This is a genomic window from Cohnella rhizoplanae (assembly GCF_948329515.1).
GTDB lineage: Bacteria > Bacillota > Bacilli > Paenibacillales > Paenibacillaceae > Cohnella > Cohnella rhizoplanae.
Genome location: NZ_CAOJCN010000003.1, coordinates 57,672 through 115,342 on the forward strand (window position 1 = coordinate 57,672; position 57,671 = coordinate 115,342).

At 61.5% G+C, this 57,671-nt stretch carries 42 protein-coding genes (2 of these 42 cut by a window edge); 28 read left to right on the forward strand and 14 right to left on the reverse strand.

Features of this window, described 5'->3' with window-relative positions; all coding sequences use genetic code 11:
- From PQG80_RS07100 to PQG80_RS07120, 5 genes are all read left to right on the forward strand, one after another.
- A protein-coding gene (locus tag PQG80_RS07100) for a fluoride efflux transporter FluC (RefSeq protein ID WP_271750558.1) crosses the window boundary here: on the forward strand, window positions 1-304 show its 3' portion. 125 nt of this gene lie to the left of the window's left edge; the window shows 304 of its 429 coding nt (coding positions 126-429); its start codon lies beyond the left edge, outside the window; it ends in the stop codon at window positions 302-304.
- Between the two features lie 152 nt (window positions 305-456).
- Window positions 457-2,766 (forward strand): hypothetical protein, encoded by a 2,310-nt coding sequence (locus PQG80_RS07105; RefSeq protein ID WP_271750559.1) that lies wholly within the window; start codon window positions 457-459, stop codon window positions 2,764-2,766.
- Window positions 2,767-2,781: 15 nt separating this feature from the next.
- Entirely contained in the window at window positions 2,782-4,848 is a 2,067-nt protein-coding gene (locus PQG80_RS07110) for a beta-galactosidase (RefSeq protein ID WP_271750560.1), read from the forward strand.
- Window positions 4,849-5,059: 211 nt separating this feature from the next.
- A complete protein-coding gene (locus PQG80_RS07115; RefSeq protein ID WP_271750902.1) occupies window positions 5,060-7,405 on the forward strand; it encodes a helix-turn-helix domain-containing protein in 2,346 nt (781 codons plus the stop codon).
- 356 nt (window positions 7,406-7,761) lie between these two features.
- Entirely contained in the window at window positions 7,762-8,445 is a 684-nt protein-coding gene (locus PQG80_RS07120; protein WP_271750561.1) for a DNA-binding response regulator, read from the forward strand.
- A 317-nt stretch (window positions 8,446-8,762) separates the two neighbouring features.
- Here the strand turns inward: PQG80_RS07120 and PQG80_RS07125 are convergent, their stop codons facing one another.
- The 3 genes from PQG80_RS07125 to PQG80_RS07135 all read right to left on the reverse strand — a co-directional run bounded on the left by PQG80_RS07125 (window position 8,763) and on the right by PQG80_RS07135 (window position 12,341).
- Window positions 8,763-10,331 carry an ABC transporter substrate-binding protein gene (locus PQG80_RS07125; RefSeq protein WP_271750562.1) on the reverse strand — a complete coding sequence of 523 codons (1,569 nt, stop codon included), beginning with the start codon at window positions 10,329-10,331 and terminating at the stop codon, window positions 8,763-8,765.
- Between the two features lie 121 nt (window positions 10,332-10,452).
- Window positions 10,453-11,331, reverse strand: a complete 879-nt coding sequence (locus tag PQG80_RS07130) for a carbohydrate ABC transporter permease (RefSeq protein WP_271750563.1) — start codon at window positions 11,329-11,331, stop codon at window positions 10,453-10,455.
- 17 nt (window positions 11,332-11,348) lie between these two features.
- Window positions 11,349-12,341, reverse strand: a complete 993-nt coding sequence (locus PQG80_RS07135) for an ABC transporter permease (RefSeq protein WP_271750564.1) — start codon at window positions 12,339-12,341, stop codon at window positions 11,349-11,351.
- Between the two features lie 257 nt (window positions 12,342-12,598).
- Between PQG80_RS07135 and PQG80_RS07140 the strand changes: the two genes are divergently transcribed.
- Window positions 12,599-12,877, forward strand: coding sequence for a hypothetical protein (locus PQG80_RS07140; protein ID WP_271750565.1), 279 nt, complete (start codon window positions 12,599-12,601; stop codon window positions 12,875-12,877).
- A 48-nt stretch (window positions 12,878-12,925) separates the two neighbouring features.
- Here the strand turns inward: PQG80_RS07140 and PQG80_RS07145 are convergent, their stop codons facing one another.
- The gene (locus PQG80_RS07145; protein WP_271750567.1) at window positions 12,926-15,265 is read right to left on the reverse strand and encodes a helix-turn-helix domain-containing protein; all 2,340 of its coding nucleotides are present in this window, start codon (window positions 15,263-15,265) and stop codon (window positions 12,926-12,928) included.
- A 317-nt stretch (window positions 15,266-15,582) separates the two neighbouring features.
- Here PQG80_RS07145 and PQG80_RS07150 point away from each other — a divergent pair, with 317 nt between their 5' ends.
- Together PQG80_RS07150 and PQG80_RS07155 are read left to right on the forward strand one after the other, a co-directional pair.
- Complete coding sequence (locus tag PQG80_RS07150; protein ID WP_271750568.1) at window positions 15,583-19,059, forward strand: fibronectin type III domain-containing protein; 3,477 nt, start codon at window positions 15,583-15,585, stop codon at window positions 19,057-19,059.
- A gap of 118 nt (window positions 19,060-19,177) precedes the next feature.
- Window positions 19,178-21,385, forward strand: coding sequence for a right-handed parallel beta-helix repeat-containing protein (locus PQG80_RS07155; protein ID WP_271750569.1), 2,208 nt, complete (start codon window positions 19,178-19,180; stop codon window positions 21,383-21,385).
- Here the strand turns inward: PQG80_RS07155 and PQG80_RS07160 are convergent.
- A complete protein-coding gene (locus tag PQG80_RS07160; RefSeq protein ID WP_271750570.1) occupies window positions 21,357-22,532 on the reverse strand; it encodes an oxalate decarboxylase family bicupin in 1,176 nt (391 codons plus the stop codon). The two genes, PQG80_RS07155 and PQG80_RS07160, sit on opposite strands and share 29 nt — an antisense overlap.
- A gap of 215 nt (window positions 22,533-22,747) precedes the next feature.
- On the opposite strand from PQG80_RS07160, the gene PQG80_RS07165 reads away from it, so the two are divergent.
- From PQG80_RS07165 to PQG80_RS07185, 5 genes are all read left to right on the forward strand, one after another.
- On the forward strand, window positions 22,748-26,092 hold the full coding sequence (locus tag PQG80_RS07165; protein ID WP_271750571.1) for a discoidin domain-containing protein: 3,345 nt from the start codon (window positions 22,748-22,750) through the stop codon (window positions 26,090-26,092).
- A gap of 174 nt (window positions 26,093-26,266) precedes the next feature.
- The gene (gene glpX, locus PQG80_RS07170; RefSeq protein ID WP_271750572.1) at window positions 26,267-27,271 is read left to right on the forward strand and encodes a class II fructose-bisphosphatase; all 1,005 of its coding nucleotides are present in this window, start codon (window positions 26,267-26,269) and stop codon (window positions 27,269-27,271) included.
- Between the two features lie 76 nt (window positions 27,272-27,347).
- Window positions 27,348-28,010 carry a fructose-6-phosphate aldolase gene (gene fsa, locus PQG80_RS07175; RefSeq protein WP_271750573.1) on the forward strand — a complete coding sequence of 221 codons (663 nt, stop codon included), beginning with the start codon at window positions 27,348-27,350 and terminating at the stop codon, window positions 28,008-28,010.
- A 21-nt stretch (window positions 28,011-28,031) separates the two neighbouring features.
- Window positions 28,032-28,679 (forward strand): helix-turn-helix transcriptional regulator, encoded by a 648-nt coding sequence (locus PQG80_RS07180; RefSeq protein WP_271750903.1) that lies wholly within the window; start codon window positions 28,032-28,034, stop codon window positions 28,677-28,679.
- Between the two features lie 23 nt (window positions 28,680-28,702).
- Window positions 28,703-29,509 carry a pyruvate, water dikinase regulatory protein gene (locus PQG80_RS07185; protein ID WP_271750575.1) on the forward strand — a complete coding sequence of 269 codons (807 nt, stop codon included), beginning with the start codon at window positions 28,703-28,705 and terminating at the stop codon, window positions 29,507-29,509.
- A gap of 410 nt (window positions 29,510-29,919) precedes the next feature.
- Here PQG80_RS07185 and PQG80_RS07190 read toward each other — a convergent pair whose 3' ends face one another.
- Window positions 29,920-30,072, reverse strand: coding sequence for a DUF1540 domain-containing protein (locus PQG80_RS07190; protein WP_271750576.1), 153 nt, complete (start codon window positions 30,070-30,072; stop codon window positions 29,920-29,922).
- A gap of 276 nt (window positions 30,073-30,348) precedes the next feature.
- Between PQG80_RS07190 and PQG80_RS07195 the strand changes: the two genes are divergently transcribed.
- From PQG80_RS07195 to PQG80_RS07210, 4 genes are all read left to right on the forward strand, one after another.
- Entirely contained in the window at window positions 30,349-30,795 is a 447-nt protein-coding gene (locus PQG80_RS07195; RefSeq protein WP_271750577.1) for a MarR family winged helix-turn-helix transcriptional regulator, read from the forward strand.
- Window positions 30,796-30,889: 94 nt separating this feature from the next.
- Window positions 30,890-31,867: a ring-cleaving dioxygenase gene (locus tag PQG80_RS07200; RefSeq protein WP_271750904.1), complete on the forward strand. Its 978-nt coding sequence runs from the start codon at window positions 30,890-30,892 to the stop codon at window positions 31,865-31,867.
- Between the two features lie 24 nt (window positions 31,868-31,891).
- A complete protein-coding gene (locus PQG80_RS07205) occupies window positions 31,892-32,497 on the forward strand; it encodes an alpha/beta hydrolase (RefSeq protein ID WP_271750578.1) in 606 nt (201 codons plus the stop codon).
- A 51-nt stretch (window positions 32,498-32,548) separates the two neighbouring features.
- The gene (locus PQG80_RS07210) at window positions 32,549-32,899 is read left to right on the forward strand and encodes a VOC family protein (protein ID WP_271750579.1); all 351 of its coding nucleotides are present in this window, start codon (window positions 32,549-32,551) and stop codon (window positions 32,897-32,899) included.
- Window positions 32,900-33,054: 155 nt separating this feature from the next.
- Here the strand turns inward: PQG80_RS07210 and PQG80_RS07215 are convergent, their stop codons facing one another.
- Window positions 33,055-33,297 (reverse strand): hypothetical protein, encoded by a 243-nt coding sequence (locus PQG80_RS07215; RefSeq protein ID WP_271750580.1) that lies wholly within the window; start codon window positions 33,295-33,297, stop codon window positions 33,055-33,057.
- A gap of 82 nt (window positions 33,298-33,379) precedes the next feature.
- Window positions 33,380-33,952, reverse strand: coding sequence for a xanthine phosphoribosyltransferase (locus PQG80_RS07220; protein WP_271750905.1), 573 nt, complete (start codon window positions 33,950-33,952; stop codon window positions 33,380-33,382).
- A 147-nt stretch (window positions 33,953-34,099) separates the two neighbouring features.
- Between PQG80_RS07220 and PQG80_RS07225 the strand changes: the two genes are divergently transcribed.
- A complete protein-coding gene (locus PQG80_RS07225; RefSeq protein ID WP_432432725.1) occupies window positions 34,100-35,017 on the forward strand; it encodes a divergent polysaccharide deacetylase family protein in 918 nt (305 codons plus the stop codon).
- On the opposite strand, the gene PQG80_RS07230 is transcribed toward PQG80_RS07225, so the two are convergent.
- Together PQG80_RS07230 and PQG80_RS07235 are read right to left on the reverse strand one after the other, a co-directional pair.
- Window positions 34,918-35,730: an N-acetylmuramoyl-L-alanine amidase family protein gene (locus tag PQG80_RS07230; protein WP_271750581.1), complete on the reverse strand. Its 813-nt coding sequence runs from the start codon at window positions 35,728-35,730 to the stop codon at window positions 34,918-34,920. The two genes, PQG80_RS07225 and PQG80_RS07230, sit on opposite strands and share 100 nt — an antisense overlap.
- Window positions 35,731-35,839: 109 nt before the next feature.
- On the reverse strand, window positions 35,840-37,063 hold the full coding sequence (locus tag PQG80_RS07235; RefSeq protein WP_271750582.1) for an MFS transporter: 1,224 nt from the start codon (window positions 37,061-37,063) through the stop codon (window positions 35,840-35,842).
- Window positions 37,064-37,504: 441 nt separating this feature from the next.
- On the opposite strand from PQG80_RS07235, the gene PQG80_RS07240 reads away from it, so the two are divergent.
- The 3 genes from PQG80_RS07240 (at window position 37,505) to PQG80_RS07250 (ending at window position 42,043) form a co-directional block, all read left to right on the forward strand.
- Window positions 37,505-39,586: an FAD-dependent oxidoreductase gene (locus PQG80_RS07240; protein WP_271750583.1), complete on the forward strand. Its 2,082-nt coding sequence runs from the start codon at window positions 37,505-37,507 to the stop codon at window positions 39,584-39,586.
- Between the two features lie 62 nt (window positions 39,587-39,648).
- Window positions 39,649-41,775: an assimilatory nitrate reductase catalytic subunit NasC gene (nasC, locus tag PQG80_RS07245; RefSeq protein WP_432432726.1), complete on the forward strand. Its 2,127-nt coding sequence runs from the start codon at window positions 39,649-39,651 to the stop codon at window positions 41,773-41,775.
- 55 nt (window positions 41,776-41,830) lie between these two features.
- Window positions 41,831-42,043, forward strand: a complete 213-nt coding sequence (locus tag PQG80_RS07250; protein WP_271750585.1) for a YqzE family protein — start codon at window positions 41,831-41,833, stop codon at window positions 42,041-42,043.
- A 19-nt stretch (window positions 42,044-42,062) separates the two neighbouring features.
- On the opposite strand, the gene PQG80_RS07255 is transcribed toward PQG80_RS07250, so the two are convergent.
- The 3 genes from PQG80_RS07255 to PQG80_RS07265 form a co-directional block, all read right to left on the reverse strand.
- Complete coding sequence (locus tag PQG80_RS07255; protein ID WP_271750586.1) at window positions 42,063-42,986, reverse strand: hypothetical protein; 924 nt, start codon at window positions 42,984-42,986, stop codon at window positions 42,063-42,065.
- 130 nt (window positions 42,987-43,116) lie between these two features.
- Window positions 43,117-44,025: a YqhG family protein gene (locus tag PQG80_RS07260; protein WP_271750587.1), complete on the reverse strand. Its 909-nt coding sequence runs from the start codon at window positions 44,023-44,025 to the stop codon at window positions 43,117-43,119.
- A 3-nt stretch (window positions 44,026-44,028) separates the two neighbouring features.
- Complete coding sequence (locus PQG80_RS07265; RefSeq protein ID WP_271750588.1) at window positions 44,029-46,002, reverse strand: DEAD/DEAH box helicase; 1,974 nt, start codon at window positions 46,000-46,002, stop codon at window positions 44,029-44,031.
- A 129-nt stretch (window positions 46,003-46,131) separates the two neighbouring features.
- Between PQG80_RS07265 and PQG80_RS07270 the strand changes: the two genes are divergently transcribed.
- On the forward strand, window positions 46,132-48,774 hold the full coding sequence (locus PQG80_RS07270) for an adenosylcobalamin-dependent ribonucleoside-diphosphate reductase (RefSeq protein WP_271750589.1): 2,643 nt from the start codon (window positions 46,132-46,134) through the stop codon (window positions 48,772-48,774).
- 172 nt (window positions 48,775-48,946) lie between these two features.
- Here PQG80_RS07270 and PQG80_RS07275 read toward each other — a convergent pair whose 3' ends face one another.
- A complete protein-coding gene (locus tag PQG80_RS07275) occupies window positions 48,947-49,789 on the reverse strand; it encodes an AraC family transcriptional regulator (protein WP_271750590.1) in 843 nt (280 codons plus the stop codon).
- A gap of 116 nt (window positions 49,790-49,905) precedes the next feature.
- Between PQG80_RS07275 and PQG80_RS07280 the strand changes: the two genes are divergently transcribed.
- The 6 genes from PQG80_RS07280 to PQG80_RS07305 all read left to right on the forward strand — a co-directional run.
- A complete protein-coding gene (locus PQG80_RS07280; protein WP_271750591.1) occupies window positions 49,906-51,891 on the forward strand; it encodes a beta-galactosidase in 1,986 nt (661 codons plus the stop codon).
- Between the two features lie 221 nt (window positions 51,892-52,112).
- A complete protein-coding gene (locus PQG80_RS07285) occupies window positions 52,113-53,003 on the forward strand; it encodes an ABC transporter permease (RefSeq protein WP_271750592.1) in 891 nt (296 codons plus the stop codon).
- Between the two features lie 4 nt (window positions 53,004-53,007).
- Entirely contained in the window at window positions 53,008-53,904 is an 897-nt protein-coding gene (locus PQG80_RS07290; RefSeq protein ID WP_271750594.1) for a carbohydrate ABC transporter permease, read from the forward strand.
- Between the two features lie 69 nt (window positions 53,905-53,973).
- Window positions 53,974-55,695, forward strand: a complete 1,722-nt coding sequence (locus tag PQG80_RS07295) for a type 2 periplasmic-binding domain-containing protein (RefSeq protein ID WP_271750595.1) — start codon at window positions 53,974-53,976, stop codon at window positions 55,693-55,695.
- A 69-nt stretch (window positions 55,696-55,764) separates the two neighbouring features.
- On the forward strand, window positions 55,765-57,567 hold the full coding sequence (locus PQG80_RS07300) for a cache domain-containing sensor histidine kinase (RefSeq protein ID WP_432432727.1): 1,803 nt from the start codon (window positions 55,765-55,767) through the stop codon (window positions 57,565-57,567).
- On the forward strand, window positions 57,564-57,671 hold the 5' end (the start) of the coding sequence (locus PQG80_RS07305) for a response regulator transcription factor (protein ID WP_271750597.1). The gene runs 1,485 nt beyond the window's last position; the window shows 108 of its 1,593 coding nt (coding positions 1-108); its start codon is at window positions 57,564-57,566; its stop codon lies off the right edge, out of view. The genes PQG80_RS07300 and PQG80_RS07305 overlap by 4 nt, the downstream gene beginning before the upstream one ends.

The following is a 57,671-nucleotide window of genomic DNA, read 5'->3' on the forward strand; positions in this document are numbered from 1 at the left end:
CGGGTTCGGCGCGTGGGGCAAGTCCCGATTCCGGACTGCCCTGCCGCTGGCGACGATGCTGATCAATCTGTCGGGATCGTTCCTGCTCGGCTTGCTGGCGGGCGGAGATTGGGGCAGCGCCGTCTCGCTCTTGCTCGGCACGGGCTTTATGGGCGCGTATACGACGTTTTCCACATTTAATGTAGAAAATATTAACCTGATCCGCGACAGAGCCTGGCGCGTGCTGCTGCTGTACGTCGCGGGGAGCTATGCGCTCGGCATCGTCCTCGCCTGGGCGGGCTACGAGCTCGGCCTGCTGCTGTAGACGAGCGGCGCGGAAAGGCACATCGGCTGACGCATTCATTGCGGTTATGTGCGGCTATGTACAGCTTTGCTTACTATTCATAGTTTTGCTTTTGCCGGCACCGTGATTTAATGGTTCCGTTCCGATTAGAAACGGCGAGGAGCGGACAGGTCATGGAGCAGCAATCGGTGCAAGACAAAGATCACATAAGACAAGCGTCGGCGGCGCTCGAAGGCGCGGGCATTCGCCTGGCGTTCGCGTCCCGGCGCTTCGAAGGTTCGGCCGAAGCCGGCATGAGCCGCGCCGAATGGAAAGGCCCTGCCAATGCGATAGCGGGCACGGTGCTCGACAGCGGCGCGGGCGGCGAGTGGCTCATCCGGACGAGCGGATCGGCCTTGACCGGTCCGTGGGGCGGCTTCGCCTTGGAGACGGATTGGCTGCATTGCGGCGCGTCGCCGCAGACGGCGGCCGAGGTTCGCTTCGAGCTTGGCGCCTGGTCGCGGGACGTCTACGCGCTCGTGCCCGGCGCGGTCTACGGCGGCAACCGGTTCGAGGCGCGCAGGCTGAACTACGCGCCTTGCTGGACCGGAATTCAGGAGCGAGGACCAGACGCGCCGGCGCTGATCACGGATGTCCCGCGGCTCGCGTCGGACGATGGCGCGTCATCGCTACATTTGCTGACGGGCGACGCATCGACGCCGGCCGTCGGATTTTACGATCCCGCATCCGGCAGGGGCTGCATCGTCTTGACGGAGCAGCGGACACCGTACGGGGAGACGTCCATCCATATCGAAGAGTCCGCCGATCGCGGCAGCGCGATCATTTCCTTTCGCGCGCCCGGCGTCCGCGCCGGCGCCAAGTACGAGATGTGCACGACGGAAGCGCCTTCGCCGGATCGCGGCGCGGACTACGCCAACGGCGACCGGCTGACGCTGCGCTACCACGTCTACCTGTTTTCCTGCAGCGGCGTGCCCCGCCTGTTCGAGGCTTTCGCAGCCGTGCGCCAGTCGCTGTCCGGGCTGCCGAAGCTCGCCATGTCCATCCCGTTCTCCGCGGCATGGGAGATCCAGGAAGCCAAATTTAACGCGATGAACTGGAGAGAAACGCATGGCTATTACGCCGTAGGAACGGTGGACGAGAAGCATCAGGACTGGCAGCTCGGCTGGGTCGGAGGCGGGATGTCCAGTTACGCGCTGCTGCTCGAGGGCGAAGACGCATCTAAGGAGCGGGCCTTGCGAACGCTCGACTTTATATTCGGCGGGCAGACGCAGGCCGGCTTCTTCCCCGGCGTTTTCTATAGAGGCCGTTGGTACGGCGACGAGTTCGGGGACGATCCGAACCGGGAGGCGCCGGAGCGGTGGCATATCGTGCGGAAAAGCGCGGACGCGCTCTACTTTGCCGCTAAGCATCTGCTGGCGCTCGCGGCGATGAGGCCGGAGACGGCCGCGAGCGACAGTTGGCTGCAGGGGCTGAGGAAGCTCGCCGACGCGTTCGTGCGCTTGTGGGATACTTACGGAACATTCGGCCAGTGGATCAACCACGATACCGGCGAGCTGCTGGTCGGCGGCTCCGCGGGCGGCGCTATGGCGATCGGCGGTCTGGCGCTCTGCGGAGAGCTGCTCCGCGACGAGCGCTATTCGGCGGTTGCGCGCGCGGCCGGCGAAGACTATTACAGGCGGTATACCGAGGCCGGCATCACGACCGGCGGTCCCGGCGAGATCTTGCAGTGCCCCGACAGCGAATCCGCCTTCGCGCTGCTCGAATCGTATATCGCGCTCTTCGAGACGACGGGCGAACGCGAATGGATCGGCCGGGCGGAAGAAGCGGCGGACCAGTGCATGTCCTGGTGCGTATCCTACGATTTTGAATTTCCGGCGGATTCCACGTTCGGACGGCTCGGCATGCGGACCGCGGGCTCGGTCATCGCCAACGTCCAGAACAAGCACAGCGCCCCGGGCATCTGCACGTTATCCGGGGATTCGCTGCTCAAGCTGTTCCGCGCGACCGGCAAGGTCCGGTACCTGACGCAACTGAGGGAGACCGCGCACAATATGACGCAGTACCTGTCCCGCGCGGATCGGCCGATCATGGGCTGGGACGGCAAGGATATGCCGCCGGGCTACATGAGCGAGCGGGTGAACATGAGCGACTGGGAAGGCGCGGAGCGGGTCGGCGAGGCGCTGCCGCTCTCTTGCTGGTGCGAGACGTCGAATATGCTCACCTATGCGGAGGTGCCAGGCATATACGCACAGTCCGACACGGGCTTCGTCTGCGTCATGGACCATGTGGTCGGCCGGATCGAATCCGGCGCGGACGGCGGGAAAACGCTGCGCATCGACAACCCGACGCCTTGGCCGGCGACTGTAAAGCTGCTCGTCGAGAACGCCGTGGAGGCCGAGGTGCCGCTCGCGGCCTGCGCATCCGCAACGTGGCCGCGAATCCGCATCGGGCCGGGAGAGACGCGATCGATCGCATTAACCTAAAGGGGGAAACAGGGCATGGCACGCAAACTGGAGGCCGATCGATTCGCGCTCGGCGTCTGCTATTATCCCGAGCAGTGGGACGAGAAGCTATGGGCGGACGATTACCGCCGCATGAAGGAGATGGGCATCGACGTCGTCCGGGTGGGGGAATTCGCCTGGACGATCTTCGAGCCGGCGGACGGCGCGTTCGAGTTCGGTCTGTTCGACCGCGCGCTCGACCTGGCTCATGCGCACGGTCTGCAGGTCATCATGGGCACGCCGACCGCGACGCCGCCGGCCTGGCTCACGCAGGCGCATCCTGAAGTGCTGAATAAGACGCAGGACGGCCTGGCCTATCATCACGGCATGCGCCGCCACTATACGTACAATTCGGCCGTATACCGCGAGTACTGCGCGCGGATCGTGCGCCGGATGGCCGAGCATTACGCGAGGCATCCCGCCATCGTCGGCTGGCAGATCGACAACGAGCTTAACTGCGAGACGGACGTTTTTTACGCGGATGCGGACCACGACGCTTTCCGGGCTTGGTGCCGGGAAAAGTACGGAACGCTGGGCGCGCTTAACGAGGCTTGGGGCGCCGTGTTCTGGAGCCAGACCTATACCGCGTGGGAGCAAGTGCATCTCACGCGCAAGACGGCTGCGGGATCCCCCAATCCGCATCAGGCGCTCGACGAGAAGCGGTTCATCTCGGACAGCGCGATCTCGTTCGCCAAGCTGCAGTCGGACATTCTGCGGGAGGTCGCGCCGCATCACTGGGTGACGACGAACGGACTGTTCGGCAACCTGGACAGCCACCGGCTGACGGAGGAGACGCTCGACTTTTTTTCCTATGACTCCTACCCGCTGTTCTATTCGATCTTCGGGGACGCGCAGGAGCCGGAGCCGATGCGCGACCGGTGGTGGAGCCTTAATCTGTCGGGCGTGCGGGACATCTCGCCGAACTTCTGCGTTATGGAGCAGCAGGCGGGCCCCGGCGGATGGACCAACCGGATCCAGCTGCCCTCGCCTTATCCGGGCCAGATGCGGCTGTGGACGTACCAGTCGATCTTGCACGGCGCGGACATGGTGCTTTATTTCCGCTGGCGGACCGCGAAATTCGGCACCGAGATCTACTGGCACGGACTGAACGATTATCACAACGGGCCTAACCGGAGGCTACGGGAAGCCGCGGCGGTCGGAGAGGAGCTGGGGCGGATCGGGGAACGGCTCGTCGGCCGTACCTACAAAGCGAATGTCGCGCTGCTCGAGGATTACGACAATGAATGGGACGGCCGCCTTGATACGATGCACGGCGCCCTCCGCGGTCCGAGCCTGAGCGCATGGTACAAGCGGCTCCAGTACAGGCACATCCCCGCGGACAAGATCAAACTGCGCCGCGACGCGACGGCGAACGGGCTGTCCGGCTATCGCCTCGCCGTCTATCCGCATCCGACGATCATGACGGAGCGGACGGCCGAGCTGCTGGAAACTTACGTTCGCGACGGCGGCATCCTGGTCCTCGGCGCGCGCACCGGCTACAAGGACGAGACCGGGCGCTGCCGGATGATGCCGTTCCCCGGCATGGCGGCGGCGCTGTGCGGCGTTCACGTCGACGACTTCACGCTCATCGCCGGAGACCGGGAGCCGGCCGACGTGGCGCTCGCCGACGGCTCGGGACGCACGTTCAAGGCGCCGCTGTTCAACGAGACGCTGACGGTGCAGGCGGAAGGGACCGAGGTCGTGGCCGCGTACGCTTCAGGCTGGTATGCCGGCCGTCCTGCGTTGACCCGGCGCAAGCTCGGACAGGGCGAGGTCTGGTACTTCGGCGCGTCCTTCTCCGAGGGAGCGGCCGAGGCGATCCTGGACCTGCTTGATCTGCCCTCCCCGGCAGCGGACTGGGGCAAGCTGCCGAGAGAGGTCGAATTCGGCATCCGGGAAGACGCGGCGGGCGGCCAGTGGGCCTACCTGCTGAACTATGCCGATCGCGAAGTCGCCTTCGAGCTCGCCCGCGACTGCGTCGACGTTCTGACCGGCGAGCGGTTGTCCGGACGCGCCGCGATGCCGGCGTTTGGCGTTCGCATTCTCGAGCCTTCTCCGCAATAACGCTTCCGCTCGCAGCTTGCATTCCGCAGCCCCGATCGCCTTCGGCGACCGGGGCGATTCTGTTTTTCACCCGTCATATCCGCGCTTTTACCGATGATTCCGCGCTAGAGCAGCATTTCGAACATTGTACAGTGGAGCGCGGGGCAGGGGTATGAGATGCTGAACGTCGACGGTATATCATCATTCCGCCGGGAGGAGATCGCCCGTGAAGATGCTTCAAGCGTACAAGTCCAAGAAATACCTGACGCGGATGCTGTTGTCCGTCAGCGTGTTGATGATCGTAGTTCTAATCTTCGCGTCGCTGGCGCTCCAGTACAATGCCGAGCGGAGCTCCGTCCGAATGCAGCAGGAAGCGAGCCGCAAGGTCATGAACCAGATTCAGTACAACGTCACGTACATGACGGAGGTGCTGAACAATCTGGCGTTGTCGCTATACCTGGATCCAAATATCATGCCGCTCTTCACCCTGCCCAGCTACGACGAGATGACGGTCATCCGGTCTATGAATTCGCTGAAGCAGGCGTATTTGTCATCGTCGTTCCTGCATTCGATCATGGTGTACAACGGGTTCGACGATCAGACGTATCCGGTGGGCCAGCTGAGCTTGAACAAGCCCGACGCCGCGATGGCCGACCGGCTCGTCTCGCTGTTGAACCGCAAGGAGAAGCTGCCCCGGATGAAGCTGATACCGATGAATTTCAGCGGACGGGAGAGACAGGTCGACTTTTTCTCGCTCGTCATCTATCAGAACTTCGGGGCGGTCAACAACGGACGCGAGAGCGCGCTGGTCCTGAACATCAAACCCGAATGGCTGTACGATAATCTGGAGTCGGTCAACGTCTTCGACGAGCCTGCGCGGTCCGGCTTGCTCATCCTGGACGCATCGGGAGAGACGATCATGTCGGGGAGCGGCGAGATGCCGTTCGACGCGGAGCTGCTCGGCGCGGAGACGGTCCGCCATGCCGGCACGGGGGCCGAAGCGTTCGGATCCTTCACGGGCAAGCTCGGCCAGGGCGACAAACAGCTCGTGACTTATATGAAGCTGCGGGATTCGGACTGGACGATCGTCAGCGTGCAGCCCTACGACGTCGTGCTCGGCGGCATACGCGAGATGCGCGCGACCTCGGTCGCGGTCATCGCCGTCGTGCTGCTGCTCGGCGTAGTGATGTCGTTCCTGATGGCGCACAAGCTGTACCGGCCGATCGAACGGCTGATCAGCCAGCTCGGCCTGAAGCCAGGCGAGACGCAGGCGAGCGACGGCGGACCGCGCGCCGGAGACGAGCTGTCGGCGGTCGCGACCGTCTACAGCTCGATGCTGCAGAAGCTCCATTGGGCGTCCAACGAGCAGGACAAGCAGAAGCGCATCGTCAAAAATTATCATCTCCGCACGCTCGTGGCCAACAGCCCGTCGCTGTCGCGCGAAGAGTTTCTGGACAATATCGAATTGAACGGCCTGCAGATCGATCCCGACGGGCCGTACCGGCTCGTGGTGATCAAGGTGGACGGCTACGCCGAGTATGTCCGCGAAACGACGCCGGGCCAGCGGTCGCTCTATTCCTTCGCCATCGGCAATATCGCGGAGGAGCTCATGCGGCCGGGCCCTTTCCGGTGCGAGATCGCGGACATGCGCGGCGATCACGTGGCCATGCTGGTCAGTCCGGCAGGCGAAGGCGCGGATACGGAGGCGCTGGCGCGTCTGCTTCGAGGCATCCAGGAGGTGGTCGGCAGCTACTACAAGCTGTCTCTGTCCTTAACGGTCAGCGGGAGCTGCGATAGCCATGCCGGCATCAGCGAGCGTTACGGGGAAGCCATCCGGCTGTCCCAATACAAGCTGCTGCTCGGCCACAGGGCGATCATCACGCCCGAGGCGGTCGACGAGCAGGCAAGGCTGGCGGAGTATGACTTTCCGGCGGAAACGGAGAAGAAGCTGATCGAGAGCATTCGCGCCAACCGGCCGGAGGAATCCGAGCGGTCGGTCGATCTCCTGCTGAGCCGGCTGTCGGGCTGCCAGTACGATCATATCGTGCATGGCATCCTGCATCTGGTCGATCTGCTGAAGTCCGCCGTGCGCGACCTGAACCGAAACCGCATCGTATCGCTGCCCGTTGATCTGGGTTCGCTCAGCAGGGAAGCGCTGGAGAAGGAGACGATGGAGGAGGTCCGCGATCTCGTCGTCGGCGTCTGCCGCGAGGTGCACGACAAGCTGAGCCGCATGGACGGGGATAAGAACGCCGCGCTCACCGACGCGATCAAGGAAATGATCGAGGCGAACTACAAGGACAGCAACCTGAGCCTGCAGGGCATCGCGGCCATGCTGCATCTGACGCCGGCTTACGTCGGCCGCATCTTCAAGACGAGCGAGTTCGTATCGGTGGGGGAGTACATGAACGACGTGAGGCTGCGGCACGCGCAGGCCTACCTGGAGACCAAGGGCTTCAGCATCAAGGAGGTCATGGAGCTGGTGGGGTACGTGAACGAGAGCACCTTCTTCAAGCTGTTTAAGAAGACGTTCGGCGTCACGCCGAAGGAGTATCGGCTTAAGAAGGTGCTGGAGTAGGGCGGTCTGCGGTGCAGGGCGCGGTGCAACGGGGGCTCGGTGGGGCGATTATTGGGAATCGCCTTTACTAGAAGAGGGGATTGGCGCGCCGGATGCGATGGGAGGTCAATCGCCTTCACTAGGAGAGGGGATGGGTGCGCCGGATGCGATGAGGGTCGCTTGCCATCACTTGAAGACGCGATTGGCGCATTGGGAGCGCCGGGAGGCCGATCGCTTTCGCGAGAATTAATATTAGTACTTGCCATTCCATTTATTAGAAGTTATATTCTAAATATACGAACTGCCTGAAGCACAGGCCGATCATTCCGACATACGGAATGGGCGGCCTTTTTCTATTTTACTGGGAGGTTGAGAAGATGTCGGAAGTATTGTTCCAAAAAGCTTTTGATGAGTGGATGTCGAGAGTGATCCGCGAGAGCAGCGGCGAGAGGAAGCGGAGGCTACAGGAAATGGACCCTTACAATGAGCGGTTGCTGCTAAAAAACATGTGGTGGCCCGCGGTCGGCAACTTCGACCATCTTCAGCCCGAGTGGGAAGTCAACGATTTTAAAGACGGCCAGCGTTTTGTCGATTTTGCGTACATGCCATTTGGTTTCCATAGGGGATTGATATTGGAGGCGGATGCCTTTGGAACCCATCTTCGCGACGTTAGCCGCTTCAGATTCGGCGACAACTTAGAGAGACAGAACCATTTGCTGATCGATGGCTGGCACATGCTGCGATTTTCGAGGGACGATTTGCTGGAAAAGCCGAAACGCTGCCAACAAACGCTGCTAACGGCGCTCTCTGCATGGGGATACGGTGGGGTGGCAGGGGATACGAATCTGACGATGTACGAGCGAGCGATTCTTCATTGGATAGGCCGGTATAACCGCATAGTCAAGCCTGTGGACGTCATCAACGATTTAAAGATCAGCTTTAACCAGACGACGGCTAGCCTGCAATCCTTAGAAATGAAGGGTTATTTGAAGTCCAATCGGTCGCCGCAGGGGAAAATAATGAGTTATCTGGTCATGCCGAAGTCGCAAAAAGGAGTCTGAACGGTCGCAACGGAAGTGTGGCGCAACGCCTTCATTAGAAGAGGCGTTGGAGTACGCGGTAGCGATAAAAGGCGCAACGCCTTCACTAGGAGAGGCGTTGGAGCACGCGGCAGCGATAAAAGGCGCAACGCCTTCACTAGAGGAGGCGATGGAGCACGCGGCAGCGAACAAAGGCGAAACGCCTTCACTAGAAGAGGCGATGGAGCACGCGGCAGCGATAAAAGGCGCAACGCCTTCACCAGGAAAGGCTATGGAGCACGAACATGAAAAAAGCGACCGCCTCGCCGGCGGTCGCCCTCTCCTTCATCTATCGCAGCTTATCTCATGCCCTTGCCCTTCAAGAATGCGTCCCACTGCGCGGCGACTTCTGCTTCGTACTTCTCGAGGCCGGAAGCTTTGAGCTTGTTCTCGAACTCGGGGAGCATTTTACCCGGATCGACGGCGCCGGTCTCGAGCGCGGTGGAGTATTCGTTTTTAACGGCGTTGATATTCGCGCCTTCGGCTTTGACCTTTTCTTCGTTAAAGGAGAATCCGTTGCTGACCGGCACGATGGCGCTGTCGTTCAGCTGGATCGTCTTTTCCCAGGTGTCGGGGTCCATGCCAGGCTTCAGGAAAGCGTTGAATTGGTTGCCGAATACCCAGTCGCCGTTCGGGGCGTAGCCGGAGCCTTCGATCGGCGCGATAAACTTGTCGTCGGTCTTCGTGTAGTGCTTGCCTTCGATGCCGTTGCAAATGAGGTTATACAGAACCTTGTCGGTGTTGAGCAGGTTGAGCAGCATGAGCGCGCGCTCGGGATTTTTGGAGTTTTTGTTGATGACGTGCATGGCGCTCGCGATACCGGTGAAGTAGCTGTCCGAGATCGGCACGTAGACGACGTCGTTGCCGCCGTTGATTGCCTTCTCGCCGATCTCGCCGCCCGGCTTGGACGTGAACTCGAGCGATACGGCGACGTTGCCTTTGCCCTTCAGATCGTTGATGTTCTGGAGCACGGGCGCGTCCTTGTTGATGTAGCCGGCCTGGTACCAGCTGTGCATCGTTTGGTAGAAATCCTTTTTGGCTTCGAGCGAGTCGATCAGTCCGATCATGCCGTACGTCGTATCGTCCTTTTTGTAGCCGACGCTCGCGCCGTCTGGAGCCACGGCGTTCGGATCGACGAACAGGCCGTTGGAGTTTTGGGCGAGACCGAGCGGGACGATGCCCTTTTCGTTGTCCTTGAGCGTCTTCAGGAACGGCTCGATATCCTTATATGAGTGAATGGTACTTACGTCGAGACTGTACTTGTCGATAAAACGCTTTTGGATAATCAGGCTCTTCTGCTTGGCTGCGATCTGGTAGATCGGGAAGCCGTATACCTTGCCGTCCGCCGCCTTCATGTCCGGCCAGAACTTGTCGGGGATATTGGCGCGGGCATCCGGCGCATACTTCGCGATCATGTCGTCCGGCAGTTCAAGATAAGCGCCCTTGTCGATGTAAGGCTGATAGTTGCCGAGCCAGCCCTTCGAGCTCCAAGCGATATCGAACGATTCGCCGGCGGCCAGCATCGCGTTCAGCTTGGGCTCGTATTCGTCGAATGTCAGCGGTTTCAGATCGACGGTCGCGTTGATTTTATCCTTCAGGTATTTGTTGATCTCGTCGTTGACCAGCTTCTGGTCGGGACCGGGATTGGCCGCGACGGGGTAGATGAACGTAAGATTGACCTCGGGCAGATCGGCCGATGTCGGTTCGGCGCTGGCGGAGGCGCTGCCTGACGCGCTTGCCGTGGGCGACGCGCTGCCGCTTGCCAATGCGCTTGGGCTGGCCGTATTGTTATTGTTGTCGCCGCAAGCTGCGAGCGCAGCCATTGAGAGCAGCAGCATGTACTGCGGAATCCGTTTGCCTTTTCTCATCTCGTAACCCTCCATTGTATAGACCCTATTAATAAATACGCCACGCCATTCTGTCTGACCTGCTGCCGCCGGGAACCGATCACCTCCTTTAAGTGGCGGCAGTCGAATATGGAATCCGGCTCTAGCCTTTCAGCGAGCCGACCGTGATGCCTTTGACGAAGTACTTCTGGAAGAAAGGGAAGACGATCAGCATCGGTCCGCTCGCGACGATCGCCATCGCCATTCGTACGGACAGGGTCGGAAACTGCGCGAACTGGAGCTTGTCTGATACCTGGGCCATCGGGGAGTTCGCCAGGAACTCGGCCTGCGACAGAATTCGGACGAGCAGCAGCTGCAGCGGAATGTACTTGTCGTTGTCGATGAACAACAGCGCGTTGTACCATTCGTTCCAGTAGCCGAAGGCGATGAATAAGCCCAGCGTAGCCAGCGCAGGCGTCGAGAGCGGGAGGATGATCCGGAAGAAAATCCGGTATTCGCGCGCCCCGTCGATTTTGGCCGATTCGATGATCTCCGGCGAGATCTTGTCGAGGAAGCCCTTCATGATCATGATGTTGAACGGGCTCATGAGCGCCGGGATGATCAGGGCGGCCAGCGAGTTTTTCAGATGCAGGTACTGTGTCATGAGAATGTAGAAGGGGATCAAGCCCCCGTTGAACAGCATCGTGAAGAACACGTAAAAGGTAAGCGGTCGGTTGTACCGGAAATCCCTGCGCGAAATCGGGTAAGCCATGAGCGCGGTCAGCAGCAGCGAGAGGATCGTCCCGATGATCGTGATCATGACCGTGACGCCGTATCCGCGCAAGATCGTGTCCGGCTTTTCAAAGACGATCCGGTAGGCTTCTCCGCTCCACACTTTGGGGATGAACTGGTAGCCGTATTCATACAGGCTGTCCTCCGAGGACAGCGAGATCGAGATCACCAGAATGAACGGCGCGACGATGAGCACGCAGACGACGATAAAAAACGCGTTGATGAATACATTGTTCGATTTGGCTGTCATAGCAGTTTCGCCTCCGTTTAGAAAAGCGCGTTGTCCCGGTCGATGCGGCGCACGATATAGTTGGCCGACACGACGGTGACGAGTCCGACGACCGACTGGAGGAAACCGACGGCTGCGGCGGAGTTGATGTCGCCCAGCTTAGTCAGCGCGCGGTACACGTAAGTATCGATGATATCCGTGGTCGGGAAGTTCGGGCCAACGTTATTCGGAATAAAGTAGTGGAGACCGAAGTCGCCGCGGAAAATATTGCCCAGCCCCAGTATAAACAGGATGATGACGAGCGGCTTGAGCAGCGGCAGCGTGATGCGGGTCATCATCTGAATGCGGGTGGCGCCGTCAAGCTTGGCGGCCTCGTAATACTCGGTGCTGATCCCCGTCATGCCGGCATAGTAGACCAGCGTCGAGAAGCCGACGCCTTTCCACAGCGCGATCAGCGGCAGAATATAGATCCAGGGCGCCGTCTCCAGATACCAGTTATGCGTCGGCAGTCCGAAGAATGCGAGCACCTTGTTCGCGAAGCCGTTCTCGAAATCGAGGAACGCGTTGCCGATATAGCCGACGAGCACCATCGACAGAAAGAAAGGAAGAAACATCACGGTCTGATAAATCTTCATCAGCCGCCCCGACAGCTCGTTGAGCAGGAGGGCGAGGATGAGCGCGGCGATCGTGCCCGTGATGATGTAGGCGAAGTTATAAAGAAGCGTATTGCGGATAATCCGAAACGCGTCCTGCGCCTTGAACAAAAACTCGAAATTCCTGAATCCTACCCACTCGCTTCCGAAAATGCCCTGGTCGTACCTGAAATTCTTAAACGCGAGAATCAGTCCGATCATCGGCAGATACGCAATCACGAACTTGAACAGGATGCCTGGCAGCGCGAGAACGACCAATTCCTGATTTTTACGGAACAGCCGTAGCTCGTTACGGATCCAGCCGCCGGTCTTCGCCTTCGTCTTGCCCGGGACGGGGGAGTCCGCGGCGCTCAGCTTGACCGGTTCTGTCTTGGCCATGGGATTCACCTCCATCTTGGTTATGACCCCATCATGCCATGAGCGGCCGGCCGAATATACGATTCGATGTTCGAATAACTGTCCGCGGGGAGTGTATTAATTACGAATTCATATGCTTATTGGGAAAAATGAAGCGGAATACAGGGTGCCGGGACGTTGGAATAAACAAAAAGAACGATTGCCGGAGGGAGCTCCGGCCTCGTTCTTCCGCATGTGAAAGGTATCGTTTACAACTCCGCACCGGGCGGGAAAAGAATGTGTCGCATCGCTATATTGCCGAAAATACCGCAGCTCCGCTGAATAAGAATGTGCCGCATCGCTATATTGCCGAAAATACCGCAGCTTTGCCGAATAAGAATGCGCCGCATCGTTATTTTGCCGAAAATACCGCAGCTCCGCCGAATAAGAATGCGCCGCATCGTTATTTTGCCGAACATACCGCAGCTCCGCCGAATAAGAATGCGCCACATCGTTATTTCACTGAAAATACCGCAGCTCCGCCGAATAAGAACTTGCCGCATCGTTATTTCGCATAGCTATAGCATCGGATAGGCGACCGTATAACCGGGATCTGTCACGCAGCATCACGAGGACAGCGACCGCTTGATCCGGTACTCCTTCGGCGTGCTGCCGAACTTGCCCTTGAACAACCGGAAAAAGTAGCTCTGATTGGAATATCCGCATTTATCCATGATCTCCGCGATGGTGTCGTCAGTCTGGAGCAGCAGCTGGCGCGCATGGGCAAGACGGACCTCGTTCATGTACTCGGTCACCGTCGTGCCGCATTGGTCTTTGAACAGCTTGCCGACGTAGGCCGACGTCAGCTTGACGCTCGAGGCGATCGACTGCTGGCTTAGATTGGGATCGTGGAACTGCTGCTCGATGAGCGCCTTGACGGAGCCGACGATCCATTCGTATCGCTCCGCGCCGGGCGCGCGCTGCGCCTCGCAGATCTGCGCGCACACGGACAGAAACGATAAATAGATGTCCTCAAGCGACCTTTCGCCCTCGGCGATCCTCAGGATCTGCTCGGGATCGACGGGGAGCGACGCAAGCCGGTTGTTGATCATGTCGGCGGCTGTATTCTTGACGGCCCAGGCGAGGTCAGACACGGCCCGCTTCATGTCATCGACCTGGAACTCCGCCAGCAGCGCGAACGCTTTTTCCAGCTCGCCTCCGGCATGGGTCGGCTGTCCTTTTTTCAGCGCCTCCGTCAACCTGCGCTCGATGTCCGCCGGCAGCGTCCTCCGCCCGCCCGACAGGCGGCCGCGGACGTCCGCGGGAGCGATGATCGAGCGGTAGCCCATGGCGAACATATATTGGCTCAGCTGGTAGGACTGGCGGTAGGCGGCCGACAGCTGGCTCAGCCTGGAGACGGGATCGCCGATGCCGCAGGTCAGCGACAGGCCGTAATAGCGCTCGATCGTGTCCTGGACGGCGCCGACGATCGGCCGGAGCGCTTCGACGTCGGCGCCAGCCGTATTGCCGGACAGGAGCAGCACCGCTTGGCCGTCCTGCATGTCGACGGCTTCGCACCGGTACGCGCCGGCCATATGCTCCCGCGCGATGTTGAGGATGGCGAAGGCGTGCAGCTTCCTCGCGGACGAAGCCGTCGCGCGCTCGTAATCGGCGTAACGGTCGATGCGCAGCACGCAGACGCAGTACGGTCCCGCCTCCGCGATATCAATGCCGTGGCGCTCGATGAGCTGCGCCATGTCCGCTTCGGGGATGCTGCCGCCGTCCGTCAGGAACGCGCGCACATAATGCTTGCGGATGATCTGCTCGGAGCTGATCTCCCGCAGCTTCTCGGACAACCGCAGCACGTTGTCTCCCATGAGATCGAGCTCGTTGGCCGCGCCGGCGTCGCCCGTCCCGTCCTTGAGATGCGGCCGGATGCGGCGCAGCATCGCGTCGATCGGGCCGTACAGCTTGAAGGAGAGCCAGAATGACACCGCTGCCGCGATCAGCAGAAAGGCGCCCGTGACGTAAAGCGCCTTTTCGCGCGTCTCCCGCACTTCCTTCATCAGCGGGGCGTAAGGCTGGATATATAGAATCGTCCAGTCCCCGATGCCTTTCATATAAGTAACGACGCTCTTGCCTGCGCCCGCGTCGCCGACGACGAATCCCGAAGACGCGGCATTCTCCGCCTTGCCGCCGGCGACGAGCGCCGTGACGGCCGCCGGCTCCGGCGCGTAAACGCCTGACGACTGGCCGTCCGACAGCAAGCGCCCGTCCGGCGTCCGGATATAGATCGCGCCCTGGCCAGCGCTGCCCGCCCCGTTCATCCTGCGCAGGCTGTCGAATACCCAGTCCGGCTGGACATACAGGATCAGCGCCGACTCCGTGCCGGCGTACGGCTTGAGCGCGTCCGTCACCACGAAGGCGAACGCATCGACATTGCCGTCCCCGCCGTCGGCAAGGCTGACGGGGATGAGCCGGGACGTCGGGAGCGGCTCCGGCGACCGGAGCAGCCAGTCGAGCATCCGGCGCTTGGTGATGCCGCCGTCCACCAGGAATTCGCTCGAGGAGCCGTACAGCTCGCCGCTGCCCGCGTTGTAGACCGCCATCGACTGCAGGAAGGAGGAGCTCTCCATCAGCTTCTCCATCTCGTTGTACCCGCGGATGTAATCCATCTGCGGCAGCGGCTCGGAGTACATGAGCGGGATCAGGTAGTTGTCGCCGTACGCGAAGGTGGACAGGCGGACGATGATCTCGTTCATATACGACAGATTGTATTGAATCTGCGTCAGCACCTTGAGGTTGGAATCCTCTTGCGCGCTCCGCACCGACCGCTCGAGCACGTAGGAATTGACGACGGACAAGCCGGTCAGGATCAGCGCCATGGCGATCATGATCGAGAATAGGACGCGCTGGAAATATCGTCTGGATTTGTAAAATCCGAATCCGATCCCGAACCCTCTCATCGCTTTCATGCTCCTTTTTCGCCGCGGGGGACTGATTTCTCTATTTTTAAATACAATCGTCCCAAATTGCAACCGGTTACCTGAAAGAAAATCGGCCGAACCGGTCCATGGACGGAACGGAGTTATTAACGTAATTCATAGCCTTGCTGTCTTGCTTTTCTCACTTTGTACAGTTTATCGGCCGCTCCCGCCGTGGCACGATGGAGTCACCGGGGAGGTGAGCGCGGCGCCGTCGAAAATAAAGTCCGCAGCGCGGGCAAGCGAGATGGAGCGAGTAGAGCCATACCATCTTAAACTGAAAAGAGGGATTCGTGAAGATGGCCAAAAGGAACGGTGTACCGGTGAAGTTAAAGCGAAAGGCAGCAGGAGCGTTCTTCGCGCTGACGATCCTGGCACCGGTTATTCCGGCGCCGGCGGCATTTGCCGCCACGGTTAACGTAACCGCTTACGGCGCGAACGGCGGCGACAGCGCGGACGATCTGACCGCGATTCAGAACGCGATCAACGCGTCCGCGAGCGGAGACACGGTCTATATTCCTTCGGGTACGTATTATCTGTCCGGCAGCCTCCAAGGCAAATCCGGCGTCAAGCTGCTCGGCCAGGGCAGGGATACGACGATCCTCAAGTACAACGGCAGCGGCGCCGGCGCGATGGTCTCGCTTAACAATACCAATAACGTCGAGATCGGCGCCCTGACGCTCGACGCCAACAACAGCACGACGCTGGACGCGGGAATCTGGGGAGAACCGGGAAGCGGACATAACATCCACGACAACCGGATCAAGAACCTGGCCAAGACCAGCGGCTTCTCGCCGTTCGGAATCCTGATGTCGGCATCCCCGAACGTAACGATCAAGAACAACGACTTCGTCAACATGGGCGTCGGATCGATGTGGGGCGCAGCGATGCGGGTTGGCTGGGGCTCGAACGCGCCGCTCATCGAGGGCAACACGATCGCGAACACCGGACGCGGCGGCATCTTCGTGAACGACGGCGTCGACGGCGCGATCATCCGGAACAACGCGATCGTCGGCTCCGGCCTCCATAGCGAAGGACTCGGCATCGAGCTCCATACCAACGTCAACCATTCGCTCGTGGAGGACAATCAAGTCGACCACTGGTTGTCCGTCGTCCGCTCGGAATACAATGCGATCCGCCGCAATACGGTGCATACGACCGACAACACGGTCAAGGGCATCGGCCTCGAGATCATGTCCAACCACTCCGTGACGTCCGACAACCTGGTCGACGGCGGCCAGCAGGTCGGCATGCAGCAATCGCCGGGCACCGGCTACCAGCTGTGGAATTACAACACGATCAAAAACATCGTCATGTGGGGCATGCAGCTGCAGGGCGAGGGCACGGGCGAGACGGAGCAGTTCCAATACTTCTATAAGAATACGATCAAGGACGGCCCGATCGGCAACCCCGCAGCCGCTTACCCCGGCTACGACGGCAACGCGGTCCGCATCCACGGCAACTCGAAGAACATCACTTTCGACAGCAATACGATCACGAACAACGGCCGCAAGGCGATCGAGATCACGACCGCGTCGGGCACCGACCGTCTCAGCTTCGTGAACAATATCATCACGAACAACGGCGGCCCTTCGATCGACCAGTATCCGTCGTCCGCATCGGACCTGGAGTGGGCGAACAACACGGTCACCGGCAACGGCACCAACACGCAGCTGACGAGCCGCGGCTACGCCGGCGACGCCAAGCCGACCGCGAACTTCACGGCGCCGACGAGCGTGCAGCTCGGACAGTCCGTGACGTTCACCAACACGTCGTCCGACAACGGCTCCATCGCCGAGAATCTGTGGGACTTCGGCGAAGGCGTGCCGGTCACGACCGTCAGCCCGACCTATACGTACCAGAAGGCGGGCAACTACCGCGTGTCGCTGGTCGTCTGGGACAACACGGGCCGGGCCAACATCAAGGAGCAGACGATCAACGTATATGCCGGACCGCCCGACACGACGGCGCCGAGCGCCCCGTCCAGCCTTACGGCGCCCTCCAAGTCCAACGTGACGGTCAACCTGTCCTGGACCGCGTCCACGGATAACGTCGGCGTCATCGGCTACGACGTCTACCGGGGCGGCTCTCTGATAGGCTCCACGACCGGCGCGACGACGTTTAACGTGACCGGTCTTACGCCGAGCACGACGTACACGTTCACGGTCAAGGCGCGGGACGCGGCGGGCAACGTATCCGCGGCCAGCAACACGCTGTCGGTCACCACGGATGCCGGCGATACGCAGGCGCCGACGGCGCCGACCGGCCTGTCCTACACGGCGAAGACCGACACGAGCATTACGCTGACCTGGAACGCGTCCTCGGACAACATGGGCGTGACGGACTACAACGTATACAACGGTTCGACCCAGATCGGCTCGACGACCGGCGCGGTATCGATCACGCTGACGGGTCTCAGCCCGAGCACGGCTTATACGCTCACGGTCAAGGCCAAGGACGCCTCCAACAACATCTCGGCCGCGAGCGGCGCGATCACGGTCACGACGAACCCGCTGGCGAACTGGGTGAACTGCGCGGGCGAGAACAATCCTTGCAACTTCACGGGCACGAAGGAAGTGCGCTACGGCGCGAACGGCAGCTACGCCTACGGCACCTACACGAGCACCGTCATGTGCTCCAACAACGGCTTCGGCGTCGATCCCGCGCCAGGCTACTACAAGACTTGCGACGTGAATATGGCGAGCGGCGGCGGCAGCGGGGATACGCAGGCGCCGACGGCACCGGGCGGCCTGACTTCGCCGTCCAAGACGGCGAGCAGCGTCAGCCTGTCGTGGACGGCGTCCACGGACAATGTCGGGGTGACGGGCTACAACGTCTACAACGGCAGCACCCTGGCGGGCTCCACGACCGGCGCGACGACTTTTACCGTGACGGGACTCGCGGCGAGCACCGCGTACAGCTTCACGGTCAAGGCCAAGGACGCTGCCGGCAATCTGTCCTCGGCGAGCAGCGCGTTGTCCGTCACGACAAACGCGGCTGCGGGAGACACGCAGGCGCCGACGGCGCCGACGGGACTGACGTCGCCGTCCAAGACGGCGAGCAGCGTGAATCTGTCGTGGACGGCTTCCACGGACAACGTGGGCGTGACGGGATACGACGTGTATAACGGCAGCACCCTGGCAGGCAGCACGACCGGCGCGACCACATACACGGTGACGGGCTTGTCGGCCAGCACGGCCTACAGCTTCACCGTCAAGGCGAAGGACGCGGCGGGCAATCTGTCGGCGGCGAGCAGCGCGCTCTCGGTGACGACCAATGCCTCCGGCGGCACGACGCCGACGGGCACGATCGTCCGCGAGTATTGGACCGGCATCTCGGGTCCGACCGTCGCGAGCATCCCCGTGTCGACGACGCCGACGGGTACGGCCGTCCTGACCAGCTTCAAGGGTCCGACGAACTGGGGAGACAGCTATGGCGACCGGATCCGCGGGTATATCGTGCCGACCGTGACCGGCTCCTACCAGTTCGCGATCGCAGGCGACAACAACAGCCAGCTATATCTCAGCACGGACAGCACGGAAGGCAATAAGGTCAAGATCGGCGAGGTGGTCGACTGGACCAATGAAGAGGAGTGGGGCCGCAACGCTGCCACGCAGCAGTCCGGCTCGATCACGCTGACGGCCGGGCAGCGCTACTACGTGGAAGTGCTGCACAAGGAAGAGGGCGGCGGCGACCACGTCGCGGTCGGCTGGAAGACGCCGGGCGCGAGCGCGTTCGCGGTCGTCGACGGCGCGCACCTGGCGCCGCTTCAATAACGGCGTCTGGTTGAACCGTCCCGGCAGCCGACTTGCGGAGCTTCATCATCCGCAGGCCGGCTGCTTTAGGCGGTGAGAGGGCCAGGCGCCCATGCATGCAGAAGAGGAGTCGATGGATATGGATCAGCAGAATGCGGAGCGATCGGCAGACGAAAAGAGGAGCGCAGCCATAGAGGCCGCGGAGCGGACGGCTCGGATCTTCGTCGCGGCGGAAGGCCCGGAAGGCGGCGATGCGGGCGCAGACGGGACGCCCGAGCGTCCGTTCCGCACGATACCGGACGCGCAGGCTGCGGCGCGCGCGCTGGCGGCCGGCGGCTTCGAGGGGCGGATCGTCGTCGAGATCCGCGCGGGCGATTACCGGCTGCGGGAGCCGCTGAGGCTCGGCAGCGCGGATACGGGCGGCGGCCGCTGCCGCGTCGAATACCGCGGGGCGGACGAGGAATCCGGGCGGATGCCGGCGTTGACCGGCGGCATCGCGATCGAGGGCTGGGAACCGTGGCGGGACGGCATCTGGCGCGCGCCGGTGCCCGAGGGCGTGCGGCCGCATACGCTATATGCGGACGGCATGCGCGTCGCCCAGGCACGGTTGCCGGCGGCGGGCTATTATCATACGGGCGCTTCCGCGTCCGGCGGCGAACGGGACGGTATCGTCTGCGCGGAGCTGCCCGCCGCGGATGCGCGCGCGTTCGAGGCCGCGGCCCTCGACTGCTCGGGCATGCAGGCGTACGTCTGGCCGGGCGAGGGCGAGTGGAACTGGTTCTCCGAGACGATCCCCGTCCGCGAGGCGGATGCGCGGACCGGCCGGATCGTATTCTCCCGCCCAGCCACCTGGGGCATCGGCTCGGGTTCCCGGTATTATCTGCAGGGATCGCTCGCGTTTTTGCGCGAGCCGGGCCAATATCATTTCGACGAGCGCTCCGGCATGCTCTATTATCGGCTGTCCTCGGGCACGCCCCATACGCAGCGCGTCGTCGCGCCCGCGCTGCTGCGGCTGATCGAGATCGTCGGAGACGGCGCGGACCGCCCCGTCTCGGGCATCTCCGTTCGCGGGCTCGCCCTCGCATGCACAGATTTTTACGCCGATTACCGCATCGTCTCGGACGAGGAGGCGGCCAATACCGAGCCCGACGTCCAGCGCAACGGGCTCGTCTACGTCCGCGACGCCGACGCCGTCGAGATCGACGGGTGCGTGCTCCGGCAGTCCGGCTCGTCCGGTATTTTCCTCGACCGCTGCGCGCTGAATGTCAGGCTGACCGGCAACCGCATCTCGCATGTCGGCCACCACGGGATCTATGCCGTCGGCTACGCGCCGGGAGAAGGGGACTTCAAGCGGCCGGCGGACGCCGATCTGAACAGGGGCCATCTGATCTCCGACAACGAGATCCAGTACGGCGGGGAGCTGGTCGGCCATGGCGCGGGCATCCAGCTCTATCAATGCGGGGGCTGCGATATCGCCCACAACCGCATCGCCCATATGCCGAGGTACGGCATCTCGATGAAGGGCGTCCGCCAGGGCGCGATGCCGCCGGCGCTGTGGGGCATTCCCGTCACATGGGACAACCACTACGATTTCCTGTTCGCGCGGGACAATCTGATCCGGTACAACGACATCTCGGACGTCATGACCGACAGCCAGGACGGCGGCATGATCGAGTCGTGGGGCGTGGGACTGGGCAACCGGGTTCACGGCAACCGGCTGCATCACAGCGGCATCCGGTTCTCGTTTGGCTTCGGCATCTATCTGGACGATGCCTCGGACGGGTTTACGGTCACGCACAACGTGCTCGATCATCTGTACAGCGCGGACACAGGCAAGCTGTGGATGGCGATATTCGCCAAGGGGATCGGCAACGTCATCGCCAATAATCTGCTCGTCGACAATCCGGACGCGGTGAACGCCATCGGCACGCAGGAGATGGTCGGCGAGGCGAACCGGGACCTCGTCATCGAACGCAATATCGTATCGGATTCGGGAAGAATGTACTGCTTCGTCAATTGGAGCCCGGAGCGGCTCTCGCGGGCGGACCGCAACTTGTACTGGAAAAACGGGGAGCGCAGGATGGTGTCCGGCGAGCTGCCGGCTCCGGCCGAATCCGCGGGGGCCAATCCCGCATGGGGCTACGACTACGAATGGGAGACGTGGCTGGAGACGTCCGAAGGGCGGTTCGAGTCGAATTCGGTGGTGTCCGACCCGTTGTTCGCGGAGGGGGAAGTGGACGGCTATCGGCTCCGCCCCGATTCCCCCGCCTATGCGCTCGGATGGGAGGACATCGACTGGTTGCTGATCGGGCCTCGAATCAAGGATACTTCACGACCGGCCATTTGACCTTGCGCAGCGCCCCCATCAGTTCCGGCGTCGCGTTCAGGTTCGCCTGGACCAAGTCTCTCGGCGTGAGCGCCATCCACTGGTTCAGCGAGACGTCGGCGAAGCGGTCGCTTCGGAACATCTCGAGGAACCAGAGCGTCTCCGTGCCGGTATTCTGCACGTAGTGCCCGAAGGCGAAGGGCACGTATCCCACGTCTCCCCCCCGGACGTCATACGTTCTGGCGGTGCCGTTGCCGCCGAAAACGGTCATCCGGCCCTGACCGGACAGGTAATATTGCCATTCGTCGTCGTTCGGATGCCAGTGCATCTCTCGCATCGCGCCGGGCTCGATCTCGACGAGCGCGGCCGCGATCGTCCTCGCGATGGGGAAATTGGAGGAATCGACGATCCGCACGCTCCCGCCGGGCGTCCTGAGAGGCTCCTGCGCGAGCAGCTTGTGCTTGAAGGAGAGGGGAATCGTGCCGTAAGGCGATTCGACGGCAGCCGATGCGAGCGGTCCGGGCACGCGATCTTCAAAAATGTACAACTGACTGTCCGGCCGTCCCTCGAACGTTTCGGCAGGCACGCCGAAATTGGCGGCGAGCACGTCGCTCGGCGTATGCGCGAACCAGTCCGAGATCGACAGCGTATTGAGATCGGAGAAGCTGCCGTCGTCGAATACGAGCAGAAACTCGCAGCCCTCCGACAGCGCCTGGATCGAATGCGGCAGACCGGCCGGGAAAAACCACAGGTCTCCCTTCTCCACGTCGGCGATGAAGTTGCGGCCCTGCGCGTCGACCGAGGTGATGCGCGCGCCGCCCCAGATCATATACGCCCATTCGGACTGCTGATGCCAATGCAGCTCGCGCACGCCGCCCGGGACAAGGCTCATGTTGACGCCGGCGAGCGTCGTAGCGATCGGCAGGTCGCGCACGGTGATCTCGCGGGACCAGCCGCCTTGGTTTAGCTGCATATGCGTGTCGGAAAAAGAGAATCTCATGTTGGGCAGCAATCCGGCGTCCGTCGCCGGCGGGACGAGCATATTCGGGTTTTCGAGGTCTCTCAGCACGTCCCGCGGACCGAAGTCGGGACCGCCGGCGCCGTCCTTTCGTACCGGCTGCGGCACTTTGAACGGTCTGGTCGGCCTATTCCGCGCTTCGTCGTCCATCGGCGGTCAGCTCCTTTTCGTTGCCTTGATCCCTCATATGTATGTATACCGGCTTGACTGCTATGTGCAGGCCGATTGTCCAATCGCGAGATACAAATATCGCAATTCGAATCACGGGTTTCGTAGAGGAAAGTGCAGATCTTGCACTTTCCTTTCTTTGTTTTCCTGATATGTTCTGGGTGTAAACCAATTTCAAATTTCGAGGAGGCAGTATGATGTCGTTTCGATCAAAATGGGTTCGCACGATCAGCCTGGCAAGTGTCTTGGGCCTAGCGGTAGGGCTCTTGCCCCCGCCGAGTGCAAGCGCTGCCACGACGTATCATGTGTCGGCTGCGACAGGAAGCCTTACGGGCAACGGCACGACCACGCCGTTCAAAACGATCAGCCAATGCGCGGCGGTCATGACGGGCGGCGACACTTGCGTCATCGAGTCCGGCACGTATCGGGAGACGGTCACGCCGACGAACACGGGCGCTTCGGGCTCGCCGATCCGGTTCGAGGCGGCCGCGGGCGCGACGGTCATCGTGAGCGGCACCGAGCCGGTCAGCGGCTGGAGCGTGCATTCGGGGAATATTTACTCCGCGAATCTCACTTGGGATCTGGGCAAGGAGAATCAACTGTTCGTCAAAAGCGGCTCGACCGTGACTCCGTTATGGGAGGCGCGTTGGCCGAATATCAGCGCCTACAACCTGTCCGGATTGAGCGCTGGCGTAGCCGTGGCCGACAGCGGCGGGCTGAACACGATTACCGACGCCGCGCTGACCTCGACCGGCGTCAACTGGACAGGCGCCAAGATTTGGGTGCGCGGCGGCAACGCTTACCAAGGGATGACCAGCCAAATAACCAGTTATAACGCCACTTCCGGCGTCCTTAATTATTCGTCGATTACGGGAGATTACGCTGAATTGTATCCGAAGGCAGGGAGCACATATTTCCTCAGCGGCTTACTTGGCGCTCTTGACGCCCCTGGCGAATGGTTCGTGGACGCGGCCGCCCAGAAGGTTTATTTGTGGGCGCCCGGCGGAGGCGCTCCGACCAATGTAGAAGTTAAAAAGCGGGAAACCGCCTTTAACCTGAACGGCAAAAACTATATTCAGCTCGCAGGCATCCAGACGTTCGCCGCCAACATTACGATGAACGGCTCGAACAACAATGTGCTGGACGGCGTGAAGGCCGATTATGTGTACTTCTCGAACTATTCGCAGAATACGACGAACGCCGATCAGCTGAACGGCGGGATCTCCATCGTCGGCGACAACAACGAGATCAAGAACAGCACGATCGCGTATTCGTCCGGCACGCTGGTCAATATCGACGGCAACAACAACAGGGTCGTCAACAACTATATTCACGATGGCAGCTACATGGCTTCCTACGATCCGCTGCTCAAGCTGTCCAGCGGTACCGGCAACCTCATCAGCCGCAACAAGATGGAAAATTCGGGCCGGTACATCATCTACTGGAATAGAGGCATCGCCGAAATTTCCTACAACGATATCTCGAACGGCATGTGGCTCTCCCGGGACGGCGCCTTGATCTACGCTTGGGGCACCGACCTCGGCAACAGCCATATCCATCACAATCTGATCCACGACAGCGTACATGGCGTCACGACGAACGAAACGCGGGTCGGGCTCTACTTCGACAACTTTACCGAGAACGTCGTCGCGCACCATAATGTCATCTACAACAACGACGTGGGCATTCAGGTGAACACGCCAGGGAATTACAAGCTGCTCTATAACAATACGGTCGTGAACAATCCGTTCGGCAGCATCGGTTATTGGGGACCGTCGGATAGTGCCTACAAAGATGAGCTGTACGGCACCCGCTTGTTCAACAATATCCTCACGGATGCGGTATCCCTGACGGAAGACGTGGTCAGAGGCTTCAATACGATCACGAGCGACGGTTTGAACTTCGTAAACGCGGCAGGCGGGAACTTCCGTCCGTCCAGCGGATCGACGGCTATTAATATGGGGTCGGTCATTCCTGGCATCACGGACGGCTATGTCGGTCCTGCACCGGATGCGGGGGCTTATGAATTCGGCGGAACGGATTGGACGGCCGGAACTTCCGTGCCCGCTTCGTCTTCTTATTCGCCGGCTGTGACGCCTTACATGAACCGGGTGTACAACAGCGCATTCGAAAAAAATCTGGAAGGCTGGACGCCATGGACAACCTCGCCGTCGACGGCTACGGCAACGGAAGGCAACGTGAACAGCTTTGCCAATTCGGATTTCCGCAAGCGCGGCGTAGGGACGCGTCTGAAGCTGGGAGCCGCAGGCGGCGTCGAGCAGCTGGTTACCGGGCTGCAGCCGAATACAACGTATAAGTTTGTGGCTTGGGTGTATACCGATACGGGCGGCCAGGCGATTAACGTCGGCGTGCTTAACTATGGCGGCTCCGCGATCGATGTCTCTCAGACAACGGCGAACCAGTACGTGCGCAAGGAAGTCGAGTTTACGACGGGGGCGACCAATACCTCGGCCCGCGTACGCATCTGGAGAGCGGCCGGCGCGACCGGCTTTGCCTACGCGGACGATACAGGTCTATTCGAGACGGCGGCTTACGATCCTGGCGTCTACAAAAACCAGGCGCTGAGCAAGACTGCGATCACGGCGAGCGGCACGCTCGCTAACGCTGCACGATTGACGGACGGATCGACTTCTGCTTATGCCAGCATGAGCGATACCGGCGCTCGATGGGTCCAGATCGATCTGGGTCAAAGCTATGAGCTGGACAAAATCAACGTGCTGCACTACTATAACGCTTCCGATATTCGGACCTACCGCGACGTCATCGTCCAGTTGTCCAACAGCTCGACGTTTGCCACCAAGACGACCGTCTTCAACAACGACGGCAACAACTCGGCCGGCCAGGGAACGGGCACGGATGCCGAGTATGCGGAGACCGCCGCAGGCAAAAACATCACGTTCGCGAAAACAAACGCACGGTATATACGGCTGTGGACGAACGGAAACAGCCTGAACGGCTCGCATGACTATACGGAAGTCCAGGCATGGGGCGTTCCGGCGGTCACGCCGACCTCGCCGTTGCAAGGGCGGAAAAACGTGGCTTATAAATTAAGCGAATCGCGAATCTCCCAGAGCAGCACGGTCGGGAACAAGTTCCGGATCGTGGACGGCGACAAGAGCGGTCCCTTCGCCAATCAGGATGGTCCTTTGAGCGGACCTGCCAGCCCGCAGTGGATCCAGCTCGACCTGGGTCAGAAGTACAGAATCGATCAGGTGTCGGTCTGGCACTTTATCCCGTTCGACCGGATCTATTACGACGTCATTATTCAGCTGTCTAACGATCCGACGTTCCCGGCAGGCGCAACGACGACGGTTTTCAACAACGATGATAACAATACCGCCGGACAAGGTGTGGGTACGGACGCGCTGTATCCGGACAACGCGACCGGCAAAACGGTTAATTTCCCGGTAACGACGGCCAGATACGTCCGCTTGTGGGCGAACGGCAATCAGAGCAATCCGTCGCAGCATTACGCGGAGGTCGAGGTATACGGGTCGCCCGATTACGGCATGGGAACTTGACCTACGTCTCAAAATGAAAGTACTAAAATAACCCCCGAGCGGGACGAAGCGGCTCATGCTGCTTTGTCCCGCTTTTTTATGATTACGCCTTTTTCTTTATTTATGTTGCACTATATAATTATAGGGGTGTATTATATATAAAAAATGCATGCTAAATAAATGGGAGGCCGACGCATGGAGAGAGAGCTGGCGCTTGAGATCGTAAGGGTGACGGAGCTGGCCGCATTGGCTTCGGCGCCGTGGATGGGCAGGGGGGACAAGCATCACGCGGACGGCGCGGCGACTTCGGCGATGCGCGCGATGTTCGACTCGGTATCCGTGAGGGGGACCGTAGTCATCGGCGAGGGGGAGATGGACGAGGCGCCGATGCTGTATATCGGCGAAGCGGTCGGGAGCGCGCAGGGCCCGGAGGTGGACGTCGCGGTCGATCCGCTCGAAGGCACCGAGATCGTGGCGCGCGGCCTGAACAATGCGATGTCCGTCATCGCCGTGGCCGGCAAGGGCAGCCTGCTGCATGCGCCGGACATGTACATGGAGAAGCTGGCGGTCGGCCCGCAGCTGGCCGGCCTGGTCAGCCTGTCGGATCCGCTGGAGAAGACGCTGCATACGGCGGCCGAGCATCTGGGCAAGCCGGCGCGCGAGCTGACGGTCATGCTGCTCGACCGCGACCGGCACGCGGCGATCGTGCGGACGCTGCGCGAAGTCGGCGTGCGGATCAAGTTTCTCTCGGACGGAGACGTCGCGGGCGCGCTCGCGCCCTCGTTTCCTGAGGCGGGCATCGACCTGTACGTCGGGTCGGGCGGCGCGCCCGAGGGCGTGCTGGCGGCGGCCGCGCTTCGCTGCCTCGGCGGCGAGATTCAGGGCCGACTTATGCCGGCCGACCGGGGCGAATACGAGCGCTGTCTCGCCATGGGGCTGTCCGATCCCGAGAAGGTGCTGACGATGGACGACATGGTCGGCACCGGGGACGTGATCTTCGCGGCGACGGGCGTTACGCCGGGCGAATTCTTGGGCGGCGTGCGTTATCTGCCGGGAGACCGCGCGGAGACGCACTCGATCGTCATGCGGGCCAAGACGCGGACGATCCGGCATATCCGTTCGCTGCATCATCTGCCGAGCAAGCCCCTACTGCACGAGCTGGCCAGGCGCGGCATGGAGGAACAGGCCTTCGGCGCTTGATTATTGCGGCCTATTCGCCAATCCTGTACACTATTTATAGCTTCATTCCACATAAGGGACTTGGAGGGAAGTCGAGATGAAGTTTTTCCTGGACACGGGCAATATCGAAGAGATCAAGCGCATCGTGAAGCTCGGCATCGTGGACGGCATTACGACCAACCCGACGCTCATCGCGAAGGAAGGCCGCGTATTCAAGGAGGTCATCCAGGAGATCGCGGGCATCGTGAGCGGCCCGGTCAGCGCGGAGGTCGTGAGCCTGGATGCGGCTGGCATGCTCGAGGAAGCGTACGAGATCGCCCGATGGGCGCCTAACGTGGTCATCAAGCTGCCACTGACGGAGAGCGGACTCGAGGCTTGCTACCAACTGAAGCAAGCGGGCATCCGGACCAACGTGACGCTGATCTTCAGCGCTGCCCAGGGGCTGATGGCGGCCAAGGCGGGCGCGACGTATATCAGCCCTTTCGTCGGCCGGCTGGACGACATCGGTACCGACGGGATGAAGCTGGTGCGAGAGCTGCGGGAGATCATCGATCGTTATGGCTTCGAGACCGAGATCATCGCGGCCAGCATCCGGTCGATCGCGCACGTGGAGGCGGCGGCGCTCGCCGGCTCGCATATCGCGACGATCCCGGGCTCGCTCCTGCCGACGCTCTGGAAGCACCCGTTGACAGACGCCGGAATCGAGCGATTCCTCAAGGACTGGGAGAAGGTCCCGCAGGAGAAGCTCTCGCAAAAGTAAGACAGCCGGGAGGGAGCACCAATCGAACTGACGCCAAGGCAGCTTGCCATTATCGAGCGCGTGCGCAGCCATGCCCCGATCACGGGGGATCAGATCGCCGAATCGCTCGGCGTGAGCCGTCCGACCATCCGGTCGGACTTGTCCGTGCTGGTTATGCTCGGGCTCATCGACGCCAAGCCGAAGGTCGGTTATTTTCCCGGACGCCAGCTGTCGCCGGACGGCCGGGCAAGGGACAGGCTCGCCGCGCTCAAGGTGAAGGACGTGATGAGCCGGCCCGTCGTCATCCAGGAGACCGCGAACGTGAACGACGCGGTCATCTCGCTGTTCGTGGAGAACACGGGCATCCTGTCGGTGATCGACGGCGACGGCTATCTGGCGGGTCTCGTCACGATCAAGGACCTGCTCAAGGTCACGCTGGGTAATCCGACCGCGGCCTCCATTCCGGTGAGCATGGTGATGACCCGGATCCCGCGAATCGTCACGGTGACGCCCGAGGATACGTTGTGGGACGCCGCCAAGAAGCTGCTCGATCATCAGATCGGCGGCTTGCCGGTCGTGCGTGCGGTCGACGGCGGCCGCGAAGGCCCGCGGACGCGGCTTGAAGTATTGGGCCGGGTGTCCAAGACGACGATGACGCAGACCCTGGTCGAATTGACCGCGATTACATAGAAGGCAAGGATGGGGGAGACGGGATGCCTGAACACGCGGAGCACACGATATTCGTATGCTCGGACGCACTCGGGGATACGGCCGAGGCCGTCGCGAGGGCGACGCTGCGCCAGTTTGCGACCGACAAGGCGGTCATACGGCGCTTCGGCCATATCAAGACAGAGGATGAGGTAAAAGCCATACTGAAGGAAGCGGCGGGCGGACGGGCGCTCATCGCTTATACGCTGGTGCAGCCGGAGCTGCGCGATACGATGCGGGAAGAAGCGGTGAAGCTGGGCATTCGGGCCGTCGACGTTATGGGGCCGATGATGCAGGCGTTCATCGATACGTTCAACGACGCGCCCAAGTATCAGCCGGGGCTCGGGCACGAGATGGACGAATCTTATTTTCGCAAGATCGAAGCCATCGAGTTCGCCGTCAAGTACGATGACGGGAAGGACCCGCGGGGCTTGCTGAAGGCGCAGGTCGTGCTCGTCGGCGTATCCCGGACCTCCAAGACGCCGCTCAGCATCTATCTGGCGCACAAGGGCATCCGCACGGCCAACTACCCGCTCACGATCGAGGTGAAGCCGCCGGAGGAGCTGTTCATGAAGGCGAGGAATCGGCTGGTGATCGGCCTGACGATGGATCCCGACCGGCTCACGCGCATCCGCTCCGAGCGGCTCAAGGCGCTGGGCCTGCCGAGCCAGGCGCACTATGCGTCGCCGGACCGGATCCGCCAGGAGATCGAATTCGCCGGCGGCATCATGGACCGGCTGCAATGTCCGGTCATCGATGTGACCGAGCGCGCGATCGAGGAGACGGCGGGGCTGATCCTGGAGATGCTGTAGCGGAAAAAAATCCGCTATCCGGGCATAGCGCCTATCTCGCGAGGGAATAGCGGAAAAAAGATCCGCTATCCGGGCGCAGCACCCATCTCGCGGGGCAATAGCGGAAAAAAGATCCGCTATCTGGCCATAGCGCTCATCTCGCAGGGGAATAGCGGAAAAAAGATCCGCTATCTGGCCATAGCGCTCATCTCGCAGGGGAATAGCGGTAAAAAGATCCGCAATCCGGCCCGACATGCCAGCATACATGGCAATAACGGAAAAAAGATCCGCTATTCCGGCTGCTGCGCATGAAATGGCGAAGACAAGCATTTTTCGCTAATTAAGCTTGATAATCATTATCAGCCCTGCTATAATTCAAAAAGAAAAGAAGGAACCGGCGAAGTTCCTTCTCGTCTCCAAGCTATTATCGGTTACTTCACTTGAAACGTGCCGCAGTCCGTCTCCTCGGACTTGGCAGGCTCCTTGCGGCTGTGCATGGTGACGAAGATGCTCTCGGCGCTGCATTTGTTCTCTTCGGCCCAGAAGCGGCAGGAGTTGACCTCGCAACGAACGTCCTTTGCCATGATATTCACCTCGCTCTCGCGAGCCGAATGCTCAAATCTCCGGGAACTGCGATAAGTTGGCGCTTGTCGCGATCCTCGCGGACCTCCTTCCGAACGGAAGGGGGATATTTGATTTTCGGCGGTATTTATTCTTTTATATACTACCAGATATGCTTGTCTGAATCAATTTATTCCGCATTCCGCGGGCAGTCCGGACCGGTTGACAACCATCCGCGTCCATGATATCTTTAATTTAAGATAAACGAACCTGAGATAAACCGAATCGGAGTGATCGACATGGCGGATCATCGCGCGCCGGAGCAGGACGTATCGTTGAAGCTGTTCGTCGTATTGTCTAAGGCGTACAGAAGTCTGATGGACCAGGCGATGCGCGACATGCGCAATCATGGCCTCAGCCCTTCGGAATTCGGCATCCTGGAGGTATTGTACGCGAAGGGGCGGACGCCGATCCAGCAGATCGCGGGCAAGATGCTGCTGACGAGCGGTACGATGACTTACAACATCGATAAGCTCGAGGACAAGGGACTCATACGCCGCGTGCTGAGCCGGGAGGATCGCAGGGTCGTATTCGCGGAGCTGACCGAGCAGGGCACGGGGATGTTCGACGATATTTTCCCGAGGCACGCGGATAAAATACACGACATGATGGGCGTCCTGACCGCCGAAGAACAGCAGGAAGCCATCCGGCTGCTCAAGCTGCTCGGCAAGGGCGGGGCCGATTAGCGGAAGCCGGGGAAGAACGAGGAAGGACGAGGAAGGACGAGGAAGGACGAGAAGCGCACTGCCACCATCTGAGAGGGGAGAGATCGATATGGAACTGAAGCTCAAGGGCATTCATCATGTGTCGGCGATCACGGGCACCGCGGCGGAGAATTTAGAATTTTACACGAAGGTGCTCGGGATGCGGCTGGTCAAGAAAACGGTGAATCAGGACGACACGTCGGTCTATCACCTGTTCTACGGAGACGAGAAGGGCAATCCGGGCACCGAGCTGACGTTCTTCGAATTTCCGACCGCATGGCGCAGCCGCCCGGGGACGGGCAGCATCTCCTCCGTGGCGCTGCGGGTGCCGGGGGACGCCGCGTTGGACTATTGGCATCGCCGCTTCGAGCTGTATGGGGTCGAGCACGACGACATTGTCCGCCGCGCGGGACGGCTGACGCTGGCGTTCCGGGATCCCGAGGATCAGCGCCTCATGCTGGTGTCGGACGAACACGACGCGGGCGTCGCAGGCGGCAAGCCGTGGGACAAGGCCGACGTGCCGGTCGAGTACGGCATCACGGGACTGGGACCCGTGCAGCTCACCGTCTCGCAGGCGGAGCCGTCGGAGCGCGTGTTGACGCAGTTGATGGGTTACCGCAGAAAGGGGCAGTACGCCTCCTCCATAGCGGGGCAGCCCGATATCGTCGTATACGAGACGGGCGAGGGCGGCAGCGGCACCGAGATTCACCTCGAGACGCGCACGGATCTGCCTCGCGAGCGCCAAGGCATAGGGGCCGTCCATCACGTCGCCTTCCGGGTCGCGGACGAGGAAGAGCTGCGCGCCTGGATCGGCAAGATTACCGCGGCGGGGCTCGCCAATTCGGGCTTCGTCGACCGGTTTTACTTTAAATCGCTGTACTTCAGAGAAGCGAACGGCATCCTGTTCGAACTGGCGACCGACGGTCCCGGCTTCGATACGGACGAGTCGCTGGAGTCGCTCGGCGAGCGACTCGCGCTGCCGCCGTTCCTGGAGCCGCACCGGGAGCGGATCGAGGCGGGACTGAAGCCGATCGCGTACGGCGGCGGACAATAACCATAGACCGAGGAGGAGATTACGATGAATCATATTTACGAACCGGGAAAGAAGACCGATGCGCCTACGCTGCTGCTGCTGCACGGGACGGGGGGATCGGAGCGCGATCTGGTCGGCGTCGGCCGGATGCTGCATCCGGATGCTGCGCTGCTTGGCGTTCGGGGCAACGTCTCCGAGCGGGGGATGGCGCGTTTCTTCCGCCGCATCGCGGAAGGCCTGTTCGACGAGGAGGATCTGATCGCGCGGACGGCCGAACTGAACGCCTTCGTCGACGAGAGCGCGGCGCGTTACGGCTTCGACCGCGGCAACGTCGTTGCTGTAGGTTATTCTAACGGGGCGAATATCGCAGCCAGCCTGCTCTATCACCACCAGGACGCGCTCAAGGCGGCCGTGCTGTTCCACCCGATGGTGCCGCGCAGAGGCGTAGACCTGCCCGATCTGGCGGGCGTGCCCGTCTTCATCGGAGCGGGACGGAATGATCCGCTCTGCACGATGGCGGAGAGCGAGGAGCTTGCGGCGGCGCTCGGCGCCGCAGGCGCGGCCGTCGAGACGCACTGGGAGAACGGCGGGCATCAGCTGTCGAGGACCGAGGTCGAGGCTGCGGCCGCGTGGCTGCGAAGCGTGGAATGAACGGCAAAATGCCGGCTGCGGCGATGGTCGGCAACGGGCGGGAGGCGTAATATGAAGGTAAAACGGATCGTTGCGAACGTGCCGGCCGACGACTTGACGGCCGCCAAGCGGTTTTACGGGGAGGCGCTCGGACTCGACGTGCTGATGGACCACGGCTGGATCGCCACATACGGCTCCTCGGCCGAGATGCAGACGCAGATAAGCGTCGCTGCGGAAGGGGGCTCCGGCACGCCCGTGCCGGACCTGTCCATCGAGGTCGACGACGTCGACGAGGCGCTCGCGCGCATGCGGCGCGGCGGATTCGCCGTCGAATACGGACCTGCCGACGAGCCTTGGGGCGTGAGGCGCTTCTACGTGCGGGATCCGTACGGCAGGCTTGTCAACATCCTGTCGCACCTTTAACGCAGCCGGACTATATTCTCGGCCGTCAGACCGTAGAACCGCGCCGTCCGCGCGGATTATGACCGGGGCGCCGCCGATACGCTTGCATGTACGCCAAAAAAAGAGGGACGAAGCAGATGACGCTGCTTCGTCCCTCTTGTCGTGCCGCGGCTGAATTAACGCCGGCGCGGCGCGCCAGCCGAGCGGGTCGCGCCGCGGAAGCCGCCTTCAAAGTCGTCGGAGTATACGTCTTTCGCCGTGCACACGGTGACATGATGGTAGACGGGTACGCAGTGGTGGCGCCGGATGACCTCGACGGTCTGCACGACCTCGACATGCTGCGGGTGGTAGTAATCCTCGTACACCGTTTGCGGCGGATCGTATACGGTCTTGCTCACGCATTTAGGGCAATCCGACATGCCTGCCAACTCCTTATCTTAGGATGTCGTACAGTATATGGGGCGGCAGCCCTCTTGGACTGTTCATATGCCCATCATGCGATTATTCGGCGAACTCGATGCCGTCCTCGGAGAGCCGCGCGATCCGGGCGAGCGACTCGACGCGGAAGCCGGCCTCGAGCAGCAGCCGCCGGCCGGGTTGAAACGCCTTCTCGATGACGATGCCGATGCCCGCGACCGACGCTCCGGCCTTGAGGACGATGCCGGCCATGGCCTGCGCGGCTTGTCCGTTCGCCAGAAAGTCGTCGACGATAAGCACGACGTCCGACGGCGCGAGGAATTGCTTGGAGACGGACACCTCGCTCTCCTCCTGCTTGGTGAAGGAGAAGGAGCGTTCGGTCCACAGATCGTCCTTCAGCGTGAGCGACTTGCGTTTCTTGGCGAAGATGAGCGGGACGCGCAGACCGAGCGCGGTCATGAGCGCCGGCGCGATGCCGGAGGATTCGAGCGTGAGCACCTTGGTGACGCCCGCGTCCGCGAACAAGGAGGCGAACGTCTCGCCGATGTCGGCCATGAGCGCGGGATCGACCTGATGATTGAGGAAGGCGTCGACCTTCAGCACTTCGGAGCCGAGCACGCGGCCTTCGGCGCGTATTTTTGTCTTCAGCTTTTCGATGACTTGCAGCCCCTTTTGCGCGATGATGTCCCCATTATAAAGGATATATCCCGATATTTCTTGTTCCTGCGCGCATAGTGGCTCATATTTCCACGCAAAATGAGACATACGGTCGAACGATAGGGACAAAGAGAGGCGGTCATCGGGATGAAAAAGAGCATGCGATGGAGGAAGCGGCTGCTGATCAGAGGCGGCATAAGGCTCGCGGCGGTCATGGCGGCGGCATGGATCGCCGTGTCCGCGCCGCTCGCGCGGGCGGAGGCCGAGGAGGGGGCCGGGCATACGGAGAGCGTCGTCGCGGTCGTCATCGACGACTTCGGCAACGGCATGAAGGGAACGCAAGAGATGCTCGGCCTGCCGATCCCGATTACGGCGGCGGTCATGCCGTTTCTGCCGACGTCCAAGGCGGATGCCGAGGCCGCGTACGCCAAGGGGCGGGAGGTCATCGTCCACCTTCCGATGGAGCCGGTGAGGGGCAAGGCGAGCTGGCTCGGGCCGCGCGCGATCCTGACCTCCCTGCCGGACGAGGAGATCCGGCTGCGTACCGAGGCGGCGATCGCCGACGTGCCGCACGCGGTCGGAATGAACAACCATATGGGCTCGCGCGCGACGGCCGACGAGCGCGTGATGCGCGTCGTGCTGCAGGTGTGCAAGGAGCGCGGCCTGTTCTTCCTCGACAGCCGCACCTCGTACAAGTCGGTCGTGCCGAAGCTCGCCCGCGAGATGGGCGTGCCGCTGCTGCAGAACGACCTGTTCCTCGACGACGTATATACCGACCGCCACGTGGCGGGCCAGGTGCTGCTGCTCAAGGCGCGCGCCCATAAGCACGAGCGCACCGTGGTCATCGGCCACGTCGGACCGTCCGGATTGATCACGTCCGGCCAACTGGCGGCGGCGATCCCGACCCTGCGCCAGGCGTCGGTCCGGTTCGTCAAGCTGTCCGAGCTGCTGGTGCCCGACTCGCCTCAATCGCCGCCTGGCGCGGGGCTTCCGGCTCCGGCTTCGCCGGGCTCCGCCCCGTCGGCGTCCGTGCCGCCGTCGGCCGGCAGGCCGACCAACCGATAAGCCGCGATCCCGTCCGCGATGGCCGTGGCCACGGCCGTTTGGCCGTCGGGTTCGGTGAGCATTTTCAGGTCGCCCGGGTTGCTGATGAAGCCGGTCTCGACGATAACGCTCGGGGGACCGGCTTTTTTGAGCACGTAAAACTTGTCGCCGGCGAGCGGCGGGATATTCGTGCGCTGCTGCTTGTTCAGGCTGTCCTGGATGAGGTTGGCGAGCAGCGCGCTGCGCGCCTCCGGCCGGTGGAGCACGACCGGACCGCGAACGGCGCTTCGCTTGGACCAATTGACATGCACGCTGACGAATACGCTCGCGCCGATGTCGCGCGCAAGTCCTTTGCGCTGCGAGAGGTCCCGCTGATGTCGGGTGGAGCGGAGCCAGCGGTTGTCGTCGCTCAGCGCGTAGTCGCCCGTACGGTTCAGGACGGCGTGCAGGCCGCGGCTCTTCAGAATCTGGAACAGCTTGCGGGAGATCGCCAGGTTGATGTCCTTCTCCATGACGCTGCCGCTGTGCGTGCCGCCGTCGATGCCGCCGTGCCCGGCGTCGATCAGCACGTCCGCGGCGGGCAGCGTATGCCGCGCGGCCGGAGAACCGGCGAAAGGCAGGGCAAGGCCCGCGTCCGCACCCTCGGCGCTTGCGGAGGGGAGCGGGAGCGGGCCATGTGCTGCCAGCAGGCATATGAGAGCGGCGCATAAGCTGCGTTTATAAGAATACTTCATCGAGCTTCTTCTCCTTCCGGCCGGGCAAGAATCTGCCGTTAGCGTGGCTCGGGAAGGTCGATCTCATTCACTGGACGGGAGGGGCGCGGCGGCTCGGCCGTATCTCTGCCTACGCCTCGGCCTCGAGCTTTGCCGTGCCGTCCGCACGCAGCCAGGTGCGCTTCCAGACGCCCTGCACGACAGACAGCGCAACGAGCGCGACGAGGGCGATGCACGCCAGCGTGATGAACCCCGGCGTGTAGGAGCCGGTCTTGCCGAACAGGCTGCCGAGCAGCAGCGGCAGCAGGTAGCCGCCGAAGCCGCCGGCGGCGCCGACGATGCCGGTGAGCAGTCCGATATCCGCGCCGAACCGCTGCGGGATCAGCTGGAACACCGCGCCGTTGCCGGTGCCCAGGCTCATCATGGCCAGGAACAGGAGCGGGATGACGACGGCCAGCGGCGGCAGCGACGAGATCGTGAGAAACAAGAGCCCGGCGGCCGCATAGAGCACGATAAGCATGCGGATCCCGCCGATCTTGTCGGACAGATAGCCGCCAACGGGGCGGAAAAAGCTGCCCGCGATGACGCAAATCGTCGTGAAGTCGGCCGCGCGGACGGCTGACAGGTTGTATTGCGTGTTGAAAAAGATCGTCAGGTAGTTGGTCAATCCGACGAAGCCGCCGAACGTCACGCCATACATGAGGCAGAACAGCCAGGTATCCCGTTTTTTGAGGACGGTCGCGTACTCGGACAGTTTCTTGGGCGCGGGCTGCGTCGGGCTCTCCTTGGCGAAGGCGGTGAATACGATAAAGACGAGACCGATCGGAATGAGCGCGAGTCCGAACACGGTCTCCCAGCCGCCAAAGTGCGTGGCGAGCCGGTTGGCGAACAGGGTCGAGAATACCGTGCCGCTGTTGCCGGCGCCCGCGATGCCCATCGCGAGACCTTGATATTGGGGCGGATACCAGCGGCTCGCGAGCGGGAGCGCCGCGGCGAACGAGGCGCCCGCGAAGCCGAGCAGCAGCGCGACGATATAGAGGTGATTCAGCGAATCCACGAACTGCCACCCCCATACGAGAGGTACCATGGTCGCGAGCAGGCCGAACTGTCCCGTGCGCTTGGGGCCGATGTAGTCGGTCAGAAATCCGAACACGAGCCTCAGCAGGGAGCCGCCGAGGACGGGAAGCGCGACCAGGTTCGCTTTTTGGACGGCCGACATCGGATAATCGTTCATCATGATGACCGCGAGCGGCCCGATCAGCACCCAGACCATGAAGCTCATATCGAAATAGAGGAACGCGCTGAATAACGAGGGCTTATGCCCGCTTTGCCAGAATCCTTTGTCTTTTACCATACGAATCCGCCTCCATGATATAGAAGATCACATAAGGTTGAGGATGATCACGCGTCACGGCGGGCGCCAAAAACCGAAAAGACGCACCCTGACCATGGCGAAAGTGACATCCCTGTGCGCGATACGTCATTGTATCGGGCGATCGGATGCTTTCGGTCACGTCATTGTGAGCCAATTTGAATTATATGGGGGCGAGAAAGTCATGTCAATATATATAACATAATAATTCGCCGTGGCGAGAAATGTGCTTGCCTTAGCGAACATAGCCAAATGTAAGTAATGATTATTGACATCGATCGAAGCAGCACCTATGCTAATAAAAGAATACCGCGGCACAACGACGTGTCCGAAACCGGCGACGAAGCCCGCCCCGTTCAACGGGGACGGGCTTTTTATGTTTTTTTACAGGCTGCCGCCGCGGCGCGGGAAGGGGAAACATCCATGGCGAAGAAGCCCAGGCTCGTATTGGTCGGCAACGGCATGGCGGGCATTCGTTGCCTCGAGGAGATCGTCGGTCTTGCGCCGGACGCCTTCGACGTAACCGTCATCGGCAAGGAGCCGAATCCGAATTACAACCGCATCCAGCTGTCCAAGGTGCTGCAGGGCGGGACGTCGCTGCAAGACATCATATTAAACGATTGGTCGTGGTACGCGGAGCGCGGCATCCGTCTGCTCGCCGGAGAGACGGCCGTCCGCGTCCGGACCGGCGAGCGTACCGTGGACACCGCGTCCGGGCTGAGCGTGGGCTACGACAAATTGATCCTGGCGACCGGGTCTTCGGCCTTCGTGCCGCCGCTTCCAGGCGCGGGCAAGCCGGGCGTGACGGCATTCCGCACGATCGAAGATTGCCGGGAGATCATGGAGGCCGCCTCCCGGTACCGCAAGGCGGCCGTGCTCGGCGGGGGATTGCTGGGACTCGAGGCGGCGCGGGGCCTGCTGAATCTCGGCATGGAGGTGGACGTCGTCCACAACTCGCCGTACCTCATGAACCGCCAGCTGGACCGCATGTCCGCCGACATGCTCCGCGGCTCGCTCGAGGCGCAGGGCATGCGCTTCCGGCTGGGCAAGACGACGACTCGGATCTTCGGCCGCAAACGGGCGGAAGGGCTCCTGTTCGCGGACGGCTCCAAGCTCGAGGCGGACCTGATCGTACTGTCGGTGGGCATCAGCCCCAATATCGCGTTCGCCAAGGCCAGCGGCATCGAGACGAACCGGGCCGTCATCGTGAACGACTATATGGAAACGAACGTGCCGGGCGTGTACGCGGTCGGCGAATGCGCCGAGCACCGCGGCATCGCCTACGGTCTCGTCGCGCCGCTCTACGAGCAGGGCAAGGTGCTGGCTCGCGTCGTCTGCGGCATGGAGACGGAGCCGTATCTCGGTAGCATGCCCTACGCTCAACTGAAGGTCGCGGGCATCAACGTATTCTCCGCGGGCGTCGTGCGCGAAGGGGACGCGAGCACCGTGCTTCAGGCTTACGACGGCTTGCGCGGCACGTATAAGCGGGTCACCGCTGAAAACGGGCGGATCGCGGGCGTCGTCCTGTACGGCGATACGAACGAGGGGCAGACGCTGCTCGGCCATCTGAAGCGGCGCAGCAAGATCGAGGCGCTGGCGAGGTCGCCGCAGCCGGGCGGAGCGGGCGGCGGCGGAGCGGTGGACGCGGCAGCGGCGGCAATGGCGGACGCGGACACAGTGTGCGGGTGCAACGGCGTATGCAAGGGCGCGATCGTCCGCTCGGTGACGGAGGACGGCTCGGACACGATCGAGCTCGTGCGGGAGCGGACGAAGGCGTCGAGCTCGTGCGGCGGCTGCAGCGGCACGGTGGCGGCGATCCTCCGCGCGGCGTTGTCGGGCGCGGCTTCGGCCGCGGCACCCGATCCGGCGCTGTGCGACTGCACGCCGCTCGGGCACCGCGCGCTCCGGCGGGCGCTGGCGGAGCGGGGGCTGCGCACGGGGGCTGAAGCGATGGCCGCGCTCGATTGGCGGACGGACGGCGGCTGCGAGGCGTGCAGGAGCGCGCTGCGTTACTACACGGGCGAGCCGTCGGCGGCGGTCGGCGAAGGCCGGCTGGCCGTATATGCCGGCGATGCGCAGGGGAGCGGCGGACCGGGCGCGGGCCCGGCGGCGAGATTAGCCGAAGCGCTAAGCGCGAGGCTCGCGGATGTCGAGCTGCCCGGCCGCGTGCAGGCCGCCGTCGCAGGCAGCGTCGCCGAGCCCGTCGGACTGCTCGTGCGGGATATCGGTCTGGCGCGGGCCCCGGCAGGCTGGGAGCTGTACGCGGGCGGCCATGCGGAGCGGCCGGTCAGGCAGGCGCAGCTGATCGCCGTCGAGCCGTCGGCCGACGCGGCGCTCGATATGGCCGAGGCGCTGCTGCGCTGGTACCGGGCCGAGGCGGACTATGGCGAGCCGCTCTGGCGGTGGCTCGAGCGCGGGGGGCTTTCCGCCGCGCGCGAGCGGCTGCTGGATGCCGAAGCGCGCGAGGCGCTGTTGACGGCGGAAGCAACCGTCCTGGCGCGCTAATCATCGACGAAGTCAGAGAATGGAGCGGCGGCGCCCGAGGCGCTCCGCGGAAGCGGGAGGATATGTCCATGCAGGCAAGCTACGATACGCAATGCCCCTTTTGCAGCGTCCAATGCAAGATGAGGGTGATCGAAGAGAGGCACCCGGACCGGCAGCGGCCGACCTACAAGATCGAAGGGCTGCCGAATGCGGCCTCCGAAGGACGACTGTGCGTCAAGGGCATTAACGCGTACCAGCACGCGCTGAGCCGGGAACGTCTGCTGAGGCCGCTGCTGAAGTCCGGCGGCGTCTTCCGCGAGATCACGTGGGAGGAGGCGCTGGGCGTGCTCGCGGACCGCATCTCGGACATCCAGGCCGAGCACGGACCGGATGCCGTCGGCGTATACGGCGGCGGGTCGCTGACCAACGAGTCCGCGTACCTGCTCGGCAAGTTCGCGCGCGTAGCGCTCAAGACGCGTTACGTGGACTACAACGGCCGATTCTGCATGTCCGCGGCGGCGTCCGCGGGCGTCAAGACGTTCGGACTCGACCGGGGGCTGACCAATCCGCTGTCCGAGGTCATGCACGCGGAATGCATCGTGCTCGCCGGCACGAACATCGCGGACTGCCAGCCGACGCTGATGCCCTACTTTACCAAGGCCAAGGAGAACGGCGCCTGCATCGTCGTCATCGATCCGCGCACGACGAAGACGGCGGAGATGGCGGACATTCATCTGAAAGTCAAGCCGGGCACGGATGCGGCGCTCGCGAACGGTCTCCTGAAGGTCGTGGTCGAAGAGAAGCTGACGAATCCGTCGTTCATCGCGTCGCGCACGAGCGGGTACGAGGACGTGCAGTCCTACGTGACGTCGCTCGAGCTGACCGACATCGCGGCGCTTACCGGCGTCGACGAGGACGACATTCGCCGCGCTGCGCGCGCCTTCGGGCGCGCGGGCTCGGGCATGATCTTCACCGCCCGCGGCGTCGAGCAGCACCGCGACGGCCATATGGCCGTCCGCGCGTTCCTGAATCTGATCCTCGCGACCGGCAAGATCGGCAAGCCGGGCTGCGGGTACGGCGCCGTGACGGGGCAGGGCAACGGACAGGGCGGCCGGGAGCACGGACAAAAAGCCGACCAGCTGCCCGGCTACCGGCTCATCGAGAACCCGGAGGACCGCGCGTACGTCGCCGGCGTATGGGGCATCGACCCGGCCGACCTGCCGGGCAAGGGCGTGTCCGCTTACGAGATGATGGAGCTCGTCCACAAGCGAGACATCCGCGCGCTGCTCGTCATGTCCTCGAATCCGGTCGTCTCGAATCCGAACGCGGCTTTCGTGGAGGAGGGCTTGCGCAGCCTCGACTTCCTCGCCGTGGCGGATATGTTCCTCTCGGAGACCGCGATGATGGCCGATCTTGTGCTCCCCGCGACGGCGTTCCTCGAGAACGAAGGGACGCTGACGAATCTAGAGGGGCGCGTGCTGCTGAGGGGCGGCGACCGCCCGGCGCCCGGCGAGGCCCGTCATGACTGGCGGCTGCTGTCCGATCTGGCGGCGCGGCTCGGCAAGGGCGCATATTTTCCTTACACGTCGGCGGAGCAGATCTTCGAGGAGCTGCGGGTCGCGAGCAAGGGCGGCGCGGCCGACTACTACGGCATCACGTACGAGAGGCTGAGGCGCGAGGGCGGCGTATACTGGCCGTGTCCGGATCCGGAGCAGCCGGGGACGGCGAGATTGTTCGAGCGGAGGTTTGCCCATCCGGACGGCAGGGCGGCGTTCGCGGTGGCCGTTAACAATGAGCCCGGGGAGAAGGAGGACGCGGATTACCCGCTCGTCATGACGAACGGCCGCATGCTGCCGCACTACCTGACCGGGGTCCAGACCCGCCGCAGTCCGGCGCTGCTCGCCAGGGAGCTCGAGAATGTCATGGAGATCCATCCGCGGACCGCCGAGCGTCACCGCATCGGGGACGGCGAGCTCGTGCGAGTCGCTTCGCGCAGGGGGAGCATGATCGTGCGCAGCCGGCTGACGGCCGACATCCGGGAGGACACGGTGTTCGTGCCGATGCACTGGGGCGGCGTGCAGAACGTCAACAACGCGACGAATCCCCTGCTGGATCCCTTTTGCAAGATGCCCGACTTCAAAACCTCGGCCGTACGCATCCGGACGCTGAACGCGGCGGACCTGGCCCCTCTCGAAGCGCAGGAAGGTTAGGATAGGCTGCCGCAGGGCATACTATGCAAACAGACTCGCGAAGGAGGAATGCCCGATGAGCGATACGACGGATTATCTGAAATTTGTCGCGGAACGATCGGTCGCCTACCTGAACCTGCCCGCGGACGAACGCCGCGCGCGGCGCAAGAAAAAGCGCGAGCCCTGGCAGGTCCGCTGGTTCGGACTGCTGCTGCCGCTGGGCCTTCGGATCTGGTGGATGAGCCGCAACAAAGACAAGGAGCCTGCAGCGCCTGGAAGACAGGGCTGAAGGCTCTTTTTGCTTGCGGTTATGGATAGAAAAGGCCGTCTGCGGACTTGACGAGCGATTCGAGCGGGATGAAGCGGGTTCCGTTCATATTGAGCGCGAGATCGAGCCGTCCGCCCTGCCAGCTGTGGTAACCGACGACGGACAGCGCGTAGAGCATCCGGTCGCCCAGCGGCTCGACCACGTAGACGAGCGGCGACTTGGCTTCGATCCGCGCGGTCAGCTTGTCCGGCTGCGGCGACAGCGGCGGGTCGCCCAGCAGCCAGGACAGGCGCTCGTACGGATCGCGCGTCTCGGCGGCGGACATTAGGCGGAGATGGCCAGCCTTAGCTGCGGCAGAGCCGGCGGACACCGCCGGTATCGCGGCTGCCGCCGCCTGCCAATCGGTCTCACTTCGGACGGGGAGCAGCTCCGCGGTCTTGGCGTCCAGCCAGATCGTCTCTTTCGCGAGCCGCACCTCCCAGGCCGCCAAGAAGGGGTGGTCGTAATGCTTAATGGCGCGATAGCCGCCCGAGGACGCCGACGGGATGTACCCGCTCCTGTACAGCGCGCCGCGCAGCGTCGCGACGTCGAACAGCGGCTTGGCGCCGAGGCCGTACTCGCCGAGGCGGCAGGCGCCGTCGGGCGCCGCATAGAGCACGAGGTAACCGAGCGGCGCGCCCTTGGGGCCGACGACGGTCGCGAGCCAGCCATGCGTCCCGGGACCGAGCGATTCGATGCGGGGCGAGCCGTCCTGCCAGGCGGCGAAGCCGGGCTTGCCGGACAGCGCGCCGATATGCGTCGCGGCGCATCCGGCGATCGCGGCCGCGTCCAGCGGCGCAGGGGCGGCAGCGCTGCGGGCGGCGACCGCGCCGCTCAGGATAGCCAGCAGCAGGAGCATGAGCAGCGGCTTGACGTAGGCATGGCGGGAAGCGTTCCGGGAAGCATGGCGGGAAGTATGGCGCATGTTATCGAATCACCTTTGGTTATGGCATGATCGGGCTTGTCCGTTCATTGTACCGAAGCCGCCCCGCCGATGGTGCCGGATGCTGTCCGGCGCGGCGGGGGGAAGGGCTTCTATTTTTGTCGCATCGCCGCTAATGAATGCCGGGCAGGTGGAACAGGCCGCAGTTCATGACGGATAAAGTCACTCTCGGCCGGTACTGCCAGTCGATCTCCGATTCGCGGTGGGCGAGGCGCTCCCGCAGCGCTTCTTGCTCCTGGTCGGTCGCGGCGCGCGAGATCATGGGCTCGTAATAAGAGCGGATGCGGCGCAGCTCGTCCTGACGACGGTCCTCCGCCTCCGCGGCCCAGACGAAGTCGCCGGCCTTCAGCTTGCGTTCGAGCGCGTGCTCGAGCTGGGTCATCGCCTTCTTGAGCGAGAGGCCGTTCGGCAGCAAGTGCACGTTGGAAGGGAGCTTCGGCGTCAGTCTGCGTCCGCGGAGCCCTTCCAGGAACCGCTCGTCGATATAGCCGGTCGCGAGCGAGATGCCAAGGCCGTACATCTCCTCGCGCTTCATGTCGCATTCGTAATCAACCTTGAAGTTGACGCCCAGCCAGGCCGTGTACGGGTTGGAGCCGAGCCGGTCGGCGCGTCCGCGCGGAGGCTCCTCGAACAGGGCTACGCAGCGTCCGCCGCTCTTGACCGCGCCGAAGATCTGGGCGAGCCGGCCCGAGCCGAAGTACAGCTCCTCGCGCAGCACGCGCACGGGCGCGGCGCCGAAGCCGAGCGCGGACAGGTCCGCGCCGGTTTGCGCTGCAGGCGCGGATTCGGCAGGTGGCTCCGCGTCTTCTTCGTCCAGGCCGAACCGCCAGCTGAAAGTCAGCGTCTCCGGCTGCGTGCCCGTGCGCTCAACGAAGCTCCAATAGTAAGGGCGGTTGGTCAGCTGCTTGTCGGCTTCCGGCGAGAGCTTGACCGTGACGCCGCCCTTCGTCTTTTCGACGATGCTGCACCCGGTCGCCTCCAGGTAGGACATGACGAACTTCTCGACTTGTCTGGCGTTCATGCGTTACGCCTCCTCTTCGACCTGCGCCTTGGTGCGCAGCAGCGAATCTCCGAGCCCGTCGATGCGGCTGCGCAGTTCGCGCTCGTCCTTGGCGTCCAGCAGCATCTTGGCGAGGCGCTTCTCGAGCGATTCCTCGCGCTCCATCCGCTCCACGATCTCGTCTAGCTCGCCGATGACCGTCTCGAACATATTGATTTTCTCGTGCAGCAGATGCACGATATGCTCCTCGATCGTCCCGTAGGTGCACAGGTTGTAAATCTTCACGTCCTCGGTCTGGCCGAGCCGGTGCACCCGTCCGATCCGCTGCTCGACGCGCATCGGGTTCCAGGGAAGATCGAAGTTGATGATGTGGTGGCAGAACTGCAGGTTGATGCCTTCGCCGCCGGCCTCGGTCGCGACCATCACCTGCGCGCGCCTGCGGAACAGGTCCATCATCCAGTCCTTTTTGCCCCGGTTCATGCCCCCGCGGTAAGGAACGGCCGTCAGGCCGTGCTCCTGGAAAAAGCGGAGCAGATAATCTTGCGTCTGGCGGTATTCGGTGAAAACGATCACCTTGTCCCCGATCTCGTCGATCAGCTTCATGGTAGCTTCCGCCTTGGTGTTCGACTTGACCTGGCGGATGAACTCGACGAGCTCCCAGATTTTCTGCCGGCGCGGCGAATCCTCCGGGGCCTTCTTGAACAGGTTGATAAGCGTCAGAAACACGGCATCCCGGCTCGAGCAAACCTCGCGCTGCAGCGTGACGAGCGACAGCATGCTGGACATGTCGACGCCTTCGACGGTCGCGTTCTCGCGGACGTAGCGAGTGACGGCCTCGTACAGCGCCTGTTCCTCCGGCGACAGGGTGAGCGGGACGTTCGCCACGAAGCGCCTGGTGAACTCGACGCCGCCGTCGGTGCGCCGGTTGCGGATCATGACCTGCCCGAGGGCCTCCTGCAGCTTGTCCTCGTTCTTGGCGATGCGCTTGCCTGCGACGTAGTTGGCGGAAAAGTCGCCTTCGCCGCCGAGCTGGCCGGGCTTGAGCAGCGTGATCAGGTTGTACAGCTCGTTCATGTCGTTCTGCACGGGCGTCGCTGTCAGCAGCAGGCAGTATTTTTTGCGGATGTCGCTGACGAACTGGTAATTGCCCGTCTTCTTGTTCTTGAGCTTGTGCGCTTCGTCGATGATGAGCATGTCGTACTCGGTATCGAGCAGCAGCTCGCGGTGCGGCTCGCGCTTGGCCGTGTCGATCGAGGCGACGACGATATCGTTGTTCCAGTGGTACGCCTTCTTCTGCGCGACCGCCGGGATGCCGAACTTGGCGCTCAGCTCGCGGACCCATTGCAGCACCAGGGAGGCGGGCACGAGGATCAGCGTGCGCTTGACGAGTCCGCGGACGATGTATTCCTTAAGAATCAGTCCGGCCTCGATCGTCTTGCCCAGCCCGACCTCGTCGGCCAGGATCGCCCTGCCGCGCATCTCGTGCAGCACGCGCCGCGCCGTCTCCTCCTGATGGGGGAGCGGCGTGAGGCCCGGCAGCACCCGCATGCACTGGAGCTCGTGGAAGTCCGTCACCAGCTGCGCTTCCTCGGCTTCCCAGGACATCTTGTACAGCGTCCAATCGTCCCAAGGCCCGCCGCGTTCCGATCTGCGCTCGAGCTCCTCGAAGGCGGAGCGGTCGACGTGCAGGTCGACGAGCGGGTGAAGCTTGCGGACGGCGCGGGGCGAACCGGCGTCCGGAGCCGGCGCGCCGGGGGAAGACGCGGCGTCCGGCGTTGCAGTCGGGGCATGCGGCGTGTGCTCGACCTGTTCGCCGGCGTCGTAGCCGAAGCCGGAGCTTGAGCCCGGAGACAGCTTAATCTCGGCCTCGGAGCCGTGCGGATGATGGAATGGGGGGCGCAGACGCTTCTCCTCCTCTAGGCGTTCTATCCTTCTAGTATGAGCAAGCGCGCCGTTTTCATAACATGCGGGCCGCGCGAATCGCGCTGCGCGGGACATCCGTGCCGGGTGCACGAATATTTTGGGACAAATGTCGCAAATGCCGTCCGAGCCTCTCGAATATCTACATTTCGTAGCGTATAATGGGTAAAGTCGCAATATATTGGGTCCTATGAGGAGAGTGGCGAAGTGAGCGTCCAATTGGAAAACGGCGGGGCGAACAAGGCCGCGGGCCGTCGTCTAGAAGGCTTGAGCGAGAAAATTTTCCTCGACCGATACGCGTGGAAAAACGCGGATACGAACGCGGTCAAGGTTGGAGATACGGTACTGGCGCTGACGAAGGACGATCCGAAGTTTCCGGCCAAGGAAGTCGGAGAGGTCGTCGCCCGGGACGGCAAGCGAGTGACGGTGCGTACGCGCGCCGGCGAGCTGGTCGAGACGTCGCCCGAGAAATTGACGCTGACGATCGAAAAGTCGCCGGAGGAGATGTGGGATCGTCTGGCCGGCGCGATGGCCTCGATCGAGGCGCCGGAACGCCAGGAGATCTGGCGCGAGCGGTTCCGGTGGCTGCTGGACGACTGGAAGCTCGTGCCGGGCGGACGGATCGCGGCGGGCGCGGGCGCCAGCGACGAGCTGACGCTGTTCAACTGCTACGTCATCCCGTCGCCCAAGGACAGCCGGGGCGGCATCATGGAGACGCTGAGCGAGATGACGGAGATCATGTCGCGCGGCGGCGGCGTCGGGATCAATCTGTCGTCGCTGCGCCCGCGCCGGTCGATCGTGCGCGGCGTGAACGGCTCCTCGAGCGGCGCCGTGTCGTGGGGCGGCCTGTTCAGCTATACGACCGGACTGATCGAGCAGGGCGGCAGCCGCAGAGGCGCGCTGATGCTGATGATCAACGACTGGCATCCGGACGTGGTCGACTTCATCACGGTCAAGCAGACGATGGGCCAAGTGACCAACGCCAACCTGTCGGTGTGCGTGAGCAACGCCTTCATGAAGGCGGTCAAGGAAGACGCGGACTGGGAGCTCGTATTCCCCGACACGTCCGACGCCGAGTACGACGCGCTGTGGGACGGCGATCTGGACAAGTGGCGGTCCCTGGGCAAGAATGTCATTCCTTACCGCACCGTCCGCGCGCGCGAGGTGTGGCGCACGATAATCGAGTCGGCCTGGAAGTCGGCGGAGCCGGGCGTCGTATTCATGGAATACTACAATCAAATGTCGAACAGCTGGTACTTCAACCCGATCATCTGCACCAATCCGTGCGGCGAGCAGGGCCTGCCCGCATGGGGCGTCTGCAACCTGTCGGCGGTCAACCTGTCCCGCTTCTACGACGAGGAGAAGCATGACGTGGCATGGGAAGAGCTCGGCCGGGTCGTCCGGTACTCGACGCGCTTCCTGGACAATGTCATCGACAAGACGCCGTATCACTTCCCGGAGAACGAAGCGAACCAGAAGCTCGAGCGGCGCGTCGGTCTGGGCTCGATGGGCCTCGCCGAACTGATGATCCGCCTAGAGGTCCGTTACGGAAGCCCGGAGAGTCTGGAATTCCTCGACAAGCTGTACGGCTTCATGGCGAAGGAAGCGTACCTGGCATCGACGGAGATCGCCGCGGAGAAGGGCGCGTTCCCGGCATTCGACGCGGAGCCGTTCCTGCAGAGCGGCTTCATGAAAAACATGACGGAAGCTTACCCTGAGGTCGGCGAGGCCGTGCGCGAACGCGGCATCCGCAACGTCACGGTGCTGACCCAGGCGCCGACGGGCTCGACGGGCACGATGGTCGGCACCTCGACGGGCATCGAGCCGTACTTCGCGTTCGAGTTCTTCCGCCAGAGCCGGCTCGGCTACGACAAGCAGCTCGTGCCGATCGCGCAGGAATGGCAGGACGCGCATCCGGGCGAGCAGCTGCCGCCTTGGTTCGTGACGGCGATGGACCTGTCGGCCAAGGATCACATCCGCGCGCAGGCCGCGATCCAGCGCTGGGTGGACAGCTCGATCTCCAAGACGGCCAATTGTCCGGCGGACTTCACGGTCGAGGAGACCGCCGAGCTGTACGAGATGGCGTTCGATCTGGGCTGCAAGGGCGTCACGATCTATCGCGACGGCAGCCGCGACGTGCAGGTGCTGAGCACGGCGAAGGACGAGAAGAAAGAAGAGAAGAAGGACGAGGCGGCGCCGATCGCCGAAGCCGTAGCGGCGGTGCAAGCCGTATTGCCGGAGACGGCGGCGGCACCGGTCGTGCCGGCGGTCCAAGCTCAAGCGCCGGCGGATAAAGCTTATAAGAGCCGGCCGAAGATTCTGCGGGGCGCGACGTACAAGTTCAACACGCCGTTCGGCATGGCCTACATCACGGTCAACGACCTCGACGGCACGCCGGGCGAGATCTTCCTGAACGTGGGCAAGGCGGGCTCCGACGTGTTCGCGATGGCCGAAGCGCTGGGCCGCGTGTGCTCGCTGTTCCTGCGGTACGGCGACCACGGCGACAAGGTGCAGCTGCTCGTCAAGCACCTGAAGGGCATCGGCGGCTCCGGCGCCGTCGGCTTCGGGCCGAACCGCGTCGAGTCGATCGCCGACGCCGTCGCCAAGGCGCTCGAGCTGCACGCCGGCATGCTCGCCGAGGAAGCGGCGGCTTCCGAGATTGATGACGCCGGCACAGAAGGCGCTGCCGGCTCGATCGCCGCGACCGCCATTCCCGCGCCGGCGGCCTACGGCCATGGCAAGTCGGGCCACACCTCGACGGACCTGTGCCCGTCCTGCGGCTCGGCGTCGCTGATCAACGTCGAGGGCTGCAAGACTTGCACGAACTGCGGATACAGCAAGTGCAGCTAAGATGAAGCTGCTATACAAGGCAATGTGCACACAGAGAGAGTATAGAGTACCAAAGTTCTGAAAAAATCGCGTTATCCAATGTGGATAACGCGATTTTTATGTCCAACGATTTAGCTTCCCAGTTGACTAAAGCACGCGTTTACTTCCCGAACGCGCTTGGACAGCGTATAGGTTACGACTTCTGATAGATGCGGCGGAATTCGCCGGGCGTGAGCCGTTCCAGCTTCTTGAAGATCGCTCCATAATAGCTGGCAGATTCGAAGCCGACCTCATGTGCGATATCGTGCATCCCGCGCTGCGCATGGTCGAGCAGCAGTTCCTTGCTCTTGTTGATCCTGACCTGGTTGACATAGCCGATGGGACGAATGCCCGTCGTCTTCTTGAACAGATGGCAGAAGTATTCCGGTGTGACGCACAACAGTCCGGCAAGCGTCTGCAAAGAAATCTCTTCGGCAAAATGTTGGTCAATATAGTCCAGCACCGGCTTTAATCGCTCATACTGCTGCCCGACGGTATCGCTGCCCTCGACGGAGACGCGCTGAATAACTTCCGTCAATAAGGTATAGAGGATGGCGGAGCAGGCGTAATTGCTTAACGTTTGCGCTTGCGGCGCAAGGGCAGCTTGCAGCAGTTCTTGCATTCTGGATAGCAGGTATTCGGGCGATGCGAGCGTGAATACGGATGTTTCCGTAATGCCGACGGTTTCGAACAAACGCGCTGACCCGCTGCCATCGAAGATGACCCAGTCGACTTCCCAGCTACCCGATATTGCATAGTATTCATGCTTCTGGCCGGGGAACAGCAGCATGCCCATGCCTTGCTTGATGATATGTTCCGTCCCGCCTAGCTTGAGCTTGCCCTCTCCGCTGCGGCATTGAATCCATTGATAATCCTGAATGCCCGAGTCTCGGCGTATGTGCTCCTGTTGGTGATGCAGACCGATGCCAAGCAAATAAAAAGGGAGCAGTTTCTCTCGGCCTAATAGTACCGGGAAAGCGCGATAGGGGTGAGGCATTCGTCCAACTCTCCTAAGATCTTAATATTGTTATATCGAATTAATTTTTTAAGATATTAACTGCAATTAATATATCATATAATCGCAATATATTGATGGACAAAGGAGAACGGAAGATGACGATCAAGATCGGAATCGATTATTATCCCGAGCAGTGGAGTCCCGAGCTATGGGAGAAGGACGCAGCGCTTATGCAAGAGACGGGGGTTGCCGTCGTGCGAATGGCGGAGTTCGCCTGGAGCCGAATGGAACCGACCGAGGGCGATTATCGGTTTGAATGGCTGGATGCGGCTATAGAAGTATTCGCCGCGCGCGGCATGGAGATCGTGTTATGCACGCCTACCAATACGCCGCCGAACTGGATGACCACCCGTTATCCGGATGTGCTGCCCATGGATGAGCAACGCCGAATCATCCGGCCGGGCGTACGCGGACATCGCTGCAACAACAGCTATTCCTTGAAAATGCTGGGCTCCAAGTTCGTGGAAGCGATGTCACAGCGCTACGCGAAGCATCCCGCCGTCATTGGTTGGCAAATCGATAACGAGATGCACTACCAGGAATGTCATTGCGATACGTGCAATCGTGCATTCGTCTCTTGGCTGCAGAAGCGTTACGCCAGTCTGGAAGAGCTGAACCGGGAGTGGGGTACGGTCGTCTGGAGCGGGGGCTACAGCAGCTGGGCGGAGATCACGACGCCGCTCGGTACCGGCAAGATGATGAATCCTTCCTATCTTCTGGAGTACAAGCGCTTCTGCTCGGATAGCGTAGGCTATCTGCTGGGATGGCAGCTTGAAATTCTGCGCAGCAACTGTCCAGGTCAATTCGTGACGCATAACATGTGGCAATATCCGAATAGCCTGGACTATTATGACCTTTACAAAGAGCTGGACTTCGCCTCTATCGATTATTATCCGAACGAGCTGTATCGCGATTATGGCGATCGGTTTCCGCGGAACGGGGCGCTGTCGCTGGACTTGGTTCGCGGCATCAAACGCCGCAACTTCTGGGTCATGGAGCAGCTTAGCGGCGCGCAGGGCGGCTGGATGCCGATTCAGCGCACCCCGTATCCTGGACTGATTCGGGCTCGTTCCTGGCAGACGATCGCCCGCGGCGCCGATACGATCGTCCATTTCCGCTGGCGGAGCGCCGCCGTCGGAGCCGAACAGTTCTGGCATGGGCTGATCGACCATAGCAATGTTCCCGGACGCAGATTCAGGGAGTTCGCGGAGCTTACTCGCGAGGTGAACCAGGTAGGAGAACGATTAGCCGGCTCGACCATCGTTACGCAGGTTGCGATTCTGCATTCGCATGACCAGCATACGGCGCTTTCCCTTCAGCCGCAGGCGGAGGGAGGGATGCACTATATAGACAACTTGTCCTCCATGCATCATGCATTTCTAAAAATGGGCGTCGGCACGGACGTGATTAATTGGACCGAGGAGCTCGATGGCTACAAGCTGGTTGTCGTTCCTTCCCTCTTCCTGTTAAATGAAGAAGTCGCGCAGCGGCTGGAGCGATTCGCGGCCGGGGGCGGCACGGTCGTCCTCACCAACCGGACAGGCGTAAAGAACATGAGGAATGTATGCGAGATGCTGCCTCTGCCAGGGCTGCTGGCAGAAGCCGCGGGCGTTGTCGTTAGTGAATATGATGCGATCGGCAACAGCGAGCATCGGATTCGGAACGCGGAGGGCCGGACATTCGCTGCGAAGCAATGGTGCGATCTGCTGGAACTGCGAGGCGCAGAACCGATTGCTTGGTATGACAGCGACTTCTACGAGGGTGTGCCGGCGGTTACTCTCCACAAGCTTGGCGAAGGGGAAGTGTACTATGTCGGCACTTGGCCGGAGCCTTCCTATTTTTATCAGCTGTTCGAAGGCATATTGAACGATAAGGGACTGGCGCCCAAACTTCGGCTGCCGGAAGGTGTCGAGCTATCGGTTCGAACGAAGGGCGAGGAAAGATTCCTGTTCTTGATCAATTTGACGAATGAGCAACGAGAGGTTACGCTTGACGTTCCCTATCGCAGCTTGTTGACGGGCGAGAGATACGAGCACAAGATAACGCTGCCGGCTTTGGGCGTAGATATACTGACTTTATAAGTTCAGCGGCTTGCATAATTACAAAGGGCTGTCTCACAAGGCGGAATACCTTGTGGGACAGCTCTTTTATCGCCATTCAACAGAAGTGTCGACGGAAGCTTGTTCATATTGAAGCATTATCATGTTCGATATATCTAATATTCACGATAGATAACCAACGTTTGTTGTATGGTTCCCTCCGCCACAGACCCGTACAATAGAGGTCAGAGGGGGGAAGCCTGGTGGGCAGACTTTATAAATACCGCTGGCAGTATCTTATGATCGCGCCGGCCGTGCTGTTGTTATTCCTGTTCAACTATGTCCCGATGGCGGGCATTCAGATCGCGTTTCGGGACTTTCAGATCGGCGCTTCGATTTGGACCAGCCCCTGGGTCGGCTTCGACAACTTTGCGTTCTTGCAGGAGCCGCAGTTCCGGGTGGTCGTCGCCAATACGCTGTATATTTCCGTATTGAAATTTATCTTCGGATTTCCGGCGCCGATCCTGCTGGCGATTCTCATTAACGAAGTCACCCATTCGGGATTCAAGCGTTTCGTGCAATCGGTCAGCTACTTGCCGCACTTTTTTTCATGGATCGTCGTGGCCTACATCCTTCAGTCGTTCTTGACGCTGGATGGCGGATTGGCCAACGACCTGATCGCCAAGGCCGGCGGCGAACCGATCTTCTTCCTGGGGTCGGAACAATGGTTCCGGCCGATGATCGTCGGAAGCGGTTTGTGGAAAGAGGTAGGCTGGAATACGATTCTTTATCTGGCCGCGATCACGACGATCGACCCGCAGCTCTACGAAGCGGCGAAGGTTGAAGGGGCGGGCAAGCTGGCGCAGATTCGCCATATTACGCTGCCCAGCATCATGCCGACGATTACGATCGTGCTGATCCTCAGCATCCCAAGCTTGATTTCGGTCGGGATGGACCAGATCTATCCCCTGATGAACCCGGCGAACATGGCAGTTGCGGACGTATTGGACACTTACGTGCTCCGCAGCGGCTTGCAGCAAGGCTACTTCGGCATGGCGACCGCCGTAGGGCTGCTGTCATCGATCCTGGCGTTGATCCTGGTGCTCACGACGAATCAGCTATCCAGGCGAATCAACGGCGAAGGGCTGTGGTGATCGGATGAGCGTCTCGCGTATCGAAAGGGTCAGTCAAGCCGTCATCGTTGCATTGCTGTCCTTGCTCTGTCTCTCGGTGCTCTATCCGTTCTTCTATATGCTGGCGATCTCGCTCAATGAAGGTGCCGATGCGGCGAAGGGCGGCGTCTATCTCTGGCCCAGATCGTTCACCTTCATCAATTACGAGATCGTGCTCGGTAACGAGGTCATCCGGCATTCCTACCTCATCACGATCGGCCGGACGATCCTGGGGACCATCACGGGACTGCTCGTCACGCTGCTCGCAGCGTACGGCTTGTCCTACCGGGCGCTGCCGCTGCGCAATGGATTGTTAACCTACGTGCTCATCACGATGCTGTTCAACGGCGGGCTGGTACCGCTTTACATTCAACTATTTAACTTGGGTCTGGTCAACAGCTTCTGGGTGTACATCATCCCCACCATGTTCTCGGCGTGGAATATGTTCGTCATGCTCAAGTTCATCCAGGGCATCCCGGATGCGCTGATCGAGTCGGCCGAGCTGGATGGTGCAGGTCCGGTCCGCATTTTGTTCCAGATCGTCATCCCGCTGTCGAAGCCGATGCTGGCCGCGCTGGGCTTGTTCACGGCGGTCGGTCACTGGAACGATTGGTTCGCGGGCGCCTTCTTCGTCACCGATCAGTCGTTGATCCCGGTGCAGACGTTCCTGCAGCAATTGCTGCAAGCCTCCGATCTCTCGGCGGTACTAGGCTCCAATTCGAACCAGGAAGCGTTGGCCAGGGGATCGCAGATGCAGAATATTACGCTCATGTCGATCAAGATGGCAGTCGTGATGGTCAGTGCGTTGCCGATCTTGTGCGTCTATCCGTTCTTGCAGAAGTATTTTGTCAAAGGCGTGCTGATCGGATCGGTCAAGGGCTGATCCCCCAAACTCGGGTATAGGGCAACATCATATATACCGCATCATTAGGACCATTAGGGAGGGTGCACCATGAAGAAGAAAAGCAGGGCGACAAGCATGGCGGCCGGCATACTTACGCTGATGCTGATGTCCGCGACGGCATGTTCGAATTCAGGCGGTTCGTCGGATAACAACGGCTCGAAAAATAGCAGCGCGAGCGCTTCGAGCGAAGGCAGCACAGTATCCGCGGGTGCGCCTCTATCTTTCGATCTATGGCTCGGCTGGACGGCGACGATCAACAACGATAGTCTTGTTCAGAAATATTGGCGGGAGAAGGAGCCCGGCGTCGACGTGAAGCTGGAAGCGACGCAGGGCGATGCGATCACCGCATTGAACCTCCGCATGAATACGGACGGCTTCAAGGACGCCGCCGTGTTCAACCGCAGCGAGACCGTGAAGAACGCGATGAATCGCTCGGGCAAGATCATGTCGCTGGAGCAATACTTCGAAATGCCGGACAAATATCCGAATCTCGCAGCGATCCCGAAGGTCTATCTGGATCGGATGCGCGACGCGGACGGCCATATCTGGTCGATCCCGACCTGGTTCGACCAGAATCCGGATAAGCCTTGGCCGGGCTGGGCTTCCACCACCTGGCTGGTTCGCACCGACATCGTCGAGCAAGCGGGCATGACCCTGGACGACCTGGCTACGCTCGAAGGCGTGGAGACGTTCCTCGCGAAGGCGGCGAAGCTGAAGGATGCTTCCGGCAAGCCGCTGAATCCGATGGGCTTCCTGATGGATCAGAACGATTCGGTGGGCTACAATGACGAGAACGCGGTGCTCAGCGCATTCGGCGTCACGACGGGCTCGGCGAGCGGCGTCATTCCCGTCGAGAAGAAGAACGGCGAATTCGTCCTACTCTACGACGACCCGCAGTATAAAGCGGCTTACCAATGGATGAACCGAATGTACCAGCAAAAAATGATCGACCCCGAGGTCGTGACGGACAAGAAGGAACGGTACAAGGAGAAGAACAAGAACGGCCGCACGGCATTGAACGTCGGCTCCTTCTGGAATGTCGATCAGACGCTGTGGGAGACGCTCGACGGACCCACGGAGACCGGATGGTATTACCAGCCGATTCCGTTCCCGAAGGTGGAAGGCGTCGAAGCGGTAGGCTTCAATCAAGTGGTTAATCCGTATCCGGGCTATGACGTGTACATTAACAAGAATACGAAAAATCTCGAAGCGATCTTGAAATTCATCGACTACACGCTGAAGCCCGCAGCAGAGCAGCAGCACGTCGTCAACGAAGGCCCTGCGGGTTTGTACTGGGATTGGATCGACCAGCCGCTGGGCAAATGGAAGTATATCGATGAAGCATACGCCGGACCGCGAAACTCGGGCGATGCTGCCCAGAAGTCGACGGTAACGCCTGAGTTGTATATGCTCTCATCGTACAATAACGATTGGTATCCGTGGTGGAACAACGAGACGACCGTCGCCGGCGCAGCGAAAAACCAAGAATTCTCCAAAACGATCGGCGAGATGGGCGGCGTACGTACGGCGCACGCATACGATACCGTCGCGGCGAAGCAGGGCGGTCTGTGGGAGAAATACGGACCGGAGCTCGAGAATCTGCGCAAGGAATATCGTGCGAAGCTGATCCTGGCGAAGAACGACGCGCAGTTCGAATCGTATTGGCAGTCGTTCCGCGACGCATTGGAGAAGCGTGCGCACTGGAGCGAATTGAAGCAAGAGTGGCAAGCGTCTTATCAAGCGCTTGTTGACACGAGCGGCGAATTCTAGAGCGATCGGAGCAATCCCGGGTAAGGGGTTGCTCCCTTTGCCGTTTCAACTGCGTTCACAGGATCGGAGGTGGCAGCGTTGCTGCTGAGATTCATCGAGAGAATCACCATCAGGATCACGAGCACGCTTCATCTTCGGGGAAAAATCTTGCTGCTTTTCGGCCTTATCGTGATTGTCCCGACGATCATACTCGGCATCGCCGCGGGCTATTTCGCTCTTCAGAGCGTACGAAGCAATTATATGGTCACGATTCAAGAAGCAGTAAGGCAGACGGCCCAGAATATCGAATTCCGGAAGCAGGGATATGACCTGCTGGCCGTCCGGACGGCCATGGACGGAGAGCTGGTCGCCCGTTTGGACCGCGAATACGAAGACATGTACGATCAACTGAATACGGTCGAATACATCGACCGCGCCTTCCTGTCTACGAGCAAGTATATGCCGGGCATCGAGGATTTTCGCATCTATCATACGAATCCGACGCTCGTCCAAGACGGCAGGCTCCTATGGAAGCCGGAAGACCGCATGCTTGAGGGCAAGTCCGAGTCGTTATGGTACGAGCAGACCTTGGCGTCGAAGGATATGTCCGGCTGGATCAACGTGGCGGGCAGGTCGGAGGACATTGTCATCACGCACAAGATTATTGCCGCCAGCGGTGCCGGGATCGGCATGGTCTTCCTGCAGCTCGATTACAACGCGGTGTTCGGCGGCCTGACCGAAAAGCCGTTCAACGGCGCGGGAGAGCTGTATATCTTGGATGCGGAGCACCGGGTCATCGCGGCAACGGACCGGGATCGGATCGGCACGCCGATCGGGTTATCGCCGATCCGCGATTTAGCGGAGGAGATATCCGGCGGGGGCGGCGCGGCGATGGACGGCAGCCAATATTACGTCCAGTCTATCGGCTCGGGCTGGAGCGTCGCTGCCGTCATCCATCTGGATCAGTTGGAACGCCAATCGAAGTGGATCTTGTACGGGATTATCGGGTGCATCGTTTTCTTCCTGCTCTTGTCCACGTTCATGGTCATGACGGTGATGAAGAATGTCGTATGGCGCATCCGCAAGCTGGGCAACCGAATGAGCGATATTGCGGAGGGAGAGTTCGCCGTGTCGGTCATGAACCGGGATAAGGACGAGCTCGGCGAGCTGGAGATCTTATTCAATTCCATGTCGGGGAAGCTGGGGAAGCTGGTCGTGGATATGGCGAAGGTGAAGCTGAAGGAAAGGGAGCAATCCTTTCGCGCGCTGCAGGCGCAGATCAATCCCCACTTCATCTACAACTCGCTCAGCTTGGTCAGGTGGCGCGCGATGGATCTGAACGACCAGACGCAGATTCGCACGATCGATGCGCTGACGACCTTCTACCGGCTGGCGCTTGATAATGAGATAAACGTGACGCGAATCGAGAAGGAACTGCAGCATGTGCAGGCTTATCTGGAGATTCAACAGCTTCGATACCCGGAACTCGTGCGCATCGAATGGGATATCGACCCCGAAGCGGCAAAATTCTATACGATCAAGCTGCTCCTCCAGCCGATCGTCGAGAACTGCTACGTGCATGGGGCGATTACCAGCAGGGCGGAGGCGGTCATCCGCATCTCGGCGAGATGCGCGGGACATCGCATCCGATTCCAAGTGGAGGACAACGGAGTGGGCATTCCGCCGGAGACGCAGGCATCGCTTGAACGAGGCGAGCGGACAGGCTCAGGCAACGGATTTGGCACGGCCAACATCCGCGAGCGGCTTCGGCTGTACTTCGGCAGCGAGAGCCGATTCGCGATCGACAGCGAGCAGGGCTTCGGGACGAGAGTAACGATTGAGATACCGGCATGCGTCGAACGGCCGGAGATTAGAAAGGAGGGGGATGCATGATACAAGCGCTGGTCGTGGACGATGAGCCGATGCAAGTTCAGGGACTGATCCGTCATGTAGATTGGGAATCGCTGGGATACGCCAAGCCGCTGTCGGCTTTATCC

Coding starts and splice junctions, on each gene's coding strand:
- PQG80_RS07105 (WP_271750559.1), top strand. CDS start 457: ATGGAGCAGCAATCGGTGCAAGACAAAGATCACATAAGACAAGCGTCG.
- PQG80_RS07110 (WP_271750560.1), top strand. CDS start 2,782: ATGGCACGCAAACTGGAGGCCGATCGATTCGCGCTCGGCGTCTGCTAT.
- PQG80_RS07115 (WP_271750902.1), top strand. CDS start 5,060: ATGCTTCAAGCGTACAAGTCCAAGAAATACCTGACGCGGATGCTGTTG.
- PQG80_RS07120 (WP_271750561.1), top strand. CDS start 7,762: ATGTCGGAAGTATTGTTCCAAAAAGCTTTTGATGAGTGGATGTCGAGA.
- PQG80_RS07125 (WP_271750562.1), bottom strand. CDS start 10,331: ATGAGAAAAGGCAAACGGATTCCGCAGTACATGCTGCTGCTCTCAATG.
- PQG80_RS07130 (WP_271750563.1), bottom strand. CDS start 11,331: ATGACAGCCAAATCGAACAATGTATTCATCAACGCGTTTTTTATCGTC.
- PQG80_RS07135 (WP_271750564.1), bottom strand. CDS start 12,341: ATGGCCAAGACAGAACCGGTCAAGCTGAGCGCCGCGGACTCCCCCGTC.
- PQG80_RS07145 (WP_271750567.1), bottom strand. CDS start 15,265: ATGAGAGGGTTCGGGATCGGATTCGGATTTTACAAATCCAGACGATAT.
- PQG80_RS07150 (WP_271750568.1), top strand. CDS start 15,583: ATGGCCAAAAGGAACGGTGTACCGGTGAAGTTAAAGCGAAAGGCAGCA.
- PQG80_RS07155 (WP_271750569.1), top strand. CDS start 19,178: ATGGATCAGCAGAATGCGGAGCGATCGGCAGACGAAAAGAGGAGCGCA.
- PQG80_RS07160 (WP_271750570.1), bottom strand. CDS start 22,532: ATGGACGACGAAGCGCGGAATAGGCCGACCAGACCGTTCAAAGTGCCG.
- PQG80_RS07165 (WP_271750571.1), top strand. CDS start 22,748: ATGTCGTTTCGATCAAAATGGGTTCGCACGATCAGCCTGGCAAGTGTC.
- glpX (WP_271750572.1), top strand. CDS start 26,267: ATGGAGAGAGAGCTGGCGCTTGAGATCGTAAGGGTGACGGAGCTGGCC.
- fsa (WP_271750573.1), top strand. CDS start 27,348: ATGAAGTTTTTCCTGGACACGGGCAATATCGAAGAGATCAAGCGCATC.
- PQG80_RS07185 (WP_271750575.1), top strand. CDS start 28,703: ATGCCTGAACACGCGGAGCACACGATATTCGTATGCTCGGACGCACTC.
- PQG80_RS07190 (WP_271750576.1), bottom strand. CDS start 30,072: ATGGCAAAGGACGTTCGTTGCGAGGTCAACTCCTGCCGCTTCTGGGCC.
- PQG80_RS07195 (WP_271750577.1), top strand. CDS start 30,349: ATGGCGGATCATCGCGCGCCGGAGCAGGACGTATCGTTGAAGCTGTTC.
- PQG80_RS07205 (WP_271750578.1), top strand. CDS start 31,892: ATGAATCATATTTACGAACCGGGAAAGAAGACCGATGCGCCTACGCTG.
- PQG80_RS07210 (WP_271750579.1), top strand. CDS start 32,549: ATGAAGGTAAAACGGATCGTTGCGAACGTGCCGGCCGACGACTTGACG.
- PQG80_RS07215 (WP_271750580.1), bottom strand. CDS start 33,297: ATGTCGGATTGCCCTAAATGCGTGAGCAAGACCGTATACGATCCGCCG.
- PQG80_RS07225 (WP_432432725.1), top strand. CDS start 34,100: ATGAAAAAGAGCATGCGATGGAGGAAGCGGCTGCTGATCAGAGGCGGC.
- PQG80_RS07230 (WP_271750581.1), bottom strand. CDS start 35,730: ATGAAGTATTCTTATAAACGCAGCTTATGCGCCGCTCTCATATGCCTG.
- PQG80_RS07235 (WP_271750582.1), bottom strand. CDS start 37,063: ATGGTAAAAGACAAAGGATTCTGGCAAAGCGGGCATAAGCCCTCGTTA.
- PQG80_RS07240 (WP_271750583.1), top strand. CDS start 37,505: ATGGCGAAGAAGCCCAGGCTCGTATTGGTCGGCAACGGCATGGCGGGC.
- nasC (WP_432432726.1), top strand. CDS start 39,649: ATGTCCATGCAGGCAAGCTACGATACGCAATGCCCCTTTTGCAGCGTC.
- PQG80_RS07250 (WP_271750585.1), top strand. CDS start 41,831: ATGAGCGATACGACGGATTATCTGAAATTTGTCGCGGAACGATCGGTC.
- PQG80_RS07255 (WP_271750586.1), bottom strand. CDS start 42,986: ATGCGCCATACTTCCCGCCATGCTTCCCGGAACGCTTCCCGCCATGCC.
- PQG80_RS07260 (WP_271750587.1), bottom strand. CDS start 44,025: ATGAACGCCAGACAAGTCGAGAAGTTCGTCATGTCCTACCTGGAGGCG.
- PQG80_RS07265 (WP_271750588.1), bottom strand. CDS start 46,002: ATGTCCCGCGCAGCGCGATTCGCGCGGCCCGCATGTTATGAAAACGGC.
- PQG80_RS07275 (WP_271750590.1), bottom strand. CDS start 49,789: ATGCCTCACCCCTATCGCGCTTTCCCGGTACTATTAGGCCGAGAGAAA.
- PQG80_RS07280 (WP_271750591.1), top strand. CDS start 49,906: ATGACGATCAAGATCGGAATCGATTATTATCCCGAGCAGTGGAGTCCC.
- PQG80_RS07290 (WP_271750594.1), top strand. CDS start 53,008: ATGAGCGTCTCGCGTATCGAAAGGGTCAGTCAAGCCGTCATCGTTGCA.
- PQG80_RS07295 (WP_271750595.1), top strand. CDS start 53,974: ATGAAGAAGAAAAGCAGGGCGACAAGCATGGCGGCCGGCATACTTACG.